Source organism: Photobacterium sp. GB-210 (genome assembly GCF_003026075.1).
Classification (GTDB): Bacteria; Pseudomonadota; Gammaproteobacteria; order Enterobacterales; family Vibrionaceae; genus Photobacterium.
Window position 1 is genome coordinate 1 of record NZ_PYNU01000025.1, and the last position, 57,671, is coordinate 57,671.

General features: G+C 38.0%; 47 protein-coding genes and 3 pseudogenes (1 of these 50 running past the window's edge). 30 read left to right on the forward strand and 20 right to left on the reverse strand.

What is annotated here, in order from left to right:
- Nucleotides 1–127 precede the first annotated feature (127 nt).
- From C9J38_RS18905 to C9J38_RS18915, 3 genes and pseudogenes are all read left to right on the forward strand, one after another.
- Nucleotides 128–388 (forward strand): annotated as a pseudogene (locus C9J38_RS18905) (helix-turn-helix transcriptional regulator); the annotation flags it as partial.
- A gap of 49 nt (nucleotides 389–437) precedes the next feature.
- On the forward strand, nucleotides 438–1,160 hold the full coding sequence (locus tag C9J38_RS18910; RefSeq protein ID WP_107208446.1) for an AzlC family ABC transporter permease: 723 nt from the start codon (nucleotides 438–440) through the stop codon (nucleotides 1,158–1,160).
- Nucleotides 1,150–1,473: an AzlD domain-containing protein gene (locus tag C9J38_RS18915; RefSeq protein ID WP_107208447.1), complete on the forward strand. Its 324-nt coding sequence runs from the start codon at nucleotides 1,150–1,152 to the stop codon at nucleotides 1,471–1,473. The genes C9J38_RS18910 and C9J38_RS18915 overlap by 11 nt, the downstream gene beginning before the upstream one ends.
- Nucleotides 1,474–1,560: 87 nt before the next feature.
- Here C9J38_RS18915 and C9J38_RS18920 read toward each other — a convergent pair whose 3' ends face one another.
- A complete protein-coding gene (locus C9J38_RS18920) occupies nucleotides 1,561–2,958 on the reverse strand; it encodes an MATE family efflux transporter (protein ID WP_107208448.1) in 1,398 nt (465 codons plus the stop codon).
- A 124-nt stretch (nucleotides 2,959–3,082) separates the two neighbouring features.
- Here C9J38_RS18920 and C9J38_RS18925 point away from each other — a divergent pair, with 124 nt between their 5' ends.
- From C9J38_RS18925 to C9J38_RS18955, 7 genes are all read left to right on the forward strand, one after another.
- Nucleotides 3,083–3,943: an AraC family transcriptional regulator gene (locus C9J38_RS18925; RefSeq protein ID WP_107208449.1), complete on the forward strand. Its 861-nt coding sequence runs from the start codon at nucleotides 3,083–3,085 to the stop codon at nucleotides 3,941–3,943.
- 128 nt (nucleotides 3,944–4,071) lie between these two features.
- Nucleotides 4,072–5,046, forward strand: coding sequence for a zinc transporter ZntB (locus C9J38_RS18930; protein ID WP_107208450.1), 975 nt, complete (start codon nucleotides 4,072–4,074; stop codon nucleotides 5,044–5,046).
- 120 nt (nucleotides 5,047–5,166) lie between these two features.
- Nucleotides 5,167–5,622: a TerB family tellurite resistance protein gene (locus tag C9J38_RS18935; RefSeq protein ID WP_107208451.1), complete on the forward strand. Its 456-nt coding sequence runs from the start codon at nucleotides 5,167–5,169 to the stop codon at nucleotides 5,620–5,622.
- A 493-nt stretch (nucleotides 5,623–6,115) separates the two neighbouring features.
- Nucleotides 6,116–8,290 carry an LruC domain-containing protein gene (locus tag C9J38_RS18940; RefSeq protein WP_107208452.1) on the forward strand — a complete coding sequence of 725 codons (2,175 nt, stop codon included), beginning with the start codon at nucleotides 6,116–6,118 and terminating at the stop codon, nucleotides 8,288–8,290.
- Between the two features lie 19 nt (nucleotides 8,291–8,309).
- Nucleotides 8,310–8,810 carry a hypothetical protein gene (locus tag C9J38_RS18945; protein WP_107208453.1) on the forward strand — a complete coding sequence of 167 codons (501 nt, stop codon included), beginning with the start codon at nucleotides 8,310–8,312 and terminating at the stop codon, nucleotides 8,808–8,810.
- Nucleotides 8,811–8,844: 34 nt separating this feature from the next.
- Entirely contained in the window at nucleotides 8,845–10,416 is a 1,572-nt protein-coding gene (locus C9J38_RS18950; protein ID WP_158259526.1) for an LruC domain-containing protein, read from the forward strand.
- A gap of 87 nt (nucleotides 10,417–10,503) precedes the next feature.
- Nucleotides 10,504–11,289: a hypothetical protein gene (locus tag C9J38_RS18955; RefSeq protein WP_107208455.1), complete on the forward strand. Its 786-nt coding sequence runs from the start codon at nucleotides 10,504–10,506 to the stop codon at nucleotides 11,287–11,289.
- A gap of 46 nt (nucleotides 11,290–11,335) precedes the next feature.
- Here the strand turns inward: C9J38_RS18955 and C9J38_RS18960 are convergent, their stop codons facing one another.
- Nucleotides 11,336–13,819, reverse strand: a complete 2,484-nt coding sequence (locus tag C9J38_RS18960) for a helicase-related protein (RefSeq protein ID WP_107208456.1) — start codon at nucleotides 13,817–13,819, stop codon at nucleotides 11,336–11,338.
- Nucleotides 13,820–13,968: 149 nt separating this feature from the next.
- On the opposite strand from C9J38_RS18960, the gene C9J38_RS18965 reads away from it, so the two are divergent.
- The 4 genes from C9J38_RS18965 (at nucleotide 13,969) to C9J38_RS18980 (ending at nucleotide 19,845) form a co-directional block, all read left to right on the forward strand.
- The gene (locus C9J38_RS18965; protein ID WP_107208457.1) at nucleotides 13,969–14,865 is read left to right on the forward strand and encodes a 1,4-dihydroxy-2-naphthoyl-CoA synthase; all 897 of its coding nucleotides are present in this window, start codon (nucleotides 13,969–13,971) and stop codon (nucleotides 14,863–14,865) included.
- 489 nt (nucleotides 14,866–15,354) lie between these two features.
- The gene (locus C9J38_RS18970) at nucleotides 15,355–17,043 is read left to right on the forward strand and encodes an NAD-dependent malic enzyme (protein ID WP_107208458.1); all 1,689 of its coding nucleotides are present in this window, start codon (nucleotides 15,355–15,357) and stop codon (nucleotides 17,041–17,043) included.
- Between the two features lie 200 nt (nucleotides 17,044–17,243).
- Nucleotides 17,244–17,990: a vancomycin high temperature exclusion protein gene (locus C9J38_RS18975; protein WP_107208459.1), complete on the forward strand. Its 747-nt coding sequence runs from the start codon at nucleotides 17,244–17,246 to the stop codon at nucleotides 17,988–17,990.
- Between the two features lie 484 nt (nucleotides 17,991–18,474).
- On the forward strand, nucleotides 18,475–19,845 hold the full coding sequence (locus tag C9J38_RS18980) for a DASS family sodium-coupled anion symporter (protein ID WP_107208460.1): 1,371 nt from the start codon (nucleotides 18,475–18,477) through the stop codon (nucleotides 19,843–19,845).
- A 58-nt stretch (nucleotides 19,846–19,903) separates the two neighbouring features.
- Here the strand turns inward: C9J38_RS18980 and C9J38_RS18985 are convergent, their stop codons facing one another.
- Nucleotides 19,904–20,302: a hypothetical protein gene (locus tag C9J38_RS18985; RefSeq protein WP_107208461.1), complete on the reverse strand. Its 399-nt coding sequence runs from the start codon at nucleotides 20,300–20,302 to the stop codon at nucleotides 19,904–19,906.
- A gap of 811 nt (nucleotides 20,303–21,113) precedes the next feature.
- Between C9J38_RS18985 and C9J38_RS18990 the strand changes: the two genes are divergently transcribed.
- Nucleotides 21,114–22,076 (forward strand): TerC family protein, encoded by a 963-nt coding sequence (locus tag C9J38_RS18990; protein WP_107208462.1) that lies wholly within the window; start codon nucleotides 21,114–21,116, stop codon nucleotides 22,074–22,076.
- Between the two features lie 50 nt (nucleotides 22,077–22,126).
- Here the strand turns inward: C9J38_RS18990 and C9J38_RS18995 are convergent, their stop codons facing one another.
- The 3 genes from C9J38_RS18995 to C9J38_RS19005 all read right to left on the reverse strand — a co-directional run bounded on the left by C9J38_RS18995 (nucleotide 22,127) and on the right by C9J38_RS19005 (nucleotide 25,417).
- Entirely contained in the window at nucleotides 22,127–22,855 is a 729-nt protein-coding gene (locus C9J38_RS18995) for an HAD family hydrolase (protein ID WP_107208463.1), read from the reverse strand.
- A gap of 163 nt (nucleotides 22,856–23,018) precedes the next feature.
- On the reverse strand, nucleotides 23,019–24,782 hold the full coding sequence (locus tag C9J38_RS19000; RefSeq protein ID WP_107208464.1) for a murein L,D-transpeptidase: 1,764 nt from the start codon (nucleotides 24,780–24,782) through the stop codon (nucleotides 23,019–23,021).
- 377 nt (nucleotides 24,783–25,159) lie between these two features.
- Nucleotides 25,160–25,417 (reverse strand): DUF333 domain-containing protein, encoded by a 258-nt coding sequence (locus tag C9J38_RS19005; RefSeq protein WP_107208465.1) that lies wholly within the window; start codon nucleotides 25,415–25,417, stop codon nucleotides 25,160–25,162.
- A 122-nt stretch (nucleotides 25,418–25,539) separates the two neighbouring features.
- Here C9J38_RS19005 and C9J38_RS19010 point away from each other — a divergent pair, with 122 nt between their 5' ends.
- Both C9J38_RS19010 and C9J38_RS19015 read left to right on the forward strand, forming a co-directional pair.
- Nucleotides 25,540–27,084, forward strand: coding sequence for a YjjI family glycine radical enzyme (locus C9J38_RS19010; protein WP_107208466.1), 1,545 nt, complete (start codon nucleotides 25,540–25,542; stop codon nucleotides 27,082–27,084).
- 14 nt (nucleotides 27,085–27,098) lie between these two features.
- On the forward strand, nucleotides 27,099–27,971 hold the full coding sequence (locus tag C9J38_RS19015) for a YjjW family glycine radical enzyme activase (protein ID WP_255418320.1): 873 nt from the start codon (nucleotides 27,099–27,101) through the stop codon (nucleotides 27,969–27,971).
- A 120-nt stretch (nucleotides 27,972–28,091) separates the two neighbouring features.
- On the opposite strand, the gene C9J38_RS19020 is transcribed toward C9J38_RS19015, so the two are convergent.
- Both C9J38_RS19020 and folE read right to left on the reverse strand, forming a co-directional pair.
- Nucleotides 28,092–29,039 carry a LysR family transcriptional regulator gene (locus C9J38_RS19020; RefSeq protein WP_107208467.1) on the reverse strand — a complete coding sequence of 316 codons (948 nt, stop codon included), beginning with the start codon at nucleotides 29,037–29,039 and terminating at the stop codon, nucleotides 28,092–28,094.
- A 151-nt stretch (nucleotides 29,040–29,190) separates the two neighbouring features.
- A complete protein-coding gene (gene folE, locus C9J38_RS19025) occupies nucleotides 29,191–29,844 on the reverse strand; it encodes a GTP cyclohydrolase I FolE (protein ID WP_107208468.1) in 654 nt (217 codons plus the stop codon).
- A gap of 307 nt (nucleotides 29,845–30,151) precedes the next feature.
- On the opposite strand from folE, the gene moeA reads away from it, so the two are divergent.
- From moeA to C9J38_RS19045, 3 genes are all read left to right on the forward strand, one after another.
- Nucleotides 30,152–31,387, forward strand: coding sequence for a molybdopterin molybdotransferase MoeA (gene moeA, locus C9J38_RS19035; protein WP_107208470.1), 1,236 nt, complete (start codon nucleotides 30,152–30,154; stop codon nucleotides 31,385–31,387).
- Nucleotides 31,388–31,403: 16 nt separating this feature from the next.
- Nucleotides 31,404–32,174 carry a molybdopterin-synthase adenylyltransferase MoeB gene (moeB, locus tag C9J38_RS19040; protein WP_107208471.1) on the forward strand — a complete coding sequence of 257 codons (771 nt, stop codon included), beginning with the start codon at nucleotides 31,404–31,406 and terminating at the stop codon, nucleotides 32,172–32,174.
- A gap of 186 nt (nucleotides 32,175–32,360) precedes the next feature.
- On the forward strand, nucleotides 32,361–32,867 hold the full coding sequence (locus C9J38_RS19045; RefSeq protein ID WP_105060312.1) for a DUF2059 domain-containing protein: 507 nt from the start codon (nucleotides 32,361–32,363) through the stop codon (nucleotides 32,865–32,867).
- A gap of 93 nt (nucleotides 32,868–32,960) precedes the next feature.
- On the opposite strand, the gene C9J38_RS19050 is transcribed toward C9J38_RS19045, so the two are convergent.
- Nucleotides 32,961–34,169, reverse strand: coding sequence for a NupC/NupG family nucleoside CNT transporter (locus C9J38_RS19050; protein WP_107208472.1), 1,209 nt, complete (start codon nucleotides 34,167–34,169; stop codon nucleotides 32,961–32,963).
- A 650-nt stretch (nucleotides 34,170–34,819) separates the two neighbouring features.
- Nucleotides 34,820–35,350 (reverse strand): phage holin family protein, encoded by a 531-nt coding sequence (locus C9J38_RS19055; RefSeq protein ID WP_107208473.1) that lies wholly within the window; start codon nucleotides 35,348–35,350, stop codon nucleotides 34,820–34,822.
- Between the two features lie 400 nt (nucleotides 35,351–35,750).
- Between C9J38_RS19055 and C9J38_RS19060 the strand changes: the two genes are divergently transcribed.
- The gene (locus C9J38_RS19060; RefSeq protein ID WP_107208474.1) at nucleotides 35,751–35,984 is read left to right on the forward strand and encodes a glutaredoxin family protein; all 234 of its coding nucleotides are present in this window, start codon (nucleotides 35,751–35,753) and stop codon (nucleotides 35,982–35,984) included.
- A 102-nt stretch (nucleotides 35,985–36,086) separates the two neighbouring features.
- Here C9J38_RS19060 and C9J38_RS19065 read toward each other — a convergent pair whose 3' ends face one another.
- Complete coding sequence (locus C9J38_RS19065) at nucleotides 36,087–36,929, reverse strand: S1 RNA-binding domain-containing protein (RefSeq protein WP_005367598.1); 843 nt, start codon at nucleotides 36,927–36,929, stop codon at nucleotides 36,087–36,089.
- 312 nt (nucleotides 36,930–37,241) lie between these two features.
- Here C9J38_RS19065 and C9J38_RS19070 point away from each other — a divergent pair, with 312 nt between their 5' ends.
- The gene (locus C9J38_RS19070) at nucleotides 37,242–38,651 is read left to right on the forward strand and encodes a hypothetical protein (protein WP_107208475.1); all 1,410 of its coding nucleotides are present in this window, start codon (nucleotides 37,242–37,244) and stop codon (nucleotides 38,649–38,651) included.
- 68 nt (nucleotides 38,652–38,719) lie between these two features.
- Here the strand turns inward: C9J38_RS19070 and cfa are convergent, their stop codons facing one another.
- Nucleotides 38,720–39,862 carry a cyclopropane fatty acyl phospholipid synthase gene (gene cfa / locus C9J38_RS19075; RefSeq protein WP_107208476.1) on the reverse strand — a complete coding sequence of 381 codons (1,143 nt, stop codon included), beginning with the start codon at nucleotides 39,860–39,862 and terminating at the stop codon, nucleotides 38,720–38,722.
- A gap of 264 nt (nucleotides 39,863–40,126) precedes the next feature.
- Between cfa and C9J38_RS19080 the strand changes: the two genes are divergently transcribed.
- On the forward strand, nucleotides 40,127–40,975 hold the full coding sequence (locus C9J38_RS19080; RefSeq protein ID WP_107208477.1) for a hypothetical protein: 849 nt from the start codon (nucleotides 40,127–40,129) through the stop codon (nucleotides 40,973–40,975).
- A gap of 51 nt (nucleotides 40,976–41,026) precedes the next feature.
- Complete coding sequence (locus C9J38_RS19085; RefSeq protein WP_233218537.1) at nucleotides 41,027–41,272, forward strand: hypothetical protein; 246 nt, start codon at nucleotides 41,027–41,029, stop codon at nucleotides 41,270–41,272.
- Nucleotides 41,273–41,349: 77 nt separating this feature from the next.
- Here the strand turns inward: C9J38_RS19085 and C9J38_RS19090 are convergent, their stop codons facing one another.
- Both C9J38_RS19090 and C9J38_RS19095 read right to left on the reverse strand, forming a co-directional pair.
- Nucleotides 41,350–41,751: a hypothetical protein gene (locus C9J38_RS19090; protein ID WP_107208478.1), complete on the reverse strand. Its 402-nt coding sequence runs from the start codon at nucleotides 41,749–41,751 to the stop codon at nucleotides 41,350–41,352.
- A gap of 16 nt (nucleotides 41,752–41,767) precedes the next feature.
- Nucleotides 41,768–44,368 (reverse strand): choice-of-anchor L domain-containing protein, encoded by a 2,601-nt coding sequence (locus C9J38_RS19095; RefSeq protein ID WP_107208479.1) that lies wholly within the window; start codon nucleotides 44,366–44,368, stop codon nucleotides 41,768–41,770.
- Between the two features lie 187 nt (nucleotides 44,369–44,555).
- Between C9J38_RS19095 and C9J38_RS19100 the strand changes: the two genes are divergently transcribed.
- Nucleotides 44,556–46,019, forward strand: coding sequence for a YdiU family protein (locus C9J38_RS19100; RefSeq protein ID WP_107208480.1), 1,464 nt, complete (start codon nucleotides 44,556–44,558; stop codon nucleotides 46,017–46,019).
- A gap of 77 nt (nucleotides 46,020–46,096) precedes the next feature.
- Here the strand turns inward: C9J38_RS19100 and gpmA are convergent, their stop codons facing one another.
- The 3 genes from gpmA to C9J38_RS19115 form a co-directional block, all read right to left on the reverse strand.
- Entirely contained in the window at nucleotides 46,097–46,789 is a 693-nt protein-coding gene (gene gpmA / locus C9J38_RS19105) for a 2,3-diphosphoglycerate-dependent phosphoglycerate mutase (RefSeq protein WP_107208481.1), read from the reverse strand.
- 404 nt (nucleotides 46,790–47,193) lie between these two features.
- The gene (gene metC, locus C9J38_RS19110; protein ID WP_107208482.1) at nucleotides 47,194–48,381 is read right to left on the reverse strand and encodes a cystathionine beta-lyase; all 1,188 of its coding nucleotides are present in this window, start codon (nucleotides 48,379–48,381) and stop codon (nucleotides 47,194–47,196) included.
- A 115-nt stretch (nucleotides 48,382–48,496) separates the two neighbouring features.
- Nucleotides 48,497–50,395 carry an LTA synthase family protein gene (locus C9J38_RS19115; protein ID WP_107208483.1) on the reverse strand — a complete coding sequence of 633 codons (1,899 nt, stop codon included), beginning with the start codon at nucleotides 50,393–50,395 and terminating at the stop codon, nucleotides 48,497–48,499.
- 266 nt (nucleotides 50,396–50,661) lie between these two features.
- Here C9J38_RS19115 and C9J38_RS19120 point away from each other — a divergent pair, with 266 nt between their 5' ends.
- The 4 genes and pseudogenes from C9J38_RS19120 to C9J38_RS19135 all read left to right on the forward strand — a co-directional run.
- On the forward strand, nucleotides 50,662–52,278 hold the full coding sequence (locus C9J38_RS19120; protein ID WP_107208484.1) for a phosphoethanolamine transferase: 1,617 nt from the start codon (nucleotides 50,662–50,664) through the stop codon (nucleotides 52,276–52,278).
- A gap of 77 nt (nucleotides 52,279–52,355) precedes the next feature.
- Nucleotides 52,356–53,027: a response regulator transcription factor gene (locus tag C9J38_RS19125; protein WP_107208485.1), complete on the forward strand. Its 672-nt coding sequence runs from the start codon at nucleotides 52,356–52,358 to the stop codon at nucleotides 53,025–53,027.
- A 2-nt stretch (nucleotides 53,028–53,029) separates the two neighbouring features.
- Nucleotides 53,030–54,439, forward strand: a complete 1,410-nt coding sequence (locus tag C9J38_RS19130) for a sensor histidine kinase KdpD (RefSeq protein ID WP_107208486.1) — start codon at nucleotides 53,030–53,032, stop codon at nucleotides 54,437–54,439.
- 385 nt (nucleotides 54,440–54,824) lie between these two features.
- Nucleotides 54,825–55,160, forward strand: a pseudogene (locus C9J38_RS19135) (site-specific integrase); the annotation flags it as partial.
- A 163-nt stretch (nucleotides 55,161–55,323) separates the two neighbouring features.
- Here C9J38_RS19135 and C9J38_RS19140 read toward each other — a convergent pair.
- From C9J38_RS19140 to C9J38_RS19150, 3 genes are all read right to left on the reverse strand, one after another.
- Complete coding sequence (locus C9J38_RS19140) at nucleotides 55,324–55,710, reverse strand: DUF3592 domain-containing protein (protein ID WP_107208488.1); 387 nt, start codon at nucleotides 55,708–55,710, stop codon at nucleotides 55,324–55,326.
- 148 nt (nucleotides 55,711–55,858) lie between these two features.
- On the reverse strand, nucleotides 55,859–56,527 hold the full coding sequence (locus tag C9J38_RS19145) for a hypothetical protein (RefSeq protein WP_107208489.1): 669 nt from the start codon (nucleotides 56,525–56,527) through the stop codon (nucleotides 55,859–55,861).
- A 128-nt stretch (nucleotides 56,528–56,655) separates the two neighbouring features.
- Nucleotides 56,656–57,354, reverse strand: coding sequence for a hypothetical protein (locus tag C9J38_RS19150; RefSeq protein WP_233218539.1), 699 nt, complete (start codon nucleotides 57,352–57,354; stop codon nucleotides 56,656–56,658).
- Between the two features lie 242 nt (nucleotides 57,355–57,596).
- On the opposite strand from C9J38_RS19150, the pseudogene C9J38_RS19160 reads away from it, so the two are divergent.
- A pseudogene (locus C9J38_RS19160) lies at nucleotides 57,597–57,671 on the forward strand (phage integrase N-terminal SAM-like domain-containing protein) (its annotated part continues 158 nt past the right edge of the window); the annotation flags it as partial.

The window sequence follows — 57,671 nt, forward strand, 5'->3', positions numbered from 1 at the left end:
ATATATTATTGGTTATTACAGCCAATTACGACCACATCAATATAATGGCGGATTAACACCGAATGAATCAGAACGATTATATTGGTTAACCTCTAAAACCGTGGCTAGTATTTGTTGACCACTACAAGAAAGGTTGGCACAATTAGCTGGTTGCACCAAGTTCCATTTTGTTCGCCAGTTCGGAAAAACATACGGAATATCGCCTCATGCATATCAAGTTCAAGTGCGCTTGATAAAAGCAAAACAGTTATTAAAAGCTGGCTCCTCGGTTGTAGATACCGCCATTGACTGCGGGTTTCACGATCAAAGCCACTTTTCTCGTCATTTTAAACGTGCGTTAGGCACGACGCCGAAACAGTTCCAGCAAGCAATTTTATACAATCATTGATGAGCCATCATTTCGTAAACTAACCCTATCGTTAATCAGAGGTTAGTTTATGGATATACCAACATCACCCCAACATATATCTCCCCAAAAAATCATTTTTAGGGCTACGTTAGATATATTCCCCTTATGTGCCGCTGTCACCCCTTGGGGGATCCTATGCGGTTCTTTGGCTATTCAAATAGGTCTTACCGCTTTACAAGCACAATTATTATCATTGATGGTATTTGCAGGAGCTGCACAATTAGCTGCGACTTCTCTCCTTGGTACAGGCGTAAGTTATTCCCCGATTTTCTCATCCACATTTGTTATTAGTTCTCGGCATCTTCTTTATTCAGCTGTTTTCCAAAAGTACATCAAGGATCTATCACTTCCCCGTCGACTTTGCTTTGCTTTTTTTCTAACCGATGAAATGTTTGCTTTAACTAGTGCCTATATAGAAAAACATAAATCTTTTAATTATTTATACGCTATAAGTACTGGAATTGTTTTTTATCTTATGTGGAACATAGCCACTTTTGCGGGGATTGTTGTGGGTAACAACATCACAAACTTCGACGCTTTGGGTTTAGAGTTCGCCATCGCAGCAACTTTTATTGCTATCGTTATTCCCTCTATAAAAAATTCACCAATCCTAATGTCAGTACTAACAAGTGGTATAACAGTATTAGTTTTAGAGTTATTTGAGTTCTCATTTTCTTTAATCGCATCAACTGTAATGGGTATGTTGGCTGGTTATTTCACACAACTTAAAGGATTAAAAAATGAGTCTTAATATAGAATTAATAATTGTATTGATGGCTGCTATCACTTTTAGCTGTCGTTATATTTTCTTTATGAAGTGTTTCCCCGTTCTTTTAAACCACACAACGAAAAAAATCTTGGAATTTACAGCACCTTCCGTACTAACAGCCATGTGGGTGCCAATAGTGTTTCTGGGGCATAAGACAACAGAAAATAGTTTACTGACAAGTCCATTTTTATACGCAGGATTAATCACTCTACTGGCTGCTTACAAATTAGAAAGTACACTAAATATTGTGGTCGTTGGGATGAGTACTTTTGTTGTTATAAGTTGGCTTATATAAATGAATGATTAAAATAAACAAAAAAGAGAGCTAACGCGTATGTTGCTCTCTTTTTTATATCATGAAGCGCTTATTGCTTAAGTTAAATTAAATTAATGATACTGGTTGTACTGAATCATCATCATTGACTAAATTTTTAAGCCACTTACGACCATAAATACGATAAGTTGTCAGTCCAACTTTAACGACTTCTTCTGCCAATATAGCAACAAGCACCCAGTGTAATGGCCAGCCTAAAACAATACCCGTGAGTATGGCTAAAGGAATACCTATTGCCCATTGGCCAAATAAATCAATAAAAATGCTGTATTTAATGTCGCCACCGCTACGTAATACCCCACCAATACCCACCATATTGAACACTTTTAGGAACATACCTAACGCCATCACTAAGGTAACATTCAGCGACATTTCAAGGTTCGGTGCTTGAGCCTTTGCCAACCACTCTCCAACAAGCCCACTCGATAGCCAAATAGACACACCTAACACAAAAGCAATAGACACACTCAAAGCTAGAAAGAACCACGACTGATGAAACGCTCGTTGATAATTTTCAGCGCCTAATTCGTGTCCCAAAATCGTTGAGGCAGCAACAGCAAAACCAATAAAGGCTGAAATTAATACCGCTTCTATCGGCGATAATAAGCTAATGATGGCAAGTTCTGTCACACCTAATTTGGCAAAAATAACACTATAAACCAGTATTCCCATCGCCCATGCCCCGTCATGAACAATCATAGGCCAGGCGACATTAAAATAACGTTTCCTTGCTTTGGCATTACTTGCTGGCTCTATATCTTCCTGTGTAGGTAATACTTTTTTATAGGTTTTATAAGTAATAAACAGCAAAATAGCTGTTTGTGCACCACGCGAAATCGTTGTCCCCAGCGCGGCACCAGCAACCCCCATTTCAGGAAAACCATATAATCCAAAAATTAATAGCGCATTAAGTACGCCATTAATAATGACAGCCACCAGCCCAACATACGTAGGCATTTTAGCTTCGCCTACTGCACGTAAAGCAGATTCAAGCGGTACGACAATGGCTGTAAAAATAATGCTCCAGCCGCAGACATATAAATAATCTCGTGCATAGTGAATAAAGTCGGCTTGATCATTAACCAAAGAAACAATTTGCTCTGGAAAAACACGGTATGCAACAGCAAAAGGCAATGTTAAAAAGATTGCACATACCCAAGATTGCAATAACGTACGTCTCACCCCTTCCATTTTCCCTGCGCCAAAATATTGAGCCGCGAGAACACCAACAGCTCCACTGACGCCAACAACAAGCAATAAATTAAAGAAAAATATGCGGTTACCAATACCAACAGCGGCAACTTGTGACTCACCGAGTTTAGAGACCATGATGACATCGACTAAACCAAGTAATGAAAACAACATAGATTGCATTGATACTGGCAACGCTAGACGCCATGTTTTTTGCCAAAAAGTTTTATCTGCTGAGTATCGCCAGTGTTGCATGACCGCCACCTAATTAATGTTATCTTACTGTGAAGCTGATCATACCTATGTTTACTCAAACACGTTTATTCTAAGCAATCAAAAAGCTTTGCTAGACTATCATTTTTTAATTTCGGAGCTCTGAATGGGGTATATTGATACTTTTACTATTTCGCCAAAATGCCAATCTATTATTATTGATCAAGTACAATCGATTGAACTTGAAAAGCAAAAAATTCTTCAATGTGGCATCAATTATGGCAAAGAGGCATTCAGTATTTATCGAAGAAACCCAGACATGTATATGCTGCTATACACAACGGGTGGAAAAGGGTTATTGAAAACACCAGACAGTGAATGGGCATTAGAAACCGGCAGTGTTATTTATGTACCGCCCAGTTATGAGAATGGCTTTGTCATCCACCCAGATGATAATCCTGATCTTATTTGGGATGTCGCATGGGTCATGCTTGAAAAACATAAGCGTTGGGATGAGAGCTTACCTCATGATATTACCTATCAAGATTCACAATCAGGCTCATTACTATTTAAGACTATCATTTGCTTAAGCGAATCTTTAAGTTTCAACTATCCATTGGGCGATGCGCTATGTAAAAGTATTACCGAACAGATTTGTTTATTAGTGAATACCCAAACCGCCTCTCACTCTCCTAAAGCACTTACCCGTTTAGAACATGTTTACCAGCAAACGAAAAGTCAGTTACATCACCCATGGCAAGTCTCCGATCTGGCCGCCTTATATCCATGCTCTGAGCCGCATTTTCATCGATTATGTCAACAGTATTACCAACAATCTCCCATTGCCTATTTAACTCAAATTCGAATGGAACATGCTGCTGGGCTACTGACTACCACCAATTGGCCAATTCAACATATTAGTGATTTATGCGGTTATCCAAACCCAACCAATTTTAGTACCCGATTTAAAAATTGGAGTAGTTTTACCCCTCGACAATTTCGAACGCAGTTTCAGCCTCAGCTTTAAAACCCCTATTCCTTTGTCGTGATTAAATAATTTTTCTCTCGAAGGCGATATCAGTTAAGCTAGTAAATAAATAAAGTGATAATAAAGCTTGTTAGATAATATACTTTTAACGATGAAAGGATCACCAGATGCAAAACTGCTTTACATATAGTTATCAACTTGATGCGAGTAATGGCGCTTCGCCTCTCTCACTTGATCAAATAAATAACTGGAGCAGTAATGATGGGCTAATGTGGGTGCATTTAAACTATACCGATGAAGAAGCACTAGCATGGATAAAAAATAGTCATTTGCCAGATGTAGAAAAAGAAGCCCTTACGACTCAGCGTATTCGCCCTCGATTAAATCAAACGAAAGAAGGTTTTTTCCTATCATTACGAGGAATAGATTTAGATTCTGATAATCAGTCTGATCCTCCATCAGAAATGGTCTCTATTCGAGGTTACTATACACACAACACCATTGTTACCACCTCAGATCGTCCTGTCAGAGCACTTGATCGTGTCGCGGCACATATAAATGGCGGCTTTGGGCCCAAAACCATTGGTGCATTCATTCTCTGTCTTTGCGATCACCTTACGAGCCATAAAATAGAAGTAATTGATTCCCTCGATGACAAGTTAACCCAGCTTGAAGATCAGGTGATGAATAATAGTGATGACGACCTCCGTAATAATATTGCACAATTAAGACGAGAGACCGTTTATCTTCGTCGCTATGTCACTCCACAACGTGATGCCATCGCTAAATTACTCACTATTGATACTCCACTGCTCTCGCTATCAGACAAACAAAAAATACATGAAGTAAATGAAAAGCTGCTCCATGTAATCGATGACTTAAACGCCATTCGTGAACGTGCTAATGTGACACAAGAAGAATTAATGAGCTTACAATCTGAAGCATTAAACCAACGTTTATATTTTCTGTCTTTAATTACCACTATCTTTTTACCACTCGGTTTTTTAACCGGTTTACTGGGTGTTAATTTAGGAGGTATTCCTGGCTCACAAAATCATTGGGCATTTTATATATTCTGTAGCCTGTTATTCGGTGTATTAATACTTCAACTTATCCTTTTTTATCGTAGAAAATGGATATAAAAAACTAAAATAGATAAATTGGTTACATATGTGTAATCCAATATTTTTATTTTTAATGTTGATTTATTATAGGTATTATTAATATTATTAACTTAAACTGAAAAAATAATAAGGACAATAATGTTCAAATCGCTACGTACACTATTTCGACAACTGACGAATGATCCTAATAGTAATAAAGCCGTTGATACTCCAACGCTTCATTTAGCTATGGCTTCTTTATTATGTGAAGTAGCTATTGCCGACCATGAGAAGGATCCAAGAGAAGAGCAAGCTAAAATTCAGCTTCTAATGAAATTACTTGAAGTTGATGAAATCACATCAAAACAACTACTTGATAAAGCTCAACTACAAGCAGAGGCGTCTGTTTCTCTTTATGATTTTACTAATAAATTACGTTCACTTGAGCAACCAGAACGCTATCAATTAGTTGAAGCAATGTGGCAAGTTGCCTACGCTGATGGTGTGATAGACCCACAAGAAGAGGCTGTCATTCGCCAAGTTTCTGATTTAATATATTTAGATCATTCTGCATTTATAAAAGCCAAAATCAGCGCTAAAAATACTGCAAGCTAACCTATTTAAGAGCTATAACTATAGCTCTTTTTTTATTACCCCTTTCTTGATAGTTTTAATATCAAGACCTATCCTATGTATAGAGTGCAAAGTTAAACATATACTAATTTTTATGCACCTTTATATATTTTACTAGACAATTAAAGCAATCATTTAATAGGCAAATTTTAATAACACTATTATGTTATTAACATAGCGGCATTGATGGATAATATAACCATTTATGCTTTTTATTTAGAAAGAAAGACAGGTTTGAATATATAGACACTCCTGCCTAATTTATATTTTTATATTGATACTTATTTTAATAACTTCGCTATATGCAACGTACAATGGAAAAGTTTAAAAAATACTTTCCATTTATAATCATATAGATAGAAACACTGAAATTACTGCCTTATTAAATATTTGTTGGCTTGAAACTTGTACATTTTTTCAATGATGAACAAAACAATGCATGTCCATAAGTATTTTTAACTGAGTGAGGCAAGATATGAAGTGTTTGAAACACTCCCTGCTAGTTAGTTCGCTGGCTTTGTTCGCAAGTCCAGCTTACAGCATCATTCCCCACCCTTTTACAGATGATGGGGGGTGTCCACAAGAAGCCATCTTATTCCAAGGCGATCCAAGTGTCGTTCACAAACTTGATTTGTCGACAGGCTTCTATCAAAACTCTGATCCAATGACAGCGACTATCACTGCATCTGGTTATAACGAATCCGATGACTATGTTTACGGTCATGATAAAACTTCACAGACAGTAGTTAGAATTAATCAACTTTATCAACATGAAAGTTTAGCTGTAACAGGCTTACCAGCGACAACTTACATTACAGGTGATGTGATTAACAACAAATTGTACTTGTACAAAAATGGGGCTGGATTATATGAAATTGATTTAGTCACTTTAGCAGCGACAAATATCATGGCCTCATCGACGGCAACGCTTGGTTTGACTGACATGGCTTTCCACCCAGGTGGGCGTCTGTTTGCTGTGAATAATAGTAACCAACATTTATATGAAATTGTTGACCTCAACACAGGCAACGCAACTTTCAATGATCTCGGTGATATAGGCTTACCATCTGGTACTTATGGAGCTCAATATTTTGATTCAGCTGGCTTTCTCTATCTAAGCACCAACGGAAACGGACATGTTTATCAAATTGATTTGACTGATTTATCCTCTATCAGCCCAACAGCAGTGTTCTACTCTAACGGTCCTTCTACTAATATAAACGATGGTGCACGATGTGTTAGTGCAGCTATTACCTCGGAAAATACAGACTTTGGTGATGCACCGGACACCTATAAAACCTTACTCACTAGTAATGGTGCTCGACACTATAATGTATCAAGTGTTAATTACTTCTTTGGCCCTACTGTAGATACAGAGCCAGATGCCATTCTTTCCCCTAACTCTGATGATGCCGATAACATTGCGGATGAAGACGGTATCTCATTCCCTGCGAACTTTAAGCAAGGATCTGATGGTTTAGTCAATGTAACTATCGGTGGTTCTGCTTCAGGTTTCGTAAATGCATGGTTTGACTGGAATAATAATGGTGTGTTTGACGAAGCAACTGAGCATGCTGTTACTGATGAGGTGCTTATCGGTGGTGATGGTACAACACCTGCCAGCCATGTTCTTAAAGTGAGAGTTCCTGATGATGCTGCGACTGGTCAGATATGGGCTCGTTTCCGTATTTCACGAGATTCGGGAGTTCTCTCATACGGCGGTGCTTCCTATGGTGAAGTAGAGGATCATCAAGTTACTGTCGATTCACAAACTGTTACTCACAATTGGTACCCTTCAGCAGGTTCATGGGTAACACTGGCATTTGAGGATGATTGGCCGCAAGAAGGTGACTTTGACTTCAACGATATAGTAATGTATTACCGTGTAGACAAAGTGACTAATTCGTCTGGCGACATTCTTCGCTATGATATCTACGGAAACCTACGTTCTTACGGTGCAGACTTTGCTAATGGCTTCGCTGTTAAGCTTGATGGTATTGCAGCCACAGCAGTCGATTCAGACAGAACCAAACTTGTCATTAATGGCGCTACTCAACATGCGACACAAGTTCTAGAGTCTGGTACAACAGATGCTGTCGCTATTGCTACGAATAATCTTAAAACGGAAATTCCAGGTCCTACTTGTTCTGGTCCATTAGGGACTTATTATCGAGTATGGGCAGGTTGTACGGATGACGCTGCAGATTTATTCGAATTTGAAATGAGTATTCCGTTCTCGTCACCTATTGCAGCCTCTAGTGCCCCTAGCATGCCACTAAATCCATTCTTATTCGGTACCCCTGGTATTGATCATGGTGACGGTACTCGTGCAACCGACGGTCGTGCAATCGAAATTCATTTGAAAAATGCTGATGTAACAAGTAAGGCAAGTACTGCTTACTTTGCTACAGAACAAGATGCATCGGTTTATGTTGATGCAGATTGCCCTGGACCTAGCTGTAACACTTACCAAACTTCAAACGGTATACCTTGGGCTATTTTAGTTGATGGCACTTGGGATCACCCAAGTGAAGGTATTAATGTACTAACCGCATATCCAGATCTACAAGCATTTTCAACATCAGGTGGTGCAACTAATACAGATTGGTACCTTCGTGCTAACGCTGATGTAACTCAGCTCTTTGAATAATGGTAGGGAGTATTTAACGATGAAAAATTTATATGTGACTCTTTTTACTGCTGCTCTACTATTTGGTTGTGGTGGCGGTGGTGGTGATGATGGCGGCTCAACAAGTGCTGCATCACCAGAAGCATCACCAGAAGCATCTCCAGCAGCACCTGAAGTAAGCGATTCTGTTAGTGGTGCAGCACCAGTAACTGTTTCGAAGTTTGAGGATCTTGTTATTCCAGATAATTATGATTTGATTACTACCTATGATATGCCAATTAAGATAGACCTAAACACTTCTGAACCAATGAGTTTGAGTGTTTACTGTGATTATAATGTTGCTGACGATGGAACACTGACTCCAATTGCAAGTAGTCGCATTATTTCAGGTCAAATCGAAAATGGTGATTTTAATGGCGTTATTGCTGCAACGAGTTCAGTAAAATCTCTACTTATTGAGGCTTGGTATCAAGATACGACTAAAGCACCATTCCAAACTGTAGTTAATGCAGATGTTAACGGAGTTACCATCTCTAATTAATTCAAATAAGGCCAACTTTTACAACGGAGGAAAGTTGGCCATTTTTTTCAAAATGAACGTAAGAAAAACAGCTTTATTATTATTCCTATTTATATTTCTCGCTTGTAAAGGTGATAATGACCAACAAGCTACCACATCGTCATCTGAAAATACTTCAAATCTAATTGAAAGTTCATCAATTCAAGATGAAGTCGTAAATGATATTTATCTTGAAGGCGTCGTAACCGATAATTTTCTCCCTCAAAACACCTCACCATTAAACGATGACGAGATTTTTGAATCTATCGATAATAGTCAAGAAAATGAGATGAATTCGCAAGAAATAGTAAATAATCAAAACACTGAAACATCAACAAATAGTTCAGAAGAAATCCATTCTGTAAATAATATCGTTACATTCAGTACCCATTTTAAACAAGGTTCTGATGCTCTCATTGAAATTCAAACTCAAAAAGATATTAACTTTTTTCTTAATGCTTGGTTTGACTGGAATAACAATGGAATTTATGAAAATAATAATGAATATGTCTTAGTGAATGAACAATTAATATATGAAAAAGATAAGCCTTTTCATAAATTAAAAATTAGAGTACCAGAAAAATCATCTACAGGTCAGATATGGACAAAATTTCAATTATCTGAGCTTCAAAATAACAGCACTATAGATAAAAACACCCCCTCTATAACGGACATAGAAGAAGAGCATAACGTTACTATTGAAGCTCAAAACTTAATACATAATGTTTATCCATCTGAAAATAAATGGGTTACTTTAGCCTTTGAAGATAGTTGGCCATTTATTGGTGATTTCGACTTTAATGATGTCGCTTTACTTTACCGTGTAGACAAAATCACTAATAATCAAGGTGATATTGTACGCTATGATATTTACGGCAGCCTTAAAGCTTATGGCGCTAACTTAGCCAATGGCTTTGCAGTAAAACTTGACGGCATTCCTTCAGAAAAAGTAGATGGCTTGTTAACAAAACTTGTTGTTAATAATACAACCTTACATAATGTCCAAACGTTAGAACAAGGAACCATTGATGCGGTTATTATTATCAGCAATAACCTTAAAGATGAGATAGAACAGCCTACCTGTACAGGAGAACTTGGTGCTTTTTATCGAGTCTGGAAAGGATGTTTTGATGACGCTCCTAACCAATATATTTTCATTGCCAGCATTCCATTTATCACGCCTATTCCCCCTTCTGATGTTCCAAAAATGCCACTTAATCCATTTATTTTCGGTACTCCTGATATAAATCATGGCTCAAATATAAGAGGTATAAACGGTAGAGAAATTGAAATTCATTTAAAAAATCATGATGTCTCATCAAAAGCAAATATATCTTATTTTTCAACGCAAGATGACACATCTATTTTTATTAAAAATAGATGTCCAGGTATTGGTTGCGATACCTATCACAATTCAAGTGGATTACCTTGGGCAATACTCGTTGAATCGATTTGGAATCATCCTAGTGAAGGTTCCAATATATTACAGGCATATCCAGAGCTTACAAACTTCGCAATTTCGGGAGGCGGTGAAAATACTGACTGGTATATAAGAAGTAACGCTAACTTAGAGAAGATTTATGAATAATTCAATATTTTTTGGCGCCTAACTTGCGTTAATAAATAACTTAACATATCTCTCTATAATTTTTTGATAATTATTTAAGTCTAATAAATGAAATTATTAATTCTATTAGTTGTAACTTTTCTTTTTGGTTGTAGAAGTGACACTTCTCCTGAAGCTGAGGAAAATATTAGTTACAATGAAGCTTCAGATTTGAGTGTTCAACAAAATATCGATGAACCCAGTGCCCCTCAGAATAATTCATCTATAGACACACAAGTAATTGATAATAGTCCCCCCCAAGATATTCTAAATGACTCTTCAACAACTGGGACAACTGAGCAAAGTAATCATCAATTGTTAACTCCTTCTTTACCTGATGAAATAAAAGTTGAAAGTGAGCAGCACAGCGAAGAAGCGCCTTCATCGCAAAATGATAGCGGTAATAGTTCAGAGCCTATCTTATTAGGAGAGAATATTTCAGATTTAGAACCAGCAGAACCAGCAGAACCAGCAGAACCAGCAGAACCAGCATCAAATAATGAAAATGATGAAAATGATGTAACAGCAAGTGACTTTAGCGAACTTTTCTTTCCTAATGATTTCAATTTAAACAGATCTTATGATATGACAATAAAACTCGATTTCAATACGGTAAAAACGTTAAGAATTAGCATTTACCAAGACTTTAATGTTATGACGAGTGGATCAGTATTGCCAATCTCATCGAGTCTGCTTACTTCCGGTACAATTGTGAATGGTGATTTTAATGGCACAATCCGTGTTACTCATTCTATGGAATTTATACTCATTCAACTTTACGACAGTAATGCCAACCAGCTCTTCTATCAGGCAGTAAAAGAAACATCACCAAGCGGCATTACTATTGTTGAATAGCCATGTATATAAACCAATGTATATAGATACTATGAGTCACCCTCTATTACTTAATATCAATTGTTCGACTGGCTTTTTTATATTGCACTCGCCACCCTTGCCATCGTGGTAATTCCCATCGTTTTGGATCTGGTTTACGGTTGCCAGACTGATAATTTGCCACAACAAGTTTACGATGAATATCATATTCTATAGCCATCACAAGATCAGTGAGTTTAACTTCACGCGGGTAACGCTCATCAAACTCCTGTCGTTCCCATTCAGGGATCCCCTCAAAGGTGAAGTCTGAAGGTTCAAAGAGTTCAAGATCATCAATATGTTCAATCCCTAAATCTTCAATTTGTTGCGATAGCCATTCAATGGCATCAACCGGCTCAGGTGCACGTTTAACAAAATCTGCATTATATAAACCCAATGCGAGATATAAATTCCACTGCGAGATATCTGAGATAATTCGAGGTGCAAGATCTGGCATTACTTCACTTGCAAGTAGCATATCGACAATAGCAGAGCGTGCTGATTGCCCTTCAGGTTCAATCCATTGAGTATCAATAACCCGTCCAGCATAGATCCGCTGGACAGCCGTTTTAAAACTGCCATCCTGTTGTTCAACGGTATCACCTTGAACCAACTCACCTAACTCAGCATTATTTATTTGTGACAAGGTAACGGGAGAGCTACATGTTGCCAAAATGCGGTTTTGTTTAACCCCTCTTCCTGGTAAGGCAAATTGATCAAATACGATCACTGCTTGAGATAATGGTTCATCTATCGGCGGGTTATCAATTAATGAATCTTTCGCACTACTGACTTCAATAATACCGTTACTCATTGCCTGCTGACGTTTTTCTCGACGAAGAAAAACCAATTCAGGTACCGCCTTAATTACAGTATCTTGCCATAACTCTCGTTTAAATCGGCTAGCAACAGACAGCTCTGGAAGTTCAAGTAACTCTCGCATTTGAACTGACAACAAACGCGCTTCTGCTAGCATATTGTCATCTACCACAAGCCATTCTGGACACTCATCCATACGCACCATTTTTATTAATGCCGTCGCATCACAAAATACGTTACCCAGCCATCGATACAATTGTTCAATATTTTCTTCTGATCGCGGAGGCTGCCATAACCGTTGCGGAATAGACAATGCAGCAGCAAGATCGACCATTGCTTCTTTATTTGCTCGGGTATCCATCGCTGTTATTAAGTGGGCAAATAAAGTATCGATAGGTAGTTGATATAAACAACGGCCATAATCAGTAATAACTTCATTTTCAGTCATAGCTCCCATCGACAACAAAGCCTGCTGCGCTGCAACAAAGGTTTTTTCAGGTAGAGGATCAATAAACGAAAGTTGGCTGAGTTTTGCGTTACAACATAAAGCAGCCAAATAGGCTTCTACCAATTCTTCGCGTTGCAACTCTGGCGGTGTTAATAACTCTAGCGCTGCGGCTTTACCATACAAGCGAATACAAACACCATCTGTTACGCGCCCTGCACGCCCTTTCCGCTGCTCTGAGCTTGCTTTGGAAATAGCGTGTAATGATAATACTGTTCGACCGTTTCGCTGGTGGGTACGACGTTCTAAACCAGAATCAATGATCAACGTAACCCCTGGGATAGTTACCGAGGTTTCAGCCACATTTGTCGCAACAATAATGCGTTGCTTATCACTTTGTGTTAGAGCCCGCTTTCTTTCATCATCGGTAACGGAAGCGTGTAATGGAATAATATCCATTAATCCTGCTTGTATTTGCTCACTAAACCGTTGCGTTAGTGCATTTTGCGTTAACGCTATCTCTTTTCTTCCGGGTAAAAAGATCAAAATGTCTTGGTGGCTATCAATATGCGTTTGAACCAAGCTAGTTATCCGCTTATCGATATTCATCACATCGGGCATATCTCGACTATCAGAGGCATGATGCAACACATTCACCGCAAAATTACGCCCTTTAGCTTGTAAGTGCTGTGCGGATAAATAGTTAACTAATCGTTGGCTATCAATCGTTGCAGAAGTAATAACTAAAAGATGAGATTGTTGCTGTTTGAGTAACGCAAGTAGAAGATCAGTATCCCAACGTCTTTCATGAAATTCATCAATAATAATTGTTGAGAACTGAGCTAAATTACCTTCACTTAACCAACGTAATGCAACACCGGGGGTAGCATAAATAATATCCGTATTTTCATCAAAGTGATGCTCAAAACGGATCGCATAACCAACGGATAACTGATCTGGGTTTGCGTCTTCTGTTAATAAATATTCAGCTAGCGATGTACAAGCAACCCGTCGAGGCTCAACCACCAGCACTTTTCCATAAATAGCAGCCCATAGTGGTAGACGGGTTGATTTACCCGACCCCGTTTCTGCTTCAACAACAATATGTTCATCACGTAACAAGGCTTTAAATTGTTGCTCAATGCTATCTATAGGTAAGTTGTTCTGCATATCTAATATATCTTTAATGAATTCAACGCTATTTTCGCAATTATTACCTACATTGTCAGTGAGAATCATAATATTCATTAAACTTGCTATTCGTATCAACCTAATTGTTTATTCCATCATCACTTAGGTTTTATTTCTTTGTGTAAACGCCACTAATTTCATCGAAAAATTGACTTTTTTTTGTAACTCCCTAGCCTTACAGCATCAACTTATGGAGGCAACGCCACATGACAACGAAAACCATATTTAATCCTGAGCTTTGGAACGAAGTTGAAGGCTTTGATTTTGAAGATATTACTTATCATCGCGCCAAAGATCAGGGTACTGTTCGTATCGCAATTAATCGTCCAGATTGCCTGAATGCATTTCGCCCCAAAACAGTTGATGAGCTTTTCACCGCACTCGATCACGCTCGTCAATGGTCTGATGTAGGCTGTGTATTACTAACGGGTAATGGCCCATCTCATAAAGGCCAGTGGTCATTCTCATCGGGTGGCGATCAACGTATTCGTGGTAAAGATGGCTATAAATATGAAGGCGAAGAAGCGGGTACTGCTGACGTTGCGCGTATGGGTCGACTTCATATTCTAGAAGTACAACGCATGATCCGCTTTATGCCAAAAGTCGTTATCGCGGTTGTTCCCGGTTGGGCTGTTGGCGGCGGTCATAGCTTACACGTTGTTTGTGATTTAACGCTGGCATCTAAAGAACATGCCATATTCAAGCAAACCGATCCTGATGTTGCGTCGTTCGATTCTGGTTACGGCTCTGCGTATCTGGCTAAAATGATCGGTCAAAAACGTGCCCGTGAAATCTTCTTCTGTGGTTTTAATTACAGCGCACAAGAAGCCTATGAAATGGGCATGGTGAACAAGGTTGTTGATCACTTTGAACTAGAAGAAGAAGCGCTTCGTTGGGGTAAAGAAATCACAAGTAAATCACCAACAGCAATGCGTATGCTAAAATACGGTTTCAACCTTCCAGATGATGGTTTAGTCGGTCAGCAACTGTTTGCTGGTGAAGCAACGCGTCTTGCTTACGGTACTGAAGAAGCACAAGAAGGTCGTGATGCGTTCCTAGAAAAACGCGATCAAGATTTTAGCCGCTTCCCTTGGCATTACTGATCGACTCAATTTCTAGATAAATAAAAGCCACTTACTGATTATCAATAAGTGGCTATATCTGCTTTACTCATTTATTTTGCTATGAATCCTAACGTAGAATAATCAATCGAAACAACACTGAAGCCTTCGCTAAATAGTGATTTATGACACATCTCCTTGGTAAATGTCTTGTTAATCTCCCCCATCGTTGGTCAATATTTTAAAATTGAGTATACCGTTGTGACGAGACGATATTGTTCAAAAAAATGATTTATAAAAGATGGCACGCGTTCACGCATATAAACTAATTACATCATTAACTCGCCCAAAAACGTCACTAAAACAAAGTATCAATTTAAAAAACAGCATTTTCACAAATAATATGGCTCAACTTTCAAAATAAGTGATCATACCCTTTGTATTCTTATCTTTGACGTTCTAGCATTAGTGACCAACTGAAAACTTGCACTTGTTTTCAATTTTAATCTTCTAGCTACAGAGTCTATTTGCATGAACAACGATAAAAGACCTTTATATATCCCCTATGCAGGTCCTGCACTACTTGAAACACCTCTTCTTAACAAAGGTAGTGCATTCTCTGTCGAAGAACGTATGTTCTTTAACCTTGAAGGGCTTCTTCCTGAAGCTATTGAATCTATTGAAGAACAAAAAGAACGTGCTTATCAGCAATACCTAAAGTTTGATAACGATATGGATAAGCACATTTATCTGCGAAATATCCAAGATACCAATGAAACCTTGTTTTACCGTTTGGTAGAAAATCACGTAACAGAAATGATGCCAATCATCTATACCCCTACAGTGGGATCTGCGTGTGAGGATTTCTCAAATATTTACCGTCGTGGTCGTGGTCTATTCATTTCATACCCAAACCGTGATCGTATTGAAGACATGCTGAACAACGCGTCTCGTCAGAACGTTAAAGTGATTGTTGTAACCGATGGTGAGCGTATCCTTGGTTTAGGTGATCAAGGTATCGGTGGTATGGGCATTCCAATTGGTAAGCTTTCTTTATATACCGCATGTGGTGGTATCAGCCCAGCTTATACTTTACCTGTTGTTCTTGATGTTGGTACCAATAACCCACAACGTTTATCTGATCCCATGTACATGGGTTGGCGCCATACCCGCATTACCGGAAAAGAGTACGATGCGTTTGTTGATGAATTTATCCAAGCCGTAAAACAACGTTGGCCTGAAGCATTAATTCAATTTGAAGATTTCGCACAAAAAAATGCAATGCCTTTACTTGAGCGTTACAAAGATAAAGTTTGTTGCTTTAACGATGATATTCAAGGCACAGCAGCGGTAACTGTTGGCTCTTTACTTGCGGCATGTAAAGCAGCAGGCAATAAACTGTCTGAGCAGCGTATAACCTTCCTTGGTGCGGGCTCGGCAGGTTGTGGGATTGCAGAAGCGATTATTGCACAAATGGTGTCTGAAGGTATTTCTGATGCACAAGCGCGCAGTCAAGTATTCATGGTTGACCGTTGGGGCCTACTCATTGATGGCATGCCAAATCTACTCAACTTCCAACAAGCTCTTGTTCAGAAAAATGCACAATTAGCAGATTGGGATGTGGCAGATAATAACATCTCACTCCTTGATGTTATGCGTAATGCAAAACCAACGATTTTAATCGGTGTATCTGGTGTTCCGGGACTGTTTAGTGAAGACGTGATCCGTGAAATGTACGCGCACTGCGAACGCCCTATCATTTTCCCACTTTCCAACCCAACCAGCCGCGTTGAAGCAACACCGTTTGATTTGATCCGTTGGACGGATGGTAATGCACTTGTTGCAACAGGTTCACCATTTGAGCCTGTGATTTATGAAGGTAAAACTTATCCAATCGCACAATGTAATAACAGTTACATTTTCCCAGGTATTGGTTTAGGGGTATTAGCCATTAATGCTCGCCGTGTTACCAATGAAATGCTAATGGAAAGTAGTCAAGCCTTAGCGGAGTGTTCTCCACTTGCTATTCATGGACATGGCCCACTATTACCGCCATTAGAAGATATTCAGAAAGTCTCACGTAAAATTGCTTTTGCCGTTGCGAAGAAAGCGGTAGAACAACATAAAGCACCGAAAAACTCCGATGAACGTATCCGTGAAAAAATCGATGCTAACTTCTGGAAATCAGAATATCGTCGTTACAAACGAACTTCGTTCTAAACCTCAGTTTAAAAAAGGTGCCAATCTGGCACCTTTTTTTGATGTAAGTAATACTGCGCCTTTACTTGTTATTGAATATTATTTCAGCAGTCATAAGGTAAAATGACAATACGCAGACATTTACCTCTTAATTAATAAACATTTTATTAAATGATTAGGGTAAGATATAAGATAAGAACTTTGTACTTTCGTGGATAATTATGAAACTGCTCAACTTCATCCGTATTTCTGCAGTTATCTGTATCTTATTTGTTTCAACATTATTGTTATTTGATCGTTGGGTTTCAGCTCGTACATCTGATCGCATTTATCATGATATCTCTACAGTACCCAAACATTCTGTGGGATTAGTTCTTGGAACAAGTAAATATATAGCTAAGACACTAAACCCATATTATGAATATCGTATTACAGCAGCATTAGATTTATTTAAACAAGGTAAAATAGATTATTTTTTACTCAGTGGTGACAATGCACACCGCTCATATAATGAACCTTGGACGATGAAACGAGATTTATTAAAAGCAGGTGTTCCTGATGACAAAATTGTTTTAGATTATGCTGGGTTTCGAACGCTTGATTCTATCGTCCGCGCAAAAGAAGTGTTTGAAACGGATAACTTTACAATTATTACCCAACAATTCCACTGCGAGCGCGCCCTATTTATTGCTGACAGTTATAACATAAAAGCTACATGTTTGGCGGTACATGAGCCAAATGGTACGGCACAACTTAAAATCCGTATTCGAGAAGTACTTGCTCGTGTTAAAGCATTGAGTGATCTGTTTATACTGAATGTTCAGCCTAAGTTTCTAGGCCCTAAAGAACCTATTATAAAACCCGCACCTTCCACTGTTATCAGTGATGATACAGCACCATCTTCAGCTATTAATAGTCAAAAGCAGTTAGATAATTTAGCAGTGACAAAAAGTAACACTTCAAAGTAAAACATAAAGCCAGTGATTTCACTGGCTTATATTTTTAACCTGTCTTTAGCTTTTATCTCTCATCATCTTCATAAACCTATGCTTTACATCTTTCATATGATGAAAAACGTCGGTTTTCATCTTCTTTTTTAACTCTGTACGTTTAGTCTGTCTCTGCATCCCTGCCATTTTACAGCCCATCTTTGCGTCAATAATTTGTCGGAAAACATATTAGCACAGGCTACAAAAGTTATAGCGGCGATTCTTTGTGATCAACACCTAAATTATTAGTCATTGATAGAATGATATTGCTCTATTTTCTTAACCTTCGAATAAACAATAAAATATCTTTTTATTTCAATCGTCTAGAAATAACAAAATCACTTAATTATCACCAAAAATTAACCGATTATATACATAAGTCTCAAATTCTTTCGTTAACAAGCCTTATATTAGCAACGCAACTAGATGCATTAACTACTGGCCTTGCTATTGGAGAAACGCTATGACAGCGCTCACACTCACGATTAAACAATGGATATTGAATCGTAATAGTCTAATTATCATTGCAGATATACTTTTGTTTTTAACGCTACTAAACACGCTACCATTTGAAGCTAATATCACATTAGGGCTTAGTATATTAAGCTTTATCGCTGTGCTCTGGTTAACTGAAGCATTACATGTCAGTGTCACTGCCATTCTCGTTCCCTTACTCGCCGTATTCTTTGGTGTTTTTCAAACTCAGCAAGCATTAGCAAACTTCTCTAATCCAATTATATTTCTCTTTCTTGGAGGCTTCGCGTTAGCTGCAGCATTGCATAAACAGCAACTCGATCAAGTCATTGCAGATAAAGTGCTAGTAGCTGCAAAAGGTAAAATGTCTGTTGCCGTATTAATGCTATTTGGTGTAACAGCAGGGCTATCAATGTGGATAAGTAATACAGCCACTACCGCAATGATGCTGCCATTAGTACTAGGGGTATTAAATAAGGTTAATAGTAAAACAGGTCATAACACTTATGTCTTTACCCTACTTGGTATTGCTTATTGTGCCAGTATTGGCGGCATTGCCACGATTGTCGGCAGCCCTCCTAATGCCATTGCAGCCGCAGAAGCAGGATTAAACTTTACCGAGTGGATGTACTTTGGCATACCTGTGAGTCTTTTTTTGTTACCGCTAACCGTTGGTCTGTTATATATTCTTCTAAAACCAAATTTAAATCACACCTTTGAGATTGACCACACTCCTGTCACTTGGACAAAAGGAAAGTTTCTTACTCTAGCTATTTTCCTTCTCACAGTTAGCTGTTGGATTTTCAGCAAACCTATTAACGCATTTTTAGGTGGGTTCGCTAAATTTGATACGCTGGTTGCCTTAAGCGCCATCGTATTATTATGTGTATCACGCGTGGTTAGCTGGAAAGATATTCAAAAATCAACAGACTGGGGTGTACTTATTCTATTTGGTGGCGGTATCTGTTTGAGCAATATATTAAAAGCCACGGGAACAAGTGTCTTCTTAGCACAAGAGTTAAGTACGTTTTTAAACCAAGCGGGTTTATTCCTTACTATTTTAGTTGTTGCTATCTTTGTTGTTTTTCTCACCGAGTTTGCAAGTAATACTGCCAGCGCAGCGCTGTTAATCCCTGTATTTGCAACCGTTGCAGAAGCATTAGGTGTATCGCCTGTTGTGTTATCAGCTCTTATTGCTATCGCGGCTTCTTGTGCCTTTATGCTGCCTGTTGCGACACCACCTAATGCGATCGTATTTAGTACAGGCTATATAAAACAACAAGAAATGATGCGTGTTGGTATTTATCTCAATATCTTATGTATTGCATTTCTAACAATATTTACTTGGCTATTCTGGTAATTTTAATAAAAAATACATATAAAGAAGGTGCCTGCCAACACCTTCTTTATCTATTATTTCATAATAAGGTTATGAGTAACCTTTCATTGTTTCCATTTTCTTTTTCTAATTTACACTTTCCTTTTTTTTCTATTTTTTTTAATTGCTCTTCTTCTAAAGCAAAAGGTAATAATAATAAAATACTTTTTATACCTTCATTTCGTGATAATAATAATAATCGAATAATATTCTGCGTATCACTGGCACTGCTTGATAATACTTTTAACGCCTGTTGATGTAACTTTTCTGCTGGGCTTATTTGTGAATATGTGCCTGTTTTAATATTTAATTCAAAAGATGAAATGATGTTTTTTACAACATCAATAAATGTCCATTTTTGATTACAAAGAAGCGAGAGGAAATGCGTGTAATCAAATATGATTTGCTCTTTTTCTGATGTGTTCAACATTGTTTCCATAACTATCCTTAGGTAGAAACATAACATCTTCTAGCATTAACTTAATGTCCTTATCACTATACGACTAGTAGAATAACAAACTAAATCACCCAACCTTGATTTGTGATTATCGTCACATAAAACATTTAATTTAACATTACAAAAAACACTTTCAAAACAAATATTTAACAACAAGAAACCTTTTATTATCACTACTCATTTATGATTAAGCATGTTACGTAACCATATATTCTGTGGTAGCAATACCCCAAGATCTCCTTTAATACACAAAAAAAAATGCTTAACCATTCGATCAGGTTATTGAGAATAACAATCAATCGATATATTTAAGCGCGTAATTTTACCTTTAAAAACGCTGTACCATTATATAACTGCTTTATATGGTAATCATTTTGAAAAACGACTGGAAAATTTGTCAATACAAGACTAAAATCGCCTTGTTTTGGGGAGTAGTCACAATTGTTCGTCTGTCGTCATCTCGAAGTTTACACTTCCGGCAGCCGTGAATGGATTTGCATTATTATTCATGCACCATTTTGACGAGACCAATGCCATTATCGCTTGCACATTGGTGCAGTCATACTCAAACACTCAGAGGTTTGAGTTTTTAATGCGCGTAAGGTTGATTGTGAAACACCCTTTTACCCTGCCTTCCGCGTTTTTAATCTTTATGCGATAACATATTGTTGCCAAACTATATTGCCTTTTTATAGGCATATAACTTTATACTTATAAAAAACTAATATTTATTATTTAGTTTATAAAATAACAATACGTTATCGCTTTAAGGTCGATTTTTAGGAGAGACTCTATGAGCCTTTTTAGCTATGAAGGGTTCGCTGTATTAACAGTGTTAATGTTTGCGTTGGATTTGTATCAAACACGTGGTGGTAAGATTTCCATCAAGAAAGCAGCTATCTGGAGTGTATTCTGGGTTTTTCTCGCTTTCTTATTTGCGGTGTTTATCTACTTCAATTGGCAGTTGATGGCACCAGAAAGTACCTACAGTAATTCAAAAGCAGCAACTGCTTTTGTCACGGGCTACTTATTAGAAAAATCATTAAGTGTTGATAACTTATTTGTTTTCGCCCTAATTTTTGGCCAATTTATGGTACCTGAGCGTTTACGCCCGCGCGTATTAATGCTCGGCATTGTCGGTGCGCTTTTTTTACGTGGTGGTATGATCGCAGTCGGTGCTCAACTCTTGGATGACTTCCATTGGGTTATGTACATCTTTGCCGTTTTCCTTCTTTACACTGGCTTCAAACTCTGGAAAGAAGATGAAGAAGAACAAGAAGACTTCTCAGATGCGTTACCGGTACGTATTGTAAAACGCTTCTTTAAAGTTACAGATGATTATCACGACCATAAAATGTTCGTTAAAGGAGAGCATGGTTGGTTAGCGACACCATTACTTGTTGTGGTTGCAGTGATCGCGCTTACCGATGTCATGTTTGCACTCGATTCTATTCCTGCGATCTTTGCGGTAACACGTGAACCGTTCTTGGTGCTTACTGCTAACGTATTTGCATTACTAGGCTTACGCTCACTGTATTTCGTACTTGAGGGTATGTTAACGCGTTTCTGCTACCTACGTGTCGCACTGGCATTTATTCTAAGCTTCATTGGCTTGAAGATGCTTTTAGTCGGTACCGCTTGGGCTATCCCAACAGCGGTATCACTGTGTGTCATTGTTCTTACTATTTCCATCGCCATTGGCGCATCGCTATGGAAAACACGTAACGACGAACAAACGCCTATCAATCATGAATAAAAAGTAAAAAAAACGCCACAGGTGTCTGTGGCGTTTTTTATCTTTATTGTCTAAGCCAATTTAGCAACAATAGTTTGAATATCAACAGGGTTAGTAACAATATAGTCAGGTTTAATCAGCGCTAATTGCTGATGATCGCTGTCTTTTTGGGTATCAACCCATACGCTCTTAATACCTGCATTTTTAGCACCTATAATATCTGCCGCCAATGAATCCCCCATATGGATGACTTCTTCAGGTTTACAGTTCACCAAGTTTAGTGCTTTTTCAAAAATACTTACTGCCGGTTTTTCCTCAGGCTCTTCCCCACCCACAATAATATGATCAACATATTGCTGCATTTCTGTTGCGGCCAACTTTGGATGTTGTGAAAAAACCGGACCATTGGTAATAACAACCAATTGATATGATTTGCGCAATGCCAACAGCGTTTCTTTCATCTGAGGAAAAAAATCAAAGCTAGCCATACGAGATTGATCAAAGCATGCTTGAATAGCGACTGCAGCATCAAAAGATAACTCAATGCCCTGCTCTTTAAATAAAACTAAAATAAGGTTTTGGCGGAAGAGAAGCTCATCGGATATTAGTGGCACTAGCTCAGGTAATTCATCATTGAGTTTTTTATATACACCTGCAATATAGCGTTCTAAAAACATGTCTACATTTAATTGTGGGTACAAATTACTGACATATAATTTCAGCTCGTTCGCGGCATGTTTGTCAGCTAAAGACGTTGCACACAAGGTTTCGTCCATATCGAGAAAAATAGCTTTTAACACGTTAACCTTCTTTATTAGTGATTACAGGCACACTTATAGTAACGAGTATGGTGCGCTTAACCTAGTATTTATCATGATTTCATTACCCAAACTGATGAGTATCACGTATTTTAAGTATAAAAAAACCAGCAACCTAGTGCTGGTTTTTATCTTTAATTACGACTTAATTTTTAACAAAATCTTTCATCGTAATAAATTTATTTTTAATCTTATTTGCACTTGGCGAGTCATAACCGTAGATATCTTCACGCATTTGTACTTTACCATTATTATCAACCCATGCCGTGAGATAGACAAAATCGACACCAATCCGCTTAGATAAACTCACGGTTTTTTGCTTTTGCGCATCTAACATTTGTTTAAATTCTGGAATGTTTCCACGATTTTGGTACTCAATTACATAATTAGCAAGATCATAAGCACGTTCAACACGTACACAACCAGAGCTTAAATCACGCTTAGTTTTGCTAAACAATCCGCGTGAAGGAGTATCGTGCAAGAAAATAGCGTAATCATTTGGCATAAGGAACTTAACACGACCAAGTGAATTACGAGGACCAGGACCTTGCTGAAACTCATGCGGAAATGTTTTTGGATTCACCGTCGCCCAGTCAATACTCGTTGGTGAAATCACAGTACGATCACGCCAACTATTTAAAATCTGCATATTATGCTGCTTTAAATAATCAATATTGTGCTTCACTTTTGGGATAACATCATGCTGCTTGATTGTAATCGGTACGTTCCAGTATGGGTTTACAACCATAGTCGTAATAGCCGATGAGAATAAGTTTGTAGGACGGCTATCACGACCGACAATGACTTTAGATTCAAATACGATGTTACCTTTATCAAACACTTCTAACTTATAGTTAGGAATGTTAACCCAAATATGAGGACGATTTTCATTATACTTATTTAAGGTAGCCACACGTAGCGTATTCAATGCTAAACGACGCGCAATATCCGCATAAGGCATAACAAGTTGCTGAACAGTTGCCTCACCAATAATACCATCACTTGCTAAACCATGACGTTTTTGGAATGCTTTTAAGCTTTCAAAAACAGCACCAGAATTGGTGATCTGATGTTCAAGTGATAAACGGTCGTAATCTGTCTGATCCATATCACCAAGGGTATACAATACTTTAATCAACTCATGCCCGTTAGGCAGTGTTGCCCCTTTGCGATAAACCTGCTTAAAGTTCGATGATGTTAAAGTATGCGCGGGTAAATTCAGGTATTTGGCAATCGCATCCATTGTTGGTTTAAATGCAATATAACCAGGACGTAATTGCTCAAGTCTCGCAAGTGTCATCGGATAAACATTAACGCCATCGGCATATTTGCTCATCGACTTACTCATGTTAATAGGCTTAGACAAGAACAGTACATCACGGTGAGTTGCAATGTAGTTTTGGAATGCGCGATACACATAATAGGTATCAGTCGCTAATAAGTCATAAGCTTGCTCGTTATTTTCACTCTTAAGCTTATTCAGTTCGGAAAGACGTTGGGATAAACCCGGTAGCATTTTTGTATCTACAACGGCTTTTAACTGTAGTTCAAACTCATCTCGCAGTGCTTTATTTTGCCAAAAAGGATAAAACTTATTCTCAGTATACGCTTGTTCTATTTGAGACTTAAAACAAATCTTATTCACCGAATCAGCACAAAGTGTTTTGGTGCTAAACACTGTTTGATTGTTTAAAGAAGACCAATCCACACTACCTGTACTCGTTGCAGGAGCTTCTCTATCATTTACAGGAGGAAACACAACAGTATCTTTATCCGGCCCTGTAATGTTCACATAGTTATGTGGTGCAATGTGTGCTAATTCAATAGCAAAAGCACTACTCGGAAGAATCAAAGATAAAACAAGAAGCTTGCTGAAACACTGAGTGACAACACGCTGAGAATTAAACATCTTTAAAGCGATCCTTATCAAATAAAAGAAGAAAGATATCCGTATTAAAATAACTAAACGTTCATTTACAACCATGTAACGCTTACATACGGCACACAAACAAAATAACCTGTATAAAGGCCAATATCAGTATATTTAGACAAATTTTTAATCACGATACAATTCAAATAACGTAACTTTAAACGTTAAATATACCCTAACAGGATTTTTTATACTGAGTATCACACATTTAATACAAATATCACCTTGATTTAAAAGATAAAAAAAACATTATTTGAAATGGTGTTCATAAAAACACCATTTATCTAAAATATCTATTAGCGCAAGTTAATCGGCATTTTATAGTGAGTTCGTCTCAATTATGCTCAAAAATAAAGCTACTTATTGTTTTCGCGATAGAAAGCCCACTCTTCTACAACTTTACCATCCGCTAAGTGACAATATCCCACTTCACCTTTTTCTTCTTTTTTAATTTCAAGTTTCCCACCCTGCTCCTCACAGTAAACAGAAGCTGGATTCGCCATACCAACCGCTTCTTTTTTGGGTTGTTCTGGTTGTTTTTGCTCTTCTTTATTACACCCAACTAATGCGATACCCAAACCGATAACAGCGAATAAAACTGTCCACTTTTTCATATTCATCCCTTATGTCATTCGCTTTTCCATTTTGGAAAACATACGTTAATTCTTTTTCACTTCTGGAAATTGTTAATCTCATCTAAAGTGCCACTAAATTATAACAATGCACGGTACTTGCAATGTCATTACATTCCAAAATAAAACAGATTATTTCTTCTTCTACATTAAGCCCGAAACAAAAAACATTGTTTCTCTCTCTCGAAGCTGAAGCAATTGTAGACTATATGCCAGTAAGTGACGAAATTTTAGAAGCAAAAAATGAAGGAATTATCTGTGATATGTTCGAAGGTAATGCGCCTTTTAAGCCTCGCTACATACTGCCCGACTATGCTAAATACTTACAGAATGGTTCAAGCTATTTAGAGCTAGAGCCCGCAAAAAATCTGGATGACGCGCTCAATGCGCTCACCATTATTTATCATCACGTACCATCTGTAACTAACTACCCTGTTTATATCGGTCAACTTGATGATTTATTGTTACCGTTTGTAAATAGTGAATCTGAAACTGATATTTACAACAAGCTAAAGCGTTTTTGGATTATGCTCGACCGCACCCTACCCGATGCGTTTATGCATGCCAATATTGGTCCAACTGATAACATTATTTGCCGTACTATTTTAAAAATTGATGCAGAGCTTAAGCAAGTCGCGCCTAATCTCACTTTTATGTACGACGCTGAAGTATCACCAATATCTTTACTCGAACAAGCTTGCCAAAATATTTGTGAATGCAGTAAACCCCATATTGCCAACTACCCAATGTTTAAAGATACATTTGGTAAACAAGGCTTTGGTATTGTTAGTTGCTACAACTCACTACCGTTAGCAGGCGGCGCAAATACACTTGTACGCTTAAACTTAAAAGCGGCGGCAGAAAAAGCAACAGATGTAGAAAACTTCATCAACCAAGTGCTACCACATTATTGCCAAATGACTTTCGGACTTATTGAAGCGCGTTCAGCATTTCTTCATGAAGAATCAAACTTCTTTACTAGCTTTTTAGTACAAGAACAATTAATTGATGAAAACCGTTTTGCCCCAATGTTTGGTATCTACGGTATGGCAGAAGCAGTCAATTTATTATTGGAAAAATCAGGCTCAACAGAAAAATATGGCCACAGTGATTCAGCCAATGCATTAGCATTATCTATCACTCAACTATTAAGTGACATTGTCACGAACACACCAGTGAAATATGGTTATAACCAGCGAGCACTATTGCACTCACAAGGTGGTATTAGCAGCGATCAAAACGTAACACCAGGGATCCGTATTCCTTATGGTACAGAGCCTGATCCTGTTTTGCACATTAAAGCGCTGGCTGCACATCATCAGTATTACCTATCAGGTATCAGCGATATTTTAACCATTGATGAAACAATCAAACAAAATCCACTCGCCATGGTTACCTTATGTAAAGGCGCATTAAATATGGGGTTTCGTGAGTTTACCGTAAACGTTCACTCAAACGATCTTGTTCGAGTAACGGGCTATATGATTAAGCTATCTGATGTTGCTAAATTCAAAGAGGCCGGTTCACGTACCAATACAACGTGGTTAGGCTCAGAAGCCAGCGAACAAACCGACATTTTAAAACGTCTACCTCGTGTGTTAAGTCACGAGCAAACACCTCATTATTCACATCTCTCTATTGAGAATTAAGAGTTAACAAGTAAATGATTTCAGCCACTATTAGTAAGATACTTAATTTTTCGTGCGTTGATGGACCCGGCAACCGAATGGTGATTTTTTTTCAAGGATGTAACTACAACTGCAAAAATTGCCATAACCCACAAACCATCGGTCTTTGTAACCATTGTGCAGACTGTGTTAAGCAATGCCCAACGCAAGCGTTACAAGCTATTCATACGGAAAATGAAAAAACGAAAGTGGCATGGAATCAAGCATTATGCACTGAATGTGATAAGTGTATTGAGGCTTGCCCTCGACAAGCGAGCCCTAAAACCATAACCATGTCTGTTTCTGAATTAATTGAAAAAATTCATGAAAATAGGTTATTTATTAATGGTATTACCGTTTCTGGTGGCGAGGCATCACTTAATTTACCTTTTATTATTTCGCTATTTCGTTTAATAAAAACGACGGCTTCACTGAAACATTTAACATGCATGATAGACAGTAATGGCAGTTTAAGCGTAACGGGTTGGAAACACCTTACCCCCTACCTTGATGGTGCGATGATTGACTTAAAAGCATGGCACGATGAAACGCATAAATGGTTAACCAACAGAAGTAACCACCGCGTTTTTGAAACGATGAACTTTCTTCATGCTCAAAACAAATTACACGAAATAAGACTTCTGCATATTCCTAATAATACCGATTTTATGGAGCAGATAGAAAAAGTAGCGTATTACTTACGTCCCTTTTCAAGCAGTGTGAAAATAAAGCTCAATGCTTTCAGGCATCATGGTGTGGTAGGTGATGCACTCAACTGGGATGAGTGTAACCAAGAAGAGATTAATCAATTAGCTAACGAACTATCAGAGCGTGGCGTGAAAAACTTACTGACTCCTGCTATTTATTAAATCAAAAATTTAGATATTCCGTCTGCTGATCATAGCGACATAATTAATTAAGTCGTTCAGCAGTCGGAGTTACGTTTTCTTTAGAACCTCACTTCCTAACGTATCTTTTGAAGTGAGACTTTATAAATCAATCTCTGCTGTTTTATCTTCAACGCCACAAAGAATTAAAATTTGCTGATGTAACCAACGAAGAGCAGGATCATTCATGCTCGGTTGATGCCACACCAAACTATAAGCAACCTTGCCATAATTAAACGGTAACGGCTTTTCAACAAGTGCTTTAGACTGTAATGCCGTACTTGCCCAACGTTTAGAGCAGGTAAATAACAAATTACTGTTATGACACATCGTCGCTGCACCACCAAAGTCTGCGACATTCACCACCACTTTTCTTTTATGATGCTGTTGCGTTAATTGCATCTCAAAAAATGGCACACTTAAATCACTATCCAAAATACCAATATGACCACAATTTAAATAATTTTCTATTGTCAGCTCTTTATCGGCAAGAGGATGATCATGCGCCATTAAGCAAACCATCTCATCGGTAAACAAGGTCTGCCATACTAAGTTATTTTGCATCAATGGTGGCTGGCTAAGATCGTGTGGCAAAATCACAAAATCCAATATGCCTTTGGTTAAACCATCAAAACCAATGCTGTCTTTCGACCAAATATCAAAACGGACATTCGGCGCTTTTTTTAGAACATGGGCATAAAGACCACCGGCGATTAATTCAAAAGTACTTTCCCGCATCGCAAGTGAAAAACTCCCTTCATACTCTTCTGGCTGAAACGCTTCTTTGGTCATGATCTGATTCATATCACTGATCATTTGGTGAACCGTAGGGCCTAGCCTACGAGCTAAAGGAGTAGAAATTAGCTTATTACCATGACGATAAAAGAGTTCGTCATTGAGATTGTCACGTAATTGGCTGAGTGTTTTACTAACGGAAGAAGGGCTTACACATAATCGCTCTGCACATGCCGTAACACTTAGCGTATCTAGCATTACGTGCAAGGTAATTAAGTGTTTCATACTTATACGAGAAAGTTTAATTAAATCCATCTGCGACCTTTAATATATAAGCCAGAAAATCGATAATTCAGCAGTATGAGATAAAAAAAATGCTAGTCAATAAAGGACTAGCATTTCTGTTCATTTATTAATAGCGCACGTTGTTTTTGTTTTAAATTTCAACAATAGCGTAAACTATTATTTATCGAATACCGTTTAAGAACTCTGCACGTGTCGCTGAATTTTTCTTAAAAATACCACCAAGCGCTGTGGTTGTGGTTACACTGGTTGCATCCATAACACCACGCGCTTTTACGCAATAATGCGTTGCATCAATCGTAACTGCGACATCATCACTTTCTAATAATGTTTGAAGTGCGACTAACACTTGTTGTGTTAAACGCTCTTGAACTTGTGGGCGCTGAGCAAAGAAACGAACAATACGGTTAATTTTGGATAAACCAATAATTTTCCCACGAGGAATATAAGCAACCGTCGCTTTACCATCAATCGTTACTAAATGGTGCTCACACGTACTGGTTAACGTGATGTCTTTAACTCGCACCATTTCATCACACTTCATTTTATTTTCAATGACGGTGATTTTAGGGAAATTGGCATAGTCTAAACCTGAAAACACTTCATCAACGTACATTTTCGCAATGCGGTGTGGGGTTTCAACCAAGCTATCATCAGTCAGATCTAGCGCGAGTAACGATAAGATCTCACGCATGTGGTATTCAATCTTTTCTTTTTTCTCTTCGCGGCTAACATCTTGTTCAACCATTGGGGTTTCAAGACCACGGGCTGCTAATGCATCACGAACTAGTACTGCAGATTCACTTAATGCTGTCATTCTTTTCCTCCAACTGGCACAGACTGAAATGCAATAAAACGAGCCTGTTTTTGCTTGCCAGCGCTAAAAACATACGAAGAATACCTCCAAATGAAAATAATTACACCTCCCATTTATTAGGGATTAGTCCAATTGGCCTAATTTTGGCATAATCAATCCCTTACAGCCCTTAATAATAAAGGGTAAAATCAAAATTAAGCGATTTACTACGTGGTTTTAAGGGCTATTGATATTTATCATTGTTACTAATGCTCTTGCTTCAAAGCCACTATGATTCAAATTAAACAATTACGAGATGGATACCATTATGGGATGCTGCGACGTACCAGGCCTTATGCCCGTTGAAACTGCAATTGAAAATATTCTTGAGCAAGTTTCCTCTACAACTACAACATCAACGGTAGCATTAGCCGATGCAATGGGATTAGTGCTAGCGCAAGATATTCTTTCGCCTATCAACGTACCACCATTTGCGAACTCGGCAATGGATGGTTACGCGCTTCGTGCTGAAGACTTAGCAAATACAGATACATTGATTTTAGCGGGTAAATCTTTCGCTGGTGTTCCATTTGAAGGTGAATGTCAACAAGGTCAATGTATCCGTATTATGACAGGCGCTGAAATGCCTGCTGGTACTGATACCGTGATTATGCAAGAAGAAACGTCTTTTGATGGTGAGAACATCACTTTTAATATCAAGCCAAAAGCGAACGATAACGTGCGCCCAATTGGTGATGACGTAAGCCTTGGTGAAACTGTGCTAGTAACAGGTACACGTTTAACTGCGCGTGAAATGCCTTTACTTGCATCACTTGGTATTGCAGAGCTTGAAACGTACCACCGCCCGAAAGTGGCTTTCTTTTCTACTGGTGACGAATTACGTCCAGTAGGCGAAACACTAGAAGCTGGTCAAATCTACGACAGCAATCGCTACGGTATTCGCGCTCTACTAGAAAAATTTGGTTGTGAAGTGTTAGATTTAGGCATTATTCCGGACTGCCCTGAAAAACTGCGTGACGCATTTTTAAAAGGCTCAACAGAAGCCGACGTATTAATCACATCAGGTGGCGTTAGTGTCGGTGAAGCGGATTACACCAAAGATATTTTGGATCAAGAAGGCCAAATCGGTTTTTGGAAAATCGCCATGAAACCGGGTAAACCTTTCGCGTTTGGTAAAATCAATAATGCTTGGTTCTGTGGCCTACCGGGCAACCCAGTATCAGCAATGCTGACTTTATACCAACTAGTACAACCTATGCTGGCGAAACTAGCAGGTAACAGCCAATACCAACCGCCTGTTCGTGTAAAAGCAAAAGCGACAACAATGTTTAAAAAACGCCCTGGTCGTACCGATTTCCAACGTGGTATTTACAGCATTAACGTTGAAGGTCAATTAGAAGTAGCAACAACAGGCAATCAAGGCTCTGGTGCCTTTAGTTCAATGCACCTTGCTAACTGCTTTGTGGTACTAGAGCAAGATCGTGGTCGTGTTCAAGCGGGTGAAGATGTGACTATCGAAATCTTCAACCACACCTTGTACTAAGCAAACGGTATTTCTAATGACAACAGAAAACACAAATAACGTTGAACTGACAGATGATGAAATGCTGCGGTATAACCGCCAAATCATTTTGCGTCAGTTTGATTTTGAAGGGCAAGAAGCATTAAAGGCTTCTTCTATGCTTATCCTTGGTGCTGGTGGTTTAGGCTGTGCTTCTACGCAATACTTAGCCGCTGCTGGTGTAGGTAAATTAACACTGATTGATGATGATAAGGTTGAAGTTTCTAACCTTCAGCGTCAAGTGTTACACCATGATGCTACGGTTGGCCTATTAAAGGTCGATTCTGCAAAAGAAGCGTTATGTCGTATCAACCCATATCTTACGGTAGATACAATAGCCAAACGCTTAACCGATGAAGCGTTACTACCACTCATAGAAAGCCACGACATTGTTTTAGATTGTAGCGATAACGTTGATACTCGTAATCAACTTAACCGCCTATGCTTTGGAACCAAAACGCCGCTTATCTCCGGCGCAGCAATTCGTATGGAAGGTCAGCTCAGTGTTTACACGTACCAAGATAACGAGCCGTGTTATCAGTGTTTAAGCGCCCTATTTGGTCAACAAACATTAAGCTGTGTTGAAGCAGGCATTATGTCGCCCGTTGTCGGCATCGTTGGTGCAGTTCAAGCGATGGAAGCAATCAAAGTGGTTGCCAACATGGGGACACCATTAACAGGTAAACTGCTCATGCTAGATGCGCTCACAATGAGCTGGCGAGAAATGAAGTTAATGAAACAACCCACTTGCTCAGTTTGCGCTAATTGATCATATCCGCTGTATATGCCATCCATGAAATATACAGCGGTAATTCCTTTCACCCATCACTGCTTTACTAACGACTACCTCTAAATCCCCTAGCCGATCGGTTTCACACAACTCAAGCTCAAATTTATATATCGAGCATTTTTTTGCTAAAACACCTTAATACAAAAAATAAATTACGGGATAAACATGTTTAGTAAAAAGATCTTAGCAGCAGCCTTACTTGCGTTGTCATTTAATGTCTCTGCAGCCACTGGTGACATTCCAGTCTCAAAAAAACTACTGATAGATAAACTATTAGCGCAAACGGGGCAATCTGCCGTTGCTGTCGGTAGGCAATATTCAGATTTATTCACCCAGCAAATGACATTGATCTTAAAGCAATCTAAGCCCGATATTAATCCCAAAGCGTTTGACATTGTAGAAGAAGAGATCAGTGCCATCATGGATGAAGAGTTTGTGATCAACGACAGCTTCAAAACCATGATGTACCCAATCTACAATAAGCATTTCACTGAAGATGAACTGCGTAAAATGATTGAAATTAACGATACCGAATTTGGCAAAAAGTTAATTCGAGTAATGCCGCTTATCAATCAAGAAGGCATGTTAGTTGGACAAGAATTTGGACAGAAATTAGGTCCGAAAATTCAAAAACGTATAACCAAGCGTTTTAAAGAAGAAGGGATAAAGTAAACCGTTTACTCTTCAGGTATTAAAAAGCCGACTGTGACTATTTTTCTAGTACTCATTCGGCTCTCTTATCCAATACTATTTTTCACTCTGCTACTAGAGCAATAAAATAATACTCACAATCGCTGCACTCATTAAGTTTGCCAGTACACCAGCCGCAACTGCGCGGATACCGTATTTCGCAATAAATGGACGGCGCTCAGGAATTAAGCTTCCCATACCACCAATCAAAATAGCCAGCGTTGTAATATTGGCAAAACCACATAATGCAAAAGTAACAACAGCAAGGCTGTGTGGCGATAAGGTATCCTGCACTTTAATCATATCAATGAAAGCAACAAACTCGTTCATCACTACTTTTTGACCAATTAACGAACCCGCAGTTACCGCCTCGCTCATTGGAATACCCAGTAAAAGTGCAACTGGCGCAAACAGGTAACCAATCAACATTTGGAACGTTAAGCCATGAATACCAAAGAACTCACCAATATCGCCTAACAAGCCATTAAATAATGCGATTACACTGATAAAAGCAATCAATGTTGCACCAATAGTCACTGCCATACGCAAGCCAGACATTGCACCATCAGCTAACGCTTCAACTACATTGGTTGCTTTAGGGATTTCAACACTAGTAATTTCATTGGCTGATAGCTTATTCTCGCTTGGTGGCATAATGATTTTTGACATTAATAAACCAGCAGGCGCAGACATAAACGCAGCGGCAATCAAGTAATTTAAATCAACACCAACAGCGGCATAGCCCACCATCGTAGAGCCTGCAACAGAAGCCAAACCACATGTCATCACCGCAAAAAGTTGTGAATCATCCATAGATTTTAAGTACGGTTTAATAACCAGTGGGACTTCAGACATGCCGACAAAAATGTTGGCACCAGCAGATAATGATTCAGCACGACCCGTACCTAAAATACGTTGCAGTGCGCCACCAAAAATATTAACGACTTTCTGCATAATGCCTACGTGATACAGCATAGAAATCAGTGCAGAAAAGAAAATAATAATACCAAGTACATTAACGGCAAATACAAAACCGACACTACCTGTTGCCAAACCACCAAATAAAAATGACAAACCATCTTTACCATAATCGGTGACGTACGTTACGCCATTGCTGACAGCTTGAAGTGCTGTTTTACCTGCTGGGATATATAAAACAATTAAAGCAAACAGTACTTGTAACGCAAACGCGATAGACACCATTTTTACAGGAATACGCTTTTTATCCGTTGAGATAAGAAACGCGAGTAAAAGTAGAACGAATATACCTAATAAAGCAATCATGAGATCTTTGTTGTTACCCAAAAGAGGGTTGCATTGTATTTACACTAAAAATACAAGCAACATCACATTGTTATTTGGTTGTTACACCAAGAGTGATACACCTAAACTTATTGAGCCAAAAACAAAAGCTAACCCATAAAAATCAAAACATTAGCTGTAAATGCTGCTTTATTATTTCCATATAAAAAAAATAATTTGCTTTAACGCAATAAAATCGAAAATATCAGCGTATTTAACAAGCATGTATGTGCTGATATTTTCAACAAAAAACACAACTTCATTGCACGACAGTCTATCAATTACGCCAGTTTACTTATTTCTAGTGCGCATCACCTTTTATTGCTGAAAGGAAATAATGAGATCTGCCCTACACTACTGACCCAATGTTGGTTTACTCGAAGAGCTAAAGCGCATGATGATTATTGAGTTATCAGTTCGTATCGTTTTGCAAAGAAAGCATATAAATGGTGAGATTTAGAGGGTGAAAGCTTAATTTTGCACGCAAACTTTTAGATAAAATATTATTTAAGGTTGTTCTATATAGGCTGTTAGGTATTAGTAAAAGTATGAGGAGCGTTGCACGTAGTGGTGAGAAGTTGTTGGCAAAATAGTGAACGCAGTGAACAAGCGCCAACTGTTTTTGTCCATAATTATATATTTTTATATTTTATATCAATAAGTTGATTAACGACATCTGGTAACTTTTGAAAAGAATTATTAGCATATGCAATCACAAAGTATTCACCTCTCATTTGATTAAAACCCAATATTTTTTTTGCTTTAGCTGCATTACTGAAATAATCATCAATCTCCAATTGAGAAATTTTCAACTCAATTGAAATCCCATATTCACCACCATAAAGCTTTTCATGTTTTATGTTGCCAATATTATCCCAACTTATATCAAGAACTGTAGGCTCTTCACTTGGTGAAAGAGAAGATGGGAAATGTATTCCGTTATCATCAGCGGTGAAATATACCCAACCTTTCCAATTTGATGGCTTGAGCGCCACAAGTAAGAATACCAAACCTAAAATCAAGAAGGCATACCTCAAAAGCCATGGAGAATTGTCAGCCCAGGTACCATAAGCTAATAAAAATATTCCAGACACTAGAGCATAAACTGAGCATATTAACTTAGCTCCCCATGCTGGTGTTTCGTATTTAAAGACTCGATTCATATATAGATAACACCAATGTGAAAGAAACATATAACGTTTAATAACGGGCATTTACTAGCCCAGAATGTTTGAAGTACCTAATATACTCATGAGACACCTTTATACTCGATATAATCTTTATATTTTATGAGATAGATCGCTTTTACACTCAAAGCTTTGTGAAAGGATGTGAAGAGTAAGACATATATTTTATCCGTCTTATTAAATACAAATTTAAATATAAAATCATTTAAATTTCAGTTTGTTATAACAATTTATACACACAGCAATAAGACTAATCTTAATACGGTATGCAAGTGTACTTATTATGAGCAGACTAAGAAGCATAACCCTTTCGCTACTGACTTCGCTATTATTTATGCTAGTGTTACGAAAAATAGTAAAAAAGAAGCACCATTTAATGAAACGTATTGTCTTATTTAGCCAGAAAAACTGCTCAAACTGTAAAGATGCACAACAATACATGACAAATAAAAACTACAGTTATCGTTTGGTTGATATCAGCTCACCAAAAGGAAGAAAGGAATTTAATAGTACTGGCGCTAGATCTGTCCCTGTTTTAAAAGTGGGTGATCAGGTGTTAATTGGCTGGAATATTACCAAGTTTGAAAAAGCATTAAAGTCAAAAGACTAAGAAAGCATTTCATACTACTTTTCAGTGAGTTATTATTTTTTAGATATAAAAAAACCGACAGCATGTGTCGGTTTTCTTTTACTCGATTTATCGAGCAAGTTGTTAGTCGTTGTCGTTTAAGCGGATACCTTCACGCTCAATAACAATTAACCCTTTCTTGTATAAGCCACCAATCGTTTTCTTAAAGGTCGCTTTACTTGTACGGAAAACTTGGAAGATTTCATCAGGAGTTGATTTATCACTTACTGGGATAAAGCCACCTTTACGCTCTAACGAGGTTAAGATTTTATCCGCTAGATCGTCAACACGATCTTTACCCATTTTCTGTAGTGATAGGTTTAACTTACCATCTGGACGAATTTCTTTAATGTAGGCTTTTAATGCTTTACCAATAAATAGCTTACCAAATGATTCTGTTTTAAAGAAAAGTCCCCAATGTTTACCTTCAACCACGGCTTTAAAACCAAGATCTGTTACTTCAGCAATAATTACCTGCACTTCTTGACCGATCTGGTAAGTTGCTGGTGTCTTATCTAAGTAACGGTTAAATTTAGTAGTACCCACAATACGACCAGACGCTTTGTCTGTGTATACGTGAATAACCACTTCTTGACCTTCTTCTAAACGACGGCGTTGCTCACTAAATGGAATAAGCAAATCTTTCGTTAAACCCCAATCAACAAACGCACCAATGTTGGTTACACCCACTACACGTAGTTTTGCGAAATCGCCAACTTGTGCATAAGGTTCCGTTGTTGTAGCAATGACTTCGTCATTCGAGTCGAAGTAAATAAATACTTTTAACTTATCGCCTAGCTCGGTACCTGCTGGAACTGAGTTCTTAGGTAACAGGATATTACCGAAGTCTTCACCACCATCAAGAAATACGCCAAAATCTACTAGTTTGACGACTTCTAGTGTGTTGTATTTTCCAATTCTAATCATGTATCAGGTACTCTCTGCGTAGGCAACGACACGCGTTTGGTGATGTTGCTTCAATATCTTTATCAATCAATTTATTAGCTGCATGATGAATTAGCTATATCTCGCTAATCAATCGGCTATAATGCACGTGTTGTGCTTAGATTGCTGCATTATACGTGATGTTGGTTCGCAACGCCTGACCTATCTGCATTTATTTGATGATTTTTCATGCTATCAGCGCAAACTTATATAGTTAACAGTAATATTTAAAACCAACTTATTCTAAAATTAATAGAGTAAGTTATTGTTGTAGATCTTGGAGGATATCAATAAGTGATCACTGTCGATAAAAAAGATGGGCATAAATTAAAAATATCCCATGTTATTCAAGAAACAACCAATCGGCAGCTCGATATGTACATCTTCATTCCCGGTGAGCTTGGTTTAAATGCCAATATCATTTCTGAAGAAGAGTTCTATCATAACGCTATCCACGGTAAACGTACTTATTTCAGTGATATTAATCACCTTCCTCTTGTTCATAGTCGCCTTGCCAGCCGTGGAAAATTATCTATCGAACAATACCGTTTAAGCTTAAGCCTTTACGCTTATCAGTATGCACTCGCGCTAGAAAAAGCCACCAATGATTTATTAAATCAAAATGATAACCCGACATTTGAAGATGTTGAGGAATCTGCCAATATCTCGGTGCGTATTTTAAAGCGCTTACGTCGAAATATTCCAACCGACAAAAAGCTGCTTAAGTATTACGAGAATATTGATAACTATCTGTCTTGGTTTACTGAGCAGCGCTTCCTTCAGTTAATTTCTCATCTTCCGCGTGGCAACGATTACAACGCCATTAAAACAACGTTACTTGAAATCTGTGAATCTGAAACACAACACCGAATAAAGCATAATTATAACTCGGCTAAAGCGATGGAAGATCCAACCCGTATGTCGAATAAAATGCGGCTATTACGACGTTTGATTGAATACCCTGTTACGATGAGTGAGAAAACCATTGAGCTGGGTGCAAGCACAAAAAAAGTGGTGACAGGCGCAGCTGCCGGCATTGTGATGATTTTTGTCACCATGATGCTGATAAAAGCACGCGGTATGCTCGGTGATATTACCGCGTCATTCATTTTGGTGTTATCGCTAATTTATGCCGCACGTGAAGTGTTTAAAGATGACTTAAAAACCATGCTTTGGCGTTGGTTACGGAAAGGTAAAGCTCGTTGGCGGAAGCAGTTCTTTGATGCTAATACCACTCATTTAATTGGTCGACAGCTCGAATGGCTTGAATATATTAGCTATGACAGTTTACCAACCGATATTCGTAAAACGCGTAAACATAAAGTGTCTCACCGGGAAGAAACCATTCTTCACTATAAAAGTACCACCCGTATGTCACCAACAAAGTTTTTAAGTGGTTATGAGCAAACGCGAGAATCGATCATTTTAGATTTACGTACTGTTGCAGCATTAATGGAAAAAGGCTCTCAGCGTTTATACCAACTGAATGATGGCCAGGTAACAAAAGAGTCTGTGGAAAAACGTCACCTGATTAACTTAATAACCAAAGAAACAGACGAAGATAAAACAGTGCGTATTCAGCGTTGGAAAATTATTATGAGTCGTTCCAAAATTGTGGATATTGAGCCTATTCTCCCTCCAGAGAAAAAGCCAGTTGCGGAAGCTCAAGCTGCGAAGGAAAGCGAAAAAGCGCAAACGGCCTAACACTCAAAAAGCTCACTGTTGACGATAACAATCGTGCAATAGTGAGCTTTTTACTGTGGCATTGAAAATTATGCTGCACGAACAGAAACTGGTAATTCTGCACCTTTTTTTGTTAAACCAAATTGCCACACATTTAAATCACGACAACGGAATGCCCCAGCGCAAGACAGCAAGTAATAACGCCACATACGGTAGAAACGCTCACCATACTTCTCTGCTAATGTTGGCCAAGCGGCTTCAAAGTTATCATTCCAAGCGACGAGTGTTGTATCGTAATCAGGACCAATGTTCTGTACATCTTCAATATTGAAATAATCTTCAGCTGACGCACCAATTTGCATCATTGATGGGATCACACCGTTAGGGAAAATGTACTTATTGATCCATGGGTCAACTGACGTTTTTGATTTCGGACTACCAATGGTGTGAAGTAAGAAAATACCGTCTTCAGCAAGAAAACTGTACGCAGATTTAAAGTAGTCTTCATAGTTTTCAGGGCCAACGTGCTCCATCATGCCAATAGAGACAACGCGATCATAAGGCTGCTCTGGGTGATATAAGCGGTAATCTTGAAGAATAAAGTTAACGGGTAAGCCTTTCTCGTCTGCTCTCGCCTGACCAAGTGCTGCTTGTTCTTTTGATAAGGTTAAACCATCACAAATAACACCATACTTTTCAGCAGCAAAGATCATAAAGCTGCCCCATCCACAACCAATATCAAGTAAACGCATGCCCGGTTGTAAACCCATTTTGCGGCAGACTAAATCTAGTTTTGCTACTTGCGCTGCTTTCAGGTTGTCGCTGTCTTTCCAATAAGCACACGTATAAGTCATACGAGGATCGAGCATAGCTTCAAATAAATCATTGCCTAAGTCATAATGAAAAGGCACATCCTGAGTTACACGCTCAACACTTTGAGGGTTAAATAATTGCTTAAGTTTAGACGCGCCAGCTTTTAACCCTAATTGTATTTTTGTTGTGGTGGTTAGCCTATCTTCGATACCAGCATGTAATACACGAGAAATCATTTCATCAATAGCATCACAGTCCCACATGCCATCCATATAGCTTTCACCAAAGCCTAAAGAACCATCTTTTAATACGCGATCAAAAACACCTTCATCATGAATTTTAATATCCCAAGGACGATTACCATTAATTTTCACATCAGCAAAATCTAAAATGTCTTGAAAAAATTGATTATTTGTCATTCTGTATACCACTACTTTTTATTTGTATGACAAATTGCCTTTTTGTATTTATATTCACAATATAAAAATTCAAAAACTAATTTTTAGTTAATAATATCAATAAGTAAAATAATAATATTGCAGAAAAACAGTTTAACAATTTTATAATTAAGAATTGAATGATATTTCTTTTCAATTAACGCTCATCAACGTATATTTAGCTCAAATTTTTTCCATTATTTCGACATAATCATGTCAAGCTAACAAAGCATAAAGGAGCATGCAATGCGTCTACCAATGACGTCTTTACTTATCATTGATCCTCAATATGACTTTTATGATGTTCCCGTTAATGAACAATTCACATTAGGTTCAGCATCTCAGAAGATTACTATTTCGCCAGCACTTCCCGTTCCTGGTGCATGGGAAGACGCTAACAAACTTGCTGCATTTATTACAAAGCAACAAAAGAATATTAATCAGATTATTGTGACACTTGATAGCCATCATGAATACGATATTGCTCATGCGCCCTATTGGAAAAATGAAGCAGGCGAACACCCAGCCCCATTTACTCTAATTAACCATCAAGACATTGTGGATGGTATCTGGCTGCCTACTGATCCAACGCTTTTAAATCATGTCCTTAATTACACCCAGTCATTAGAAAAAGAGGGGAAATATAGCCTTCTTATCTGGCCGACCCATTGTGTGATTGGCTCTGTTGGACACAATATCGTTAAGCCTATTCATACAGCAATTCATGCTTGGGAGCAGCAAGCGAATACACAACATATCAGTATTGCTAAAGGCGAGAACCCACATACAGAGCATTACGGTGGTTGCGAAGCTGAATATCCGTTAGAAGATGATAAAAAGACCCAATTTGATCCTCAACTAGTCGAGCTCGTTAAGCAAAATGATCAGGTTTATATTTCAGGCCAAGCTCTTTCCCACTGTGTTGCCAGTACGGTTGAACAAATAGTCGAAAAGCTCACAAACGAAGAGATCAAAAAGCTAACAATTTTAATCGATACCACCAGTCCTGTTGCTGGATTTGAACAACAAGCAAAAGATTTTATGAATAGAATGTCATCTATTGGTGTGAATTTTGTAACCTCATCGAATTTATAAGACTATTATTGGTCTGATAAGTATATGAGTTCTAATTATTTAGGGTGCAAAATGAATAATTTACTGTGTTTATCTCTTATGATTGGCTGTATCTCCCCTGCGTTTGCGGCTAAACATAACAATGATGACATTTATGTCTGCACCCTTTCTCCGTTTACCGACACGTTTGCAGATGCCGCTAGAACTGAAGATGTAGCCCGCTATAAAGTTGCACAGCGCTGCTTAAAGTCACAAAGTGATATGTTTTGCCGAGCACAAGAAGCTAATTGCTTTACAACTTCGCTATCAGCTCAATGAAGATTTTGAAAAAGTAATATTAATAAAAATATAAGCCCTATAATCATTGGTTTATTACTAGTGACTATTATGGGGCTTTATTCACATAATTGACGAAACACCTCCGGATATTTAAATACGTTAACGGTGTCATTAACATTAACGAAAATCCAGTCACTGCCTTTTATTAATGGGATATACCATTTTGCATCATTTTTAATAATGACTAATGCAGGCAATGTTTTTATCTTCATAATAAAAGCATCACTTTCTTGATACATAGCCTTTAATGGCAGCAACTCTCTTCTTTCAATTTGTAGATAGAATTGAGCAATCTTTTTATCTACTGCTTCTAAATCACAACCATTATTATCTTTATGTTGATATAAGACTTTACCTAAATCTTTTGATTGATAAACCACATCAGATTTAACATTACAACCATAAGTCAGCATCAATAAAAATAATAATGGTGCGCACGAAGAAAACATTTTCAGCATATGCGCACCTCTCTAATTATTTAACTTCTATGTTATCAATCAATATCGCACTATCGTATTCTGTATCACCTTTATCGATCGCCTCTATTGTTAGCTTCACGCGTTTGTTGGCCAAAGCAGAGACATCTAACTGCTCTTTTATCCAAGGGGTGTTATACACACCTCCTTGATCAAACGATACATCAGACTCCACCAGTACTTCTTGATTCTCGCAAAGTTTATTAACACTGGTTTCAAACGATGCGCAATTTGTTGTGCCTTCCTCGCACACGTTTAAAGTAAATGAATCATCAAAACCGGTACCACAATATTCTAAAAATTCCTCTGAATAGAACTTCCAGTCAAAATTTAATGTTGTTACGTTTTTATCTAAACAAGCAGATTGTTCGATACTACCTAGCTCATTGGTATAGCCTAATCCCGTTGATACAACACCAACAAATTGACCATCTAACGGTTTAGTTCCACCAAGATTTGTAATGATGCGACCATCACCCTTTTTCGCCCAAGCATTCAATTCGCCTTGTTCAAAACTGAGATTATCAAATGAGCCACTAGATAGTTTTAAATCTTCTTCGCCTCTCATACGTATAAATGCTTCATCACTGCTGTTATCACTGATACCATGTTTATTAACAGCAACATCAAAGGCTTCCTTCAATGTCGAATCATTTTCAAGCATGTCACTAATAATGGCATTCGTCGTATCTTGAGCATAAGAAGAAAGGACATAGTCATCATAACCAATCACCGCCCCTGCACCTTTTGATAAAAAGACATTGGCAAGTGAATTATTGTAAACAGACCGACACGCTGACAGTACGACTAAGCTCTTAGGCATAGTGGAAAGATAATGATCAAAGAACGAAGGAAGAATAATCAACGCGCCACCAGCACCAATGGCTAGGCGCTTCATATAAAGATCGCTTTCATAACCTTCAAGGTTATAAGTGCCATCCTCATTTTTAGGTAAAACTATGCCTGTATATAAACCAGAAACCGATAAATACCCTTTTAAGAAGTCACTTGGCCCCCACTTCTCATCCCAGATTTTAAATAATCCATTGAAATAGTTATTACCGTGGGTAGAAAAATGAATATATCCAAAAGTAGTAAAGTCTTTAAAGCTATCAAGCGAAACACCCACAGTTTCGTTATTCACAAGCTCACTATCAGGGAATAATTTACATGATTGACTATCTTTAATCGTTTTCCAAACACCATAGTAATCATCCGCTGTGAAGAAGTTACTAAACTCAGACACATCAGGATTATTAATATACGGGCTGATCATCACGGCTTTAGAGCTTTGAATCCGGTTTGCCGGCGCTACTGATGAATAGGTTGTGGCCTGTTTTTTAAATACATCACCATAATAACGCGTTTCACGTGCCGCTTTCACAACAGGTGTTGGCGCAACAGTCCCACTACGAGCCGCTGACTTTGAATTTTCAACGAGAGGGTTATGAAGCCCTAAAATACCATCTTCATTTACCCACCAAATACCACCTTCATAGGTATACCCAGCAGCACCTACATCCTTATGGGTGTTAAGTTGATCAACCACCGCCTTGGCTGAAGCATGAACATCTTTTCCTTTATCTAATTCTGAGGTTAACCATGTTTCAACACTGTCAGCAATATCAACAGACTTAGTGACTTGATCTGAGGTGTATTTTTCAGCTACCCAAATACAGGCAGGCTCTGATTGGTATACATTCTTTTCGCTATCAGATACTTGTGCTTGATAACAAAATTTACCTTTCTTAGTTGGATTAAAAGAGAAAGAGGTCGCATAAATACCATCATCATCGATTCCATCAGCACCTTCATCAAAACTAATGCTACCGCCAGAGCCGATCAAGTTAACTTCAGGATTCTTATTATTTGATGTACCAATATTAGCGTAAATCGTTACTGCATCTTCATTTAACACAAAAGAGCGTTGGCTTAATGTTAACGGGGTAGTGAAATCCATCGCTGGGTGATAGTTAATCGTAGAAACAATCTCAACCTGCGCTTCATCAGCGGTTAACGCCATTACGGTGATTTGATTTTTACCTTTTACCAAATCAATTGTTGCTGACCACATTTCATCGACTTCAGCATTCACAGAAAGCTTGGTGGTACCGTTAGTCACTAAGATCTGTTTAATATCATGATCAGAAACAACATTTCCTTTTAAAGTCACCTTTGCTTCATTGGTTACTTTCTTGATATCACCTAAGCCAACAAAAGAAAGAGATAAGGATTTTTCCGCTGGTTTTGCATATACACTGATGTCATCAGTTGCTGTGTCACCGTCGTTATCAGTGACCGTAACGGTAAAATTAAACACTTCATTGTCTTGAATATCAGGAACAGTAAACATAGCGCTATTGTTTACTTTTATCAGTTCGACTTTTGTTGCATCTGCGTCTGATTGCGTCCAAGAAACATCCACAATTGTCCCGTTTGGATCAATATTGTTAGATGAAATCACCACACTTTTATTGGCATAGGTATAAATATCATCACCAGCTTTAGCTTGTGGTGTTGACTCACCACTTCCACCGCCACCACAACCCAATAGCGCTAAGGCGGTGCTGGCAAAAAGTATGTTCCTTGTTAAGTTCATTGTATTCCCTTCAATAACAAACCAATAGAAATGAACAAAGGATCATATTGCTAAGCTAAATACTATTCTATTAAGCGATACCCCTACTCGATACACTTCATGATTAGAAATGTAATGGATGTAAGTACTTAACTATAATATATGGTTAGATCTATAATCCTTGTTAAACCCACCGAATACCTTTGTTATGAAATCATTACAACAGCTTGTTTTTAATAATACTTACAGCCAACTCCCTTCACTTTTCGGCACTTTCGTTAGTCCGCAACCGCTGAGTAACCCTTACTTAATCAGTGTGAATCCACACATTGCGAAATTATTAGAACTCGATATAAACGCCATTCAATCTGATGATTTTATTAATATATTCAGTGGTAACGACACCTTAGCTGGATTTGATTCCATAGCAATGAAATACACTGGCCACCAATTCGGGCAATACAACCCCGATCTGGGTGATGGTCGGGGTTTATTATTGGGGGAAGTACAAACAAGTCATGGTAAAAAGTGGGATATTCACTTAAAAGGCTCCGGACTTACACCTTATTCGCGTATGGGCGATGGCCGTGCCGTTATTCGTTCAAGCATTCGAGAATATTTAGCCAGCGCCGCGATGGCAGGCCTTGGTATTCCGACCTCACATGCACTCGCGGTTATTGGTAGTGATACCCATGTGTACCGTGAAAAACAAGAATTTGGCGCAACCCTGATCCGAATCTCAGAAAGCCACATCCGATTTGGCCATTTTGAATATCTGTTTTATACCCAACAACACGATCAATTACGTTTATTAGCAGATTACGTTATTCAGCATCATTTCCCTGAGTGCCAACAAGTCGAAAAACCATACGCCGCCCTGTTTGAGCAAGTTTGTGAAAATACAGCTAAAATGATCGCCCATTGGCAAGCAGTAGGCTTTGCTCATGGCGTTATGAATACCGACAACATGTCGATTTTAGGCTTAACGTTTGATTATGGCCCTTATGGTTTTCTGGACGATTATAATCCGGGTTATATTTGTAATCATTCTGATTATTCTGGTCGTTATGCCTTCAATCAACAGCCATCTATTGGGTTGTGGAACTTATCAGCACTCGGTTACGCCTTAGCACCTATCATTGATAAATCAGACATAGAACATGCATTAGAAATTTATCAGCACCAACTACAAATGCATTACAGCAAACTGATGCGTCAAAAATTAGGCTTATTCGATAACCAAGAACAAGACACTGAGTTATTTCAGCAGTTATTTAATTTACTCAAACAACAGTCGATCGATTACACCCAGTTCTTCCGCACGCTTTCGACGCTTTCCCAAGACGAACTCGATAACACCAGTTCTCATTTTTCATCTCTCACTGAAAATACAACCGCAATCGATGAATGGTTAGCTGATTACAAAAAACGTATCTCAAATATCGATGATCAACAACGTTTAGCATTAATGCTTAACAGCAACCCGAAATATATTCTTCGTAACTATTTGGCACAGCTTGCTATCGATGCTGCCGAGCAAGGAAATTTCACATTTATAGAGAATCTATTAACCGTTTTACATGATCCTTTTGATGAGCATCCTAACTTTGAAGATCTTGCCGATCTTCCTCCTAAATGGGGTAAAGAGTTAGAAATTAGTTGCTCTTCTTAAATCATTATTTCGTTTTTGTAATAAAAAAAATGCCCTATTCAATAGGGCATGTTTCTCAATATTTCATTTAATACGCATTACAAATAATAGCTCTGTACAGGTTTCATTTGCTCGTTAAATTCATAAACTAATGGTGCGCCTGTTGGTATTTCTAATTCTGTAATTTTGTCATCAGGGATATTATCTAAATATTTAATCAAAGCACGTAAGCTGTTACCGTGAGCGGCAATTAAAATATCAGAGCTAGGTTTAACATTAGGGACAATATTTTCATTCCAGAATGGTATTACCCTATCATAAGTATCTTTCAACGATTCACCATGTGGAAGTTGGCTATGTTGTAGTTCTTGGTAACGTCTATCATTACCTGGGTAAAAAGAGCTATCTTCACTTACTTGTGGTGGCTCAATATCATAACTACGACGCCAAATGTGTACTTGTTCGTCGCCAAACTCCTCTGCGGTTTCTGCTTTATTCAATCCTTGAAGATCACCATAATGACGTTCATTCAATTGCCAGTCGTGCTCAACAGGGATCCATAAAGAATCAAGCTGTTCTAATGCTAAGTTAGATGTTTTGATCGCACGATCAAGCATTGAGGTATAGCAAAAATTAAAGTTGAAACCATTCTCTTTCAATTTAATACCTGCGTTACGCGCTTCGTTTTCGCCTAATTCAGAAAGAGAGACATTCGCCCAGCCAGTAAAACGGTTTTCTTTGTTCCAAACACTTTGACCATGACGAAGTAAAACAATACGTGTATTTTTCATAACAGCCCCTTGAAACTCAACATCATGAGTTAAGTAGATTCGTCTTTTTAATCGCTGTCATTTCCATATGGCATTTAACAATTACTTCCTAATTGATAATCATTATCATCTTTAGTTGTAGATTAAATCCATTCCTCATCGATTACAATACTGACTATAAAGAAAAGTTATTAAATAAAAGTGCTACATACCGTCATTATGTGTATCTATCGCGTCATTATAGAGTTTGAGCAGAGTAACAATAGACATTAACCATTTGATAAAATTAATTATTTTAACTTTATGGGGATGATTGAAAAACTCATTCGTAAAGTATTATTTACATGAATAATAAAAAATCGCTTCTTCAAATGCCATAACAGATGAAAAAAGCGATTTAGTTTGTAGGATATATTTAAGGTTAATTAAGCGATGCGGCTAAAGCCATTGGCTAAATCTTCAATTAGATCGTCGCAATCTTCTAAACCAATATGAACACGAATAAGCGTGCCCTCAAAATCTACTTTGCCCACAGGACGAATACGATTTAACTCTTCAGGTTGGCTTGCCAAAATAAGAGATTCATAACCACCCCAAGAGTACGCCATACTAAAATGCTCAAAGTTATCTAAGAAATTAGCAACTTCTTCACTCGATAACCGTTTATTAAGGACAAATGAAAACAAACCACAGCTTCCAGAAAAATCACGCACAAAGAATTCATGGCCTTTACAGCTTGGTAGTGCTGGATGATTAACGGTTGCAACTTCTGGACGCTTTGCCAGCCATTCTGCTACTTTGATACTGCTTTCATGATGTTGTTTTAAACGAACGCCCATAGTGCGCAATCCGCGAGCAGCCACATACGCGGTATCAGCATCAACCATTTGCCCCATTAAATAAGAACGTTCACGTAGTTGATCCCAGCAACGTTCATTACTAACTGCCGTCCCTATCATCGCATCAGAGTGGCCAACAATGTATTTCGTACCGGCTTGAACAGAGATATCAACACCGTGCTCGAGCGCTTTAAATAGCACCCCTGCCGCCCATGTGTTATCCATAATAATCACAGCATCAGGGTTAACAGCACGCACTGCTTTCACAATTGCTGGAATATCTTGCACTTCCATTGTGATAGAGCTTGGTGATTCTAAGAAAACAACCTTGGTATTTGGCTGTACAAGTTCAGCAATCCCCTCACCAATCAAGGGATCGTAATAAGTAGTACTAACCCCTAATCCTTTAAGGACAATATTACAAAACTCTTGGGTAGGCTCATAGGCGGCACCTGTCATCAATACATGATCGCCAGAAGCAACAAACGCTAAAATACTGTTAGATACCGCAGCCGCACCGCATGGATATAAATAACAACCAGCACCGCCTTCTAATTCCACCATCGCATCTTGAAGTGCAAAGTGGGTTAACGTGCCACGACGTCCGTAAAACAACTCACCTTTCGCACGGTTCTTAATAGCATGTTTTTTATCTGCAACCGTATCGAAAACTAATGATGAAGCACGTTGAATAACACTGTTCACCGCACCGTGAGTGTATTTTTTCTTTCTTCCTGCACTCACTAATGCAGTATCAATTTTCTTACTAGACATAACTTCGTGATTCCCTTACTCGTCTATCTATTCTGTTTCTTGTATAACATGAATAAACACAACAAACTAGCAAGTTATCATAAGTATCAAGCACTAAACTGATGAACAATTCACCCTAAAGTTTGGTGTTTACTTTTCGGTATTGTTGCGTTTTTCCCTCAAACAACAACTGCTGTGAAATAGCATTAAAATAACTTCCCTCGGCAAAAAGAGATTCGCTCCAAGCTTGCTCAGAACACGCTAATGGTTTTTTAGTCACAACATCATTATCAATATCAAAACAAGAATGTAGCTCACCAGTCGCACTATCTATCGCAACACCATGATTTTTGGTTAGCCAAAAGAAATTCGTGCCATACGAAAAGCTTGAGCGACCATCATAGCTATCATCAAATAGCGAGTTGCCAGTAAACCATGGAACATAACCACCAAGCCAATCAATAATCGTGGGTGCAATATCTCTCTGAGATGAGGTGATCGACCTCTTTTCATTGGGGATGGATTGATCACTCGCATAGATGAGAAGTGGAATAGAATTTTTAACTAATCCTCCAGTTATCGTTTTTGCCGTGTGATCTGAGAGCAAAATAACGATGGTCGGCTTATCGAGTTGAGCAAGCTTCGAATCCAATTTAGGAATAAAACGTTTCAGTGCATCATCAGCGTACTTCATCACACTTCTACGCTCGTTAATGATGTTTTCGCGACCAAAAACATATTCAACATTATCCGGTAAAAAAGAACCGTGAGTGGTCCCTGTATTGATGGTCATAAGAAAGGGTTTACCCGTTTGGCTGAATTTATCGATTTGGTTTAAAGAAAAACGATAGATATCATCATCCATAAATCCCCATTCATTGTGCACCGCTTTGAATGGGTAATCATACTTACCGTACGACTCCTCAAACCCTAACGTTTGTGCAAAAGCCCCAACCGCCCCTCTTCCACTTCCCTGAATAAAGGCTGTTTGCCAACCTCGCTCAGCTAAAATATGTGGTAAACATGAATAAGAAGCATTTTGTAATTGGCTATTTGCCATAAAGCCATTTATAGGATTTGGGTAAGAACAAAATGTAGAAAACGTCCCTTGTACTGTTCGATAAGCATCGGCATAGGTTGAATACGTCGAAAAAGAACGTGCTCTAAGTTGATCAAAAAATGGCGTGGCATTCACAACACCCGAGTAACTTTGCATATCAAAAGCCAACCAACTCTCAAGCAGAACAACAATGACATTGGCCGATTTAAGTGATTGAAGCTGGGCAGGAGAAGCTGTTTCTTGTGTATGTTCAAAAAACTTAACTTGCTGTGACGTTGGATTTTTAGTGATTTTTTCTATGGCCGCAAGATCGCCTTTAGAGAGATAGTAACCAATGCTATAGGGAGCATTCCAAGCAATGAAGGCTTTATCTAAGTCACCAATAGTATAAACACTCATCGGACTCTGAGGTGAGTCTTTCCAGCCTCCGCGAACAATAATAAGTGTGACTGCTAACCACAAAAATATAAACAGACTATTAAAATACCAGCTTGCTTGCTTTCTATTGGATAATGGCAAATATTTCCAAATGAAAAACAGTGATACTAATAAACATGCAATACCAAGCGCGACAGTTCCAAAGTAACTTTTAAACGCAGTCTGAATAAGTGACACTTCCATCCCTTGCGTATTAAACAGTTCAAATGTGACATGTTTACTGGCTTCTTTGGCATAAATTGCATCAGAAAAGGTAGTAATAACAACCCAAAAAATCGCAATGCAGAGTAAGAATCGAGTTAATTGATTGGTTGCTCGTTTAAATAAACTAGCAATAATTAGAGTAAGGAAAATTGGGATAGTCAGTAAAACAGCAGCGCTAGCATCAAAGTAAATACCAAAAAGTAAAGCATCGATGCCATCTTGCGAACTAAGTTCGATGGGAAGTTCAACAAAACTTAATAAAGCGAGCAACTTAGTAATAAAGATCGCTGCGATTAAAAAGGCAAAAGATATAATGGTATTTATTGCAAGCACAGCTATTCCTTGCTAATGAATGATTCCTTTTAGAGAAGCAAGAAAATGCATCTATGTCCAATTTATTCGCAGTATTGATTTAGATTAACCATATCATTTTCTTCATTTCTAACATCTGTTGAAAGTTAATTCAGTATTGATAGTCAATTTTGTTGAATAAGGGGTGAGCATGTTTGAAAATAATAGTGATTTTAATCCAAATATTAAGTAAGCCTTAAGTTATAAAATGGATGATATGGCTATTCGCTAATTCATAAGAGCTCGTAATGCGTCAAATTTTCCAAATTAAGATGACAAGCTTCATCGTGGTGATGTCAGCATACTTCACCCTATGCTTTAACTATCCGATCCTCGCTAAGATTTTCGATTTAAGCCATTCAGTGTCTAATGTCTTTTTTCCATATACTGCACCGATTGTATTAATGGCGGCATTTCTGATTATCTTCACAGTGTTATGTTGGCCATACCTGTTTAAGCCAGTAATGATTTTCTTAACCATTACTTCATCGATGGCACTCTATGCAGAAGTGAATTACCACACCTTATTTAATAATGCCGTAATTGAAAGTATTTTCGAAACACGTTCAGATGAAGCGCTGTCTTATGTCAATGCCCATTCTATTATCTACGTCATCGTATTTGGTATTGTGCCAAGTATTTGGATTGCAATGGTAAAAATCACCAAGCGAGAGTCTTTTATTAAAGATATCGTTGCTCGTGTCGCGTTAATCGGTATCGCTTGTACAGCGATTTTGCTCGTCGGATTAACGACATTTAAAAGCTATGCTTCTGTGGGTCGAAATAACCATTTTTTAAACCGTATGATCATTCCAGGTCATGTATATGCGGGTGGTAAGTACCTCTATAAGAAGTTTATTTACAAACCACTACCATTTAAACAACAAGGGTTAGACGCAAAACTAAGCCCAAGTAAAAACCATAAACCTACTTTATTTGTGATGATCTTAGGTGAAACCGCACGTACCTATAACTATGCTTATAACGGTTATAAACGTGACACCAATCCATACACCAAAAATGAAGGCATAATATCGTTCAAAAACGTTGAATCTTGCGGTACCTATACTGCCCTTTCCGTGCCTTGTATGTTCTCGAATTTAACACGAGCACATTACAACCAAGATCGTGCATATTCTCAAGATAATGCCGTTGATATTATCCATCGCGCAGGGGCGAAAGTATTGTGGCTTGATAACGATGGCGGATCAAAAGGCGTAGCAGATCGCGTTAACTATCAAGCGATCGATCCTTCACAGCATAATCAATTCTGTAATGGTACCAGTTGCTACGACAGTGTAATGCTAGATAAAGCACAAAGCTTTATTGATAAAGGCGATACAAATAAATTTTTGGTACTGCACTTAATCGGTAGTCACGGACCGACTTATTTCAAACGCTACCCTAAAGCGTTCGATAAATTTAAGCCATCATGTAATCGCAGCGACATTGAAAATTGTACTGACGAAGAAATTAGGAACGTGTACGACAATACTATTCTGTACACCGACTACGTGACAGAACAAGTGATTAAAATGCTAAAAGCCAAAGAAGATAAATATAATGTTGCTTTGTTATATATGTCAGATCATGGTGAATCTTTAGGTGAGAACGGTTTCTATCTTCATGGTGCGCCCTTCTCTATTGCGCCTAAAGAGCAAAAACACGTGCCTTGGTTACTATGGTTGCCAAAGCAATACGCACAAGCGAAAGGGTTAAATAAAGCGTGTTTAGAGAAAAAAGAAAACCAAGCAGGACTATCACAGGATAATTTATTCCCTAGCCTATTGAGCTTATACGGTGTGAAATCAAAAGTGATAAATCCTAAGCTAGACATTACTGCAAGCTGTCGAGTAAAAGCATAACTATTCAATGATCCCATTGACTTAATGTATACTTGTAAGATATTACAGGTATACATTTTTATTTGAGCTCTCATTCCATGAAAATACTGATTATCGAAGATTCCTCGGCATTACGTCGTAGTTTAGCTGTGGGGTTTAATAATTTAGGCTTTTCCACTGATGAAGCAGAAAATGGTAATGAAGGGCTCACTTTAGCATTAGACAATGATTACGATATTATTATTTTAGATCTCATGCTCCCTGGCATTGACGGTATGACGATTTTAAACAAATTGCGTCAAACAGGCATTGATACTCGTATTATTATTCTTTCAGCCAAAACACAAAGCCAAGATCGTATTGATGGCTTAATGCAAGGTGCTGATGATTATGTCACTAAACCTTTTTCATTTGATGAGCTCCATGCTCGTGTGGTTGCAATTTCCCGTCGTTGCCAACCTGTAAGCATTACCAATACCATTGAAATTGATGGCTTTTTGTTAGATCTTAATAACAAAACGTTATTCTATGGTAACAACGATTTAGAACTCACACCGAATGAATTTAAGATCATCGATTATCTCTTCACTCACCGAGGTCAAATCCTGACCGCTAGTATGATCAGCGATAATATTACTAATAACTTCGACTATATTTCGAAAAATACCATTGAAGTACATATCTCTACGATGCGTAAAAAAGCGAAAAATATTGAGGCTGTATTGCCAATAAAAAATAAACGCGGTTTTGGGTATTACGTAGAGAGTTAAACATGACAAATCCTCGCTCAATTAAAAAGAATTTAATTAACGCGATCAGCGCCGTATTTGGCTTCTTTATTATTATTGTTTTTACTTTCGTCGATTTCAGTGTGGATAATTGGGTTCAAGAACAATTTGAATTAGAGATCCAACAAAAAGCCGGACAGTTTAAAACCATCACCAATATCCAAGATTTTGCACAAACGATTAAAAGCGATAAAGATTATGCCTATTATCAGATCTGGAAAAATGATGATGTCATTTATCGTTCTACATCGCTCAATGATTATCCCAACATCCATTTACTACACAAGAAGTTACCACTAAATAGCTATCAAATTGTCGATGTCACTTTACCAAACCATGAGATAGGTAAGGCATTTCTATACTCTTATCTCGCAAAACCTAAAGATAAAAAGCCAACCCCTATTTATTTAACCATTTATGCATCAACGACAGGACTTGATAAGGTTACGGGCATTCTCGATATTTTACTGGTTGGTAGCTTTTTACTCTCGATGATCATTATGCGTGTCGTCGCTAAAATCATTGTGACTAAAGGTCTCGATCCTCTCGTAAACTTAAACGATCAAATAAAACTGTTTAACGAAAATAAACAGCAACGACACAATCACACCTTTGCGTTTAAAGAAAATGCATCCTCTTATATTGAAATTGATTTGATCCGCAAAGAGCTTAATAACTTCCTCGAAACTAACCGTAAAATGGTCGATAACGAAAAACGGATCACCGCTGATATTGCCCACGAAATCAAAACGCCTATTGCAGAACTCATCACCCTAACCGAAGTGCATCAACGCTTTCCAGATGATGAACGTATAGCGAAAACCTTTACCTCGGACATTCTACAAATATCGAACCGAATGAAAGTAATAGTAGAAAACCTATTATTACTACAACGCACGTCTCATTCGCTTTCTCTTTATAAACAGCCGATTGAAATCACAACCTTATTAAGTACCGTGATTCATGATTTAAACTTTAAATATGACGACATTAAGCAACGTGTAGTTTTCAATAACACACTTCAGCACCCTATTCTCGCTGATGAGTTTTGTTTAAAAACTATCGTCACCAACTTGTTAGATAATGCACTATTTTACAGCGAGCCTAATACCGCTATTAATATTACGATTAATAATGATGCTCAGGATGTGGTATTCACTATCACCAACTCATCCTCTATTAATTACTCGCAGCAGGAAGTCGATAAACTGGTGCAACCGTTATTTCAGCATGATGATTCACGTTCTAATAACAATCGCTATGGTTTGGGGTTATCTATCGTTGATAACATCTGCAAAATTAACGATTACGAGTTATCAATAAACCAGTTAGAGCATGGGGATTTTCAGGTATTAGTAAGGATTCCAAAAAAGAATTATAGCGAAGAAAGCTAACCAATGAGTTAAAAAACAATAACTGGGATTCTTTATTACTGCCTTATTAAAGACAATATAATTATAAATCATAGCGTTAAAACTATTGCGTCACACCAAGCAAGGATAACACTCGACTTCTTTTTGGCATCACCCTTGATGATATTTCCAATATTTACTTATATAAGGTAGCTTGGGCTTGTCCAACCCTTCGAATAGGTGTCGGCTGCGCGACACATATCCTTATTTGTTATAGGCACGAGAGCTCGTTACTTATTTGCATATTTCTCAAATAACTCGATCTTTTTAGGTTCTAAGTGTACTAATAACATTTATTTCAGCTTACTTGTTGATACTGAAATACTTTTCTTATTAAATTTCAAATTAACAACTTTGATTACCAACTCTGACGATTGATTCTCTTTTGTTACCAAATCTGGGAAGTCAAACGATGCAAGGTAAACGCCCCGCTACAATTGATGCTTATAGTCGTGCTCTACGTCGCATTATCCATCAACTGGATAAATTACCAGACACATTAACTACCGAAGATCTTAAACAACATTTTACGCAACTGATCAAAACACATTCATGGAGTACCGTAAAAATTGATCGAAATGGCTTACAGTTTTTCTTTAAGCATGTGCTTCCACGTGATTGGGAGTGGCTGAACATTGTAAAGCCGCCGCACGTAAAAACCTTACCTGATATTTTAACGCCAGCCGAAATCAGCTTATTGATCATTTACAACTAGTTACTTGTGCAGAGATGATATTAGAATTTAATAAGATACTTCCTCTGTTATAGATAACTATAATTATAAAAAGGGTAGATAACGCAATTAATGTTTTTATAGTTTTTTATCAAATATAATTTAGATTCCTTTTAAAAGTTTGATTAGTTAATTATTGATACAAGCCGATATAAATTGCGGGTATTGAAAGTCCAATGAATAAAATCCCCAAGCGAAAGTCATTTCCCTTAGCTAAACGAGCATTGGCCTCATTGCCTTTGTGATACAAAATATCAGTATTTTGACCTATGGGTATTATCTTAGAATTAAAAGATATTTTTGATTGAACTTCGTAAGTAATTCCATTTAAAGAAAATTCAAAACTAGGTCTGTACATTGTCTGTTTACTATTATCGCTATCTTTGGATTGATATTCATAATAGCGTAGTATTTTACCCTTAGTTTTCAGTGCTTTTTGATTAAAGCGCCAGTAGTCAAATAATATATAACTCCCCAATACACCAAAAACAAAGCCTGCTATTAATGGAACAATATTCATATTTAATCCTTATATATGAAAGCCTAACCGCGCCTGCCCTGAAATCTAACGCCCGGCTCACATGCCGGAGGCCAATGGCGCCTTTTGTGCGGGGTTTGCACAAAAGGTGACAGTGACCGGAGGTCTTGTGCAGCCACTTGTTAAATTTCTATTTCTTAACCATTTCATAATCTTCATCCATGAAATACTCACCAGACCTAACCATACTTCTGGCCCCCCAACTCATAGGGTAAACAACTTGTTTATAGCCTTCGTCCCCTATTTGATATGCACCGCTCTTTAATCCTTCGATTAAATCACTCAGATGCTCCTCGATACTTGGGGCGAGTACACTAAAGTAATAATCTTGAGCTACTGCCAATAGCTCTCCTGGCTGCTTCCCTCCCAAGTTCAGGACAATATTGTAACCACCTGAAGCCATAAATAGAGGCAAAATAAGCCTTAGATCATTTATTTCATCGTCCTCGGAATAATGCTGAGAGTTGCTATATTCATCATAATACTTGATGCCACACTCTTCAGATGCCTGGAAATTTTCATCTAAAAAGTTTCCTGCAAAGAATGAAACAGTGTGTTTTTTAAATGCATCCTTGTAATGCTGTAAGAGTGTTTGGTCATTCTCAAGTTCATAGCCGCAAAATATATCAACTTCATCTGTGATTAACTTTACAAGCTGTACCAGATTTCTAACATTATCAGGAATCTTAGTTTTGATTATATTTTCAATTTCTTGAATTTCAGGTGAAGCGTCGACTTTTTTATCAATGCTACTTAAAAGATTTTCAATATAGTCGATTGTTTCCGAAACTTGACTCATTCCTGATCCCTCTGGAAATTTAACGCCCGCATCAACTGCCGGAGGCTACTGGCGCCTTTTTTGCCGGGGTTTTGGCAAAAAAGGTGACAGTGGCCGGAGGTCAGATTGCAGGCGCTTGTTAAATTTTTCTAGCTAAAAATACCTGGATTGTGTTTGCTCCAAATCTCCATTTCTAGCTCTTCAGGATAAAGACCATCTTCTTTATATTTATCATTTTCCACCCACTCTACGCACGTATCGACCATTTTTTGTATGGAATAGAAATAAACATCAATTCCTTGCATAACCGAGATTATTGGCCGCTCTAATACAGAACTTAGGTTATTACCTTTTGTTGGGATCACATACCAGCCACCATTAAAGGACGCTATTGGAAATGAATTCTTAAGCATGAAATGGTCTTCTTTATATGTTCCGTAAGAATCCATCATACTTTTATATTCATTCTTAGCTCTTTCGATACTACAGAAACTGTTGTCGCGGAACCAAAATGGATATTCAGAACCCCAAGCGTCATTCACCTGACCGCCTCTCCACGAATAAAGCGCAATGATTTCTTCAGTTAGATCTCCTGGAAACCACGAACATTTTTCTCTTAATTCTTGCTCATCTAGTGGTGGAAGCAGTGATTCACTAACTTTCATTCCCTTCGCTTCGAATGCTTTCAACAGCTTATCTAAGCTATTGTGAAGAACCTCAGTAGAAAATTTAGGGATATTAATATCTTTATGCTTTATTTGAGGCACCACAGTATCCCCACTACATCCGTATAATTTGCTAGCGGCAAATGTCGTAATCAATATTTCAAGAAACGATCTTCGATTCATATCCAAAATTTAACGCCCTGTTAAGGTGTGAGCAACGCAATACCGATGCCGCCGCATACCACCTTAATCACTTAAACCAACGCATGGTAAAAATGCCACGCGTTGCGAATCACTCTTAAACAAATTGTTGAACGAAGCCGCTTCGCGGCAGAGTGAAAGCCCATAAGCTCAACTACGGTAAATACACCTTTCCAAAATGAGTATTTATCATGAATAAAGCACAGCAACATCGTTAATTTTATCTTTATGAACAGAACCTTACCCATCTCACCTTGCAAGGTAAACGTCCCGCTACGATTGATGCTTATAGTCGTGCA

What these genes read in the sequence shown, in the direction of transcription:
- C9J38_RS18910 (WP_107208446.1), top strand. Translation starts at nt 438, where the DNA reads ATGGATATACCAACATCACCCCAACATATATCTCCCCAAAAAATCATT.
- C9J38_RS18915 (WP_107208447.1), top strand. Translation starts at nt 1,150, where the DNA reads ATGAGTCTTAATATAGAATTAATAATTGTATTGATGGCTGCTATCACT.
- C9J38_RS18920 (WP_107208448.1), bottom strand. Translation starts at nt 2,958, where the DNA reads ATGCAACACTGGCGATACTCAGCAGATAAAACTTTTTGGCAAAAAACA.
- C9J38_RS18925 (WP_107208449.1), top strand. Translation starts at nt 3,083, where the DNA reads ATGGGGTATATTGATACTTTTACTATTTCGCCAAAATGCCAATCTATT.
- C9J38_RS18930 (WP_107208450.1), top strand. Translation starts at nt 4,072, where the DNA reads ATGCAAAACTGCTTTACATATAGTTATCAACTTGATGCGAGTAATGGC.
- C9J38_RS18935 (WP_107208451.1), top strand. Translation starts at nt 5,167, where the DNA reads ATGTTCAAATCGCTACGTACACTATTTCGACAACTGACGAATGATCCT.
- C9J38_RS18940 (WP_107208452.1), top strand. Translation starts at nt 6,116, where the DNA reads ATGAAGTGTTTGAAACACTCCCTGCTAGTTAGTTCGCTGGCTTTGTTC.
- C9J38_RS18945 (WP_107208453.1), top strand. Translation starts at nt 8,310, where the DNA reads ATGAAAAATTTATATGTGACTCTTTTTACTGCTGCTCTACTATTTGGT.
- C9J38_RS18955 (WP_107208455.1), top strand. Translation starts at nt 10,504, where the DNA reads ATGAAATTATTAATTCTATTAGTTGTAACTTTTCTTTTTGGTTGTAGA.
- C9J38_RS18960 (WP_107208456.1), bottom strand. Translation starts at nt 13,819, where the DNA reads ATGAATATTATGATTCTCACTGACAATGTAGGTAATAATTGCGAAAAT.
- C9J38_RS18965 (WP_107208457.1), top strand. Translation starts at nt 13,969, where the DNA reads ATGACAACGAAAACCATATTTAATCCTGAGCTTTGGAACGAAGTTGAA.
- C9J38_RS18970 (WP_107208458.1), top strand. Translation starts at nt 15,355, where the DNA reads ATGAACAACGATAAAAGACCTTTATATATCCCCTATGCAGGTCCTGCA.
- C9J38_RS18975 (WP_107208459.1), top strand. Translation starts at nt 17,244, where the DNA reads ATGAAACTGCTCAACTTCATCCGTATTTCTGCAGTTATCTGTATCTTA.
- C9J38_RS18980 (WP_107208460.1), top strand. Translation starts at nt 18,475, where the DNA reads ATGACAGCGCTCACACTCACGATTAAACAATGGATATTGAATCGTAAT.
- C9J38_RS18985 (WP_107208461.1), bottom strand. Translation starts at nt 20,302, where the DNA reads ATGGAAACAATGTTGAACACATCAGAAAAAGAGCAAATCATATTTGAT.
- C9J38_RS18990 (WP_107208462.1), top strand. Translation starts at nt 21,114, where the DNA reads ATGAGCCTTTTTAGCTATGAAGGGTTCGCTGTATTAACAGTGTTAATG.
- C9J38_RS19000 (WP_107208464.1), bottom strand. Translation starts at nt 24,782, where the DNA reads ATGTTTAATTCTCAGCGTGTTGTCACTCAGTGTTTCAGCAAGCTTCTT.
- C9J38_RS19005 (WP_107208465.1), bottom strand. Translation starts at nt 25,417, where the DNA reads ATGAAAAAGTGGACAGTTTTATTCGCTGTTATCGGTTTGGGTATCGCA.
- C9J38_RS19010 (WP_107208466.1), top strand. Translation starts at nt 25,540, where the DNA reads ATGTCATTACATTCCAAAATAAAACAGATTATTTCTTCTTCTACATTA.
- C9J38_RS19015 (WP_255418320.1), top strand. Translation starts at nt 27,099, where the DNA reads ATGATTTCAGCCACTATTAGTAAGATACTTAATTTTTCGTGCGTTGAT.
- C9J38_RS19020 (WP_107208467.1), bottom strand. Translation starts at nt 29,039, where the DNA reads ATGGATTTAATTAAACTTTCTCGTATAAGTATGAAACACTTAATTACC.
- folE (WP_107208468.1), bottom strand. Translation starts at nt 29,844, where the DNA reads ATGACAGCATTAAGTGAATCTGCAGTACTAGTTCGTGATGCATTAGCA.
- moeA (WP_107208470.1), top strand. Translation starts at nt 30,152, where the DNA reads ATGGGATGCTGCGACGTACCAGGCCTTATGCCCGTTGAAACTGCAATT.
- moeB (WP_107208471.1), top strand. Translation starts at nt 31,404, where the DNA reads ATGACAACAGAAAACACAAATAACGTTGAACTGACAGATGATGAAATG.
- C9J38_RS19045 (WP_105060312.1), top strand. Translation starts at nt 32,361, where the DNA reads ATGTTTAGTAAAAAGATCTTAGCAGCAGCCTTACTTGCGTTGTCATTT.
- C9J38_RS19050 (WP_107208472.1), bottom strand. Translation starts at nt 34,169, where the DNA reads ATGATTGCTTTATTAGGTATATTCGTTCTACTTTTACTCGCGTTTCTT.
- C9J38_RS19055 (WP_107208473.1), bottom strand. Translation starts at nt 35,350, where the DNA reads ATGAATCGAGTCTTTAAATACGAAACACCAGCATGGGGAGCTAAGTTA.
- C9J38_RS19060 (WP_107208474.1), top strand. Translation starts at nt 35,751, where the DNA reads ATGAAACGTATTGTCTTATTTAGCCAGAAAAACTGCTCAAACTGTAAA.
- C9J38_RS19065 (WP_005367598.1), bottom strand. Translation starts at nt 36,929, where the DNA reads ATGATTAGAATTGGAAAATACAACACACTAGAAGTCGTCAAACTAGTA.
- cfa (WP_107208476.1), bottom strand. Translation starts at nt 39,862, where the DNA reads ATGACAAATAATCAATTTTTTCAAGACATTTTAGATTTTGCTGATGTG.
- C9J38_RS19080 (WP_107208477.1), top strand. Translation starts at nt 40,127, where the DNA reads ATGCGTCTACCAATGACGTCTTTACTTATCATTGATCCTCAATATGAC.
- C9J38_RS19085 (WP_233218537.1), top strand. Translation starts at nt 41,027, where the DNA reads ATGAATAATTTACTGTGTTTATCTCTTATGATTGGCTGTATCTCCCCT.
- C9J38_RS19090 (WP_107208478.1), bottom strand. Translation starts at nt 41,751, where the DNA reads ATGCTGAAAATGTTTTCTTCGTGCGCACCATTATTATTTTTATTGATG.
- C9J38_RS19095 (WP_107208479.1), bottom strand. Translation starts at nt 44,368, where the DNA reads ATGAACTTAACAAGGAACATACTTTTTGCCAGCACCGCCTTAGCGCTA.
- C9J38_RS19100 (WP_107208480.1), top strand. Translation starts at nt 44,556, where the DNA reads ATGAAATCATTACAACAGCTTGTTTTTAATAATACTTACAGCCAACTC.
- gpmA (WP_107208481.1), bottom strand. Translation starts at nt 46,789, where the DNA reads ATGAAAAATACACGTATTGTTTTACTTCGTCATGGTCAAAGTGTTTGG.
- metC (WP_107208482.1), bottom strand. Translation starts at nt 48,381, where the DNA reads ATGTCTAGTAAGAAAATTGATACTGCATTAGTGAGTGCAGGAAGAAAG.
- C9J38_RS19120 (WP_107208484.1), top strand. Translation starts at nt 50,662, where the DNA reads ATGCGTCAAATTTTCCAAATTAAGATGACAAGCTTCATCGTGGTGATG.
- C9J38_RS19125 (WP_107208485.1), top strand. Translation starts at nt 52,356, where the DNA reads ATGAAAATACTGATTATCGAAGATTCCTCGGCATTACGTCGTAGTTTA.
- C9J38_RS19130 (WP_107208486.1), top strand. Translation starts at nt 53,030, where the DNA reads ATGACAAATCCTCGCTCAATTAAAAAGAATTTAATTAACGCGATCAGC.
- C9J38_RS19140 (WP_107208488.1), bottom strand. Translation starts at nt 55,710, where the DNA reads ATGAATATTGTTCCATTAATAGCAGGCTTTGTTTTTGGTGTATTGGGG.
- C9J38_RS19145 (WP_107208489.1), bottom strand. Translation starts at nt 56,527, where the DNA reads ATGAGTCAAGTTTCGGAAACAATCGACTATATTGAAAATCTTTTAAGT.
- C9J38_RS19150 (WP_233218539.1), bottom strand. Translation starts at nt 57,354, where the DNA reads ATGAATCGAAGATCGTTTCTTGAAATATTGATTACGACATTTGCCGCT.